The sequence below is a fragment of the Vibrio sp. 1402 genome (assembly GCF_033340275.1).
This window is the reverse complement of sequence record NZ_JAWOWE010000006.1, coordinates 313,427-363,702: the sequence shown is the minus strand read 5'-3', so window position 1 is coordinate 363,702 and position 50,276 is coordinate 313,427. Positions and strand designations below refer to the sequence as shown.

At 45.0% G+C, this 50,276-nt stretch carries 49 protein-coding genes (1 of these 49 cut by a window edge); 17 read left to right on the top strand and 32 right to left on the bottom strand.

Features of this window, described 5'->3' with window-relative positions:
- Positions 1-92 precede the first annotated feature (92 nt).
- Positions 93-938, bottom strand: coding sequence for a class II glutamine amidotransferase (locus R7044_RS14470; RefSeq protein WP_005385395.1), 846 nt, complete (start codon positions 936-938; stop codon positions 93-95).
- Between the two features lie 51 nt (positions 939-989).
- Positions 990-1,565 carry a D-sedoheptulose 7-phosphate isomerase gene (gene lpcA / locus R7044_RS14465; protein WP_033905501.1) on the bottom strand — a complete coding sequence of 192 codons (576 nt, stop codon included), beginning with the start codon at positions 1,563-1,565 and terminating at the stop codon, positions 990-992.
- 376 nt (positions 1,566-1,941) lie between these two features.
- On the opposite strand from lpcA, the gene fadE reads away from it, so the two are divergent.
- Both fadE and R7044_RS14455 read left to right on the top strand, forming a co-directional pair.
- Positions 1,942-4,386: an acyl-CoA dehydrogenase FadE gene (gene fadE, locus R7044_RS14460; RefSeq protein WP_005385392.1), complete on the top strand. Its 2,445-nt coding sequence runs from the start codon at positions 1,942-1,944 to the stop codon at positions 4,384-4,386.
- 202 nt (positions 4,387-4,588) lie between these two features.
- Positions 4,589-6,364, top strand: a complete 1,776-nt coding sequence (locus tag R7044_RS14455; protein WP_005380390.1) for a SulP family inorganic anion transporter — start codon at positions 4,589-4,591, stop codon at positions 6,362-6,364.
- 73 nt (positions 6,365-6,437) lie between these two features.
- Here R7044_RS14455 and R7044_RS14450 read toward each other — a convergent pair whose 3' ends face one another.
- The 5 genes from R7044_RS14450 to dnaQ form a co-directional block, all read right to left on the bottom strand.
- Positions 6,438-6,848 carry a GNAT family N-acetyltransferase gene (locus tag R7044_RS14450; protein WP_033905502.1) on the bottom strand — a complete coding sequence of 137 codons (411 nt, stop codon included), beginning with the start codon at positions 6,846-6,848 and terminating at the stop codon, positions 6,438-6,440.
- An 84-nt stretch (positions 6,849-6,932) separates the two neighbouring features.
- Positions 6,933-7,325 carry a DUF1353 domain-containing protein gene (locus R7044_RS14445; RefSeq protein ID WP_033905503.1) on the bottom strand — a complete coding sequence of 131 codons (393 nt, stop codon included), beginning with the start codon at positions 7,323-7,325 and terminating at the stop codon, positions 6,933-6,935.
- Positions 7,326-7,376: 51 nt separating this feature from the next.
- Positions 7,377-7,934, bottom strand: a complete 558-nt coding sequence (locus R7044_RS14440; protein ID WP_053304069.1) for a nucleotidyltransferase domain-containing protein — start codon at positions 7,932-7,934, stop codon at positions 7,377-7,379.
- 202 nt (positions 7,935-8,136) lie between these two features.
- Positions 8,137-9,387: a TIGR03503 family protein gene (locus R7044_RS14435; RefSeq protein ID WP_025768253.1), complete on the bottom strand. Its 1,251-nt coding sequence runs from the start codon at positions 9,385-9,387 to the stop codon at positions 8,137-8,139.
- A gap of 8 nt (positions 9,388-9,395) precedes the next feature.
- Positions 9,396-10,118, bottom strand: coding sequence for a DNA polymerase III subunit epsilon (gene dnaQ / locus R7044_RS14430; RefSeq protein WP_017636047.1), 723 nt, complete (start codon positions 10,116-10,118; stop codon positions 9,396-9,398).
- 59 nt (positions 10,119-10,177) lie between these two features.
- Between dnaQ and rnhA the strand changes: the two genes are divergently transcribed.
- Positions 10,178-10,642: a ribonuclease HI gene (rnhA, locus tag R7044_RS14425; protein WP_005380384.1), complete on the top strand. Its 465-nt coding sequence runs from the start codon at positions 10,178-10,180 to the stop codon at positions 10,640-10,642.
- Here rnhA and R7044_RS14420 read toward each other — a convergent pair.
- Complete coding sequence (locus R7044_RS14420; RefSeq protein WP_017636046.1) at positions 10,639-11,385, bottom strand: class I SAM-dependent methyltransferase; 747 nt, start codon at positions 11,383-11,385, stop codon at positions 10,639-10,641. The genes rnhA and R7044_RS14420 overlap by 4 nt on opposite strands.
- 37 nt (positions 11,386-11,422) lie before the next feature.
- On the opposite strand from R7044_RS14420, the gene gloB reads away from it, so the two are divergent.
- The 3 genes from gloB (at position 11,423) to R7044_RS14405 (ending at position 14,702) form a co-directional block, all read left to right on the top strand.
- The gene (gloB, locus tag R7044_RS14415) at positions 11,423-12,181 is read left to right on the top strand and encodes a hydroxyacylglutathione hydrolase (RefSeq protein WP_053304147.1); all 759 of its coding nucleotides are present in this window, start codon (positions 11,423-11,425) and stop codon (positions 12,179-12,181) included.
- Positions 12,182-12,435: 254 nt separating this feature from the next.
- Positions 12,436-14,019: a LysM peptidoglycan-binding domain-containing protein gene (locus R7044_RS14410; protein ID WP_005391819.1), complete on the top strand. Its 1,584-nt coding sequence runs from the start codon at positions 12,436-12,438 to the stop codon at positions 14,017-14,019.
- A complete protein-coding gene (locus tag R7044_RS14405) occupies positions 14,016-14,702 on the top strand; it encodes a YIP1 family protein (RefSeq protein WP_033905504.1) in 687 nt (228 codons plus the stop codon). Before R7044_RS14410 ends, R7044_RS14405 begins: the two co-directional genes overlap by 4 nt.
- A gap of 1 nt (position 14,703) precedes the next feature.
- Here R7044_RS14405 and R7044_RS14400 read toward each other — a convergent pair whose 3' ends face one another.
- From R7044_RS14400 to rpsB, 21 genes are all read right to left on the bottom strand, one after another.
- Positions 14,704-15,549, bottom strand: coding sequence for an endonuclease/exonuclease/phosphatase family protein (locus R7044_RS14400; protein ID WP_172563516.1), 846 nt, complete (start codon positions 15,547-15,549; stop codon positions 14,704-14,706).
- 140 nt (positions 15,550-15,689) lie between these two features.
- Positions 15,690-16,028, bottom strand: a complete 339-nt coding sequence (glnB, locus tag R7044_RS14395) for a nitrogen regulatory protein P-II (RefSeq protein ID WP_005380372.1) — start codon at positions 16,026-16,028, stop codon at positions 15,690-15,692.
- 186 nt (positions 16,029-16,214) lie between these two features.
- Positions 16,215-16,529, bottom strand: coding sequence for a c-type cytochrome (locus R7044_RS14390; protein WP_017636043.1), 315 nt, complete (start codon positions 16,527-16,529; stop codon positions 16,215-16,217).
- Positions 16,530-16,599: 70 nt separating this feature from the next.
- Complete coding sequence (gene tilS, locus R7044_RS14385) at positions 16,600-17,910, bottom strand: tRNA lysidine(34) synthetase TilS (protein WP_205390977.1); 1,311 nt, start codon at positions 17,908-17,910, stop codon at positions 16,600-16,602.
- Positions 17,911-18,016: 106 nt separating this feature from the next.
- Complete coding sequence (gene accA / locus R7044_RS14380) at positions 18,017-18,976, bottom strand: acetyl-CoA carboxylase carboxyl transferase subunit alpha (RefSeq protein WP_005380365.1); 960 nt, start codon at positions 18,974-18,976, stop codon at positions 18,017-18,019.
- A 46-nt stretch (positions 18,977-19,022) separates the two neighbouring features.
- Positions 19,023-22,502 (bottom strand): DNA polymerase III subunit alpha, encoded by a 3,480-nt coding sequence (gene dnaE / locus R7044_RS14375; RefSeq protein ID WP_205390978.1) that lies wholly within the window; start codon positions 22,500-22,502, stop codon positions 19,023-19,025.
- An 81-nt stretch (positions 22,503-22,583) separates the two neighbouring features.
- The gene (gene rnhB / locus R7044_RS14370; RefSeq protein WP_005380361.1) at positions 22,584-23,219 is read right to left on the bottom strand and encodes a ribonuclease HII; all 636 of its coding nucleotides are present in this window, start codon (positions 23,217-23,219) and stop codon (positions 22,584-22,586) included.
- 9 nt (positions 23,220-23,228) lie between these two features.
- Positions 23,229-24,368, bottom strand: a complete 1,140-nt coding sequence (gene lpxB / locus R7044_RS14365) for a lipid-A-disaccharide synthase (protein ID WP_017636041.1) — start codon at positions 24,366-24,368, stop codon at positions 23,229-23,231.
- Between the two features lie 119 nt (positions 24,369-24,487).
- Entirely contained in the window at positions 24,488-25,276 is a 789-nt protein-coding gene (gene lpxA / locus R7044_RS14360) for an acyl-ACP--UDP-N-acetylglucosamine O-acyltransferase (RefSeq protein WP_005380357.1), read from the bottom strand.
- Between the two features lies 1 nt (position 25,277).
- Entirely contained in the window at positions 25,278-25,730 is a 453-nt protein-coding gene (gene fabZ / locus R7044_RS14355; RefSeq protein ID WP_005380349.1) for a 3-hydroxyacyl-ACP dehydratase FabZ, read from the bottom strand.
- A 232-nt stretch (positions 25,731-25,962) separates the two neighbouring features.
- Complete coding sequence (gene lpxD, locus R7044_RS14350; RefSeq protein WP_042521415.1) at positions 25,963-26,994, bottom strand: UDP-3-O-(3-hydroxymyristoyl)glucosamine N-acyltransferase; 1,032 nt, start codon at positions 26,992-26,994, stop codon at positions 25,963-25,965.
- A 6-nt stretch (positions 26,995-27,000) separates the two neighbouring features.
- Positions 27,001-27,510, bottom strand: coding sequence for an OmpH family outer membrane protein (locus R7044_RS14345; protein WP_199266740.1), 510 nt, complete (start codon positions 27,508-27,510; stop codon positions 27,001-27,003).
- 13 nt (positions 27,511-27,523) lie between these two features.
- Positions 27,524-29,938 carry an outer membrane protein assembly factor BamA gene (gene bamA / locus R7044_RS14340; RefSeq protein ID WP_158174124.1) on the bottom strand — a complete coding sequence of 805 codons (2,415 nt, stop codon included), beginning with the start codon at positions 29,936-29,938 and terminating at the stop codon, positions 27,524-27,526.
- A 44-nt stretch (positions 29,939-29,982) separates the two neighbouring features.
- A complete protein-coding gene (gene rseP / locus R7044_RS14335; protein WP_064377176.1) occupies positions 29,983-31,341 on the bottom strand; it encodes a sigma E protease regulator RseP in 1,359 nt (452 codons plus the stop codon).
- Positions 31,341-32,546: a 1-deoxy-D-xylulose-5-phosphate reductoisomerase gene (ispC, locus tag R7044_RS14330; RefSeq protein WP_054574847.1), complete on the bottom strand. Its 1,206-nt coding sequence runs from the start codon at positions 32,544-32,546 to the stop codon at positions 31,341-31,343. The genes rseP and ispC overlap by 1 nt, the downstream gene beginning before the upstream one ends.
- 50 nt (positions 32,547-32,596) lie before the next feature.
- On the bottom strand, positions 32,597-33,439 hold the full coding sequence (locus R7044_RS14325; protein WP_005385351.1) for a phosphatidate cytidylyltransferase: 843 nt from the start codon (positions 33,437-33,439) through the stop codon (positions 32,597-32,599).
- 12 nt (positions 33,440-33,451) lie between these two features.
- Positions 33,452-34,207 (bottom strand): isoprenyl transferase, encoded by a 756-nt coding sequence (locus tag R7044_RS14320; RefSeq protein WP_064377181.1) that lies wholly within the window; start codon positions 34,205-34,207, stop codon positions 33,452-33,454.
- Positions 34,208-34,303: 96 nt separating this feature from the next.
- Positions 34,304-34,861: a ribosome recycling factor gene (gene frr / locus R7044_RS14315; RefSeq protein WP_005380330.1), complete on the bottom strand. Its 558-nt coding sequence runs from the start codon at positions 34,859-34,861 to the stop codon at positions 34,304-34,306.
- Positions 34,862-34,961: 100 nt separating this feature from the next.
- Positions 34,962-35,687: a UMP kinase gene (gene pyrH, locus R7044_RS14310; protein WP_005380329.1), complete on the bottom strand. Its 726-nt coding sequence runs from the start codon at positions 35,685-35,687 to the stop codon at positions 34,962-34,964.
- A 147-nt stretch (positions 35,688-35,834) separates the two neighbouring features.
- Entirely contained in the window at positions 35,835-36,680 is an 846-nt protein-coding gene (gene tsf, locus R7044_RS14305; protein ID WP_005380328.1) for a translation elongation factor Ts, read from the bottom strand.
- Between the two features lie 132 nt (positions 36,681-36,812).
- A complete protein-coding gene (gene rpsB, locus R7044_RS14300; protein WP_005380327.1) occupies positions 36,813-37,541 on the bottom strand; it encodes a 30S ribosomal protein S2 in 729 nt (242 codons plus the stop codon).
- A 384-nt stretch (positions 37,542-37,925) separates the two neighbouring features.
- Here rpsB and map point away from each other — a divergent pair, with 384 nt between their 5' ends.
- From map to R7044_RS14285, 3 genes are all read left to right on the top strand, one after another.
- Positions 37,926-38,804: a type I methionyl aminopeptidase gene (gene map, locus R7044_RS14295; protein ID WP_005380326.1), complete on the top strand. Its 879-nt coding sequence runs from the start codon at positions 37,926-37,928 to the stop codon at positions 38,802-38,804.
- Positions 38,805-38,912: 108 nt separating this feature from the next.
- Positions 38,913-41,537: a bifunctional uridylyltransferase/uridylyl-removing protein GlnD gene (glnD, locus tag R7044_RS14290; RefSeq protein ID WP_017636037.1), complete on the top strand. Its 2,625-nt coding sequence runs from the start codon at positions 38,913-38,915 to the stop codon at positions 41,535-41,537.
- A 142-nt stretch (positions 41,538-41,679) separates the two neighbouring features.
- Entirely contained in the window at positions 41,680-42,063 is a 384-nt protein-coding gene (locus R7044_RS14285) for a DUF3461 family protein (RefSeq protein WP_005380322.1), read from the top strand.
- 90 nt (positions 42,064-42,153) lie between these two features.
- Here R7044_RS14285 and truC read toward each other — a convergent pair whose 3' ends face one another.
- The gene (gene truC / locus R7044_RS14280) at positions 42,154-42,924 is read right to left on the bottom strand and encodes a tRNA pseudouridine(65) synthase TruC (RefSeq protein ID WP_176311133.1); all 771 of its coding nucleotides are present in this window, start codon (positions 42,922-42,924) and stop codon (positions 42,154-42,156) included.
- A gap of 4 nt (positions 42,925-42,928) precedes the next feature.
- Entirely contained in the window at positions 42,929-43,243 is a 315-nt protein-coding gene (locus R7044_RS14275; RefSeq protein WP_005385342.1) for a YqcC family protein, read from the bottom strand.
- A 76-nt stretch (positions 43,244-43,319) separates the two neighbouring features.
- On the opposite strand from R7044_RS14275, the gene R7044_RS14270 reads away from it, so the two are divergent.
- Positions 43,320-44,357 (top strand): DUF3549 family protein, encoded by a 1,038-nt coding sequence (locus R7044_RS14270; protein ID WP_225455638.1) that lies wholly within the window; start codon positions 43,320-43,322, stop codon positions 44,355-44,357.
- Between the two features lie 13 nt (positions 44,358-44,370).
- The gene (locus R7044_RS14265; RefSeq protein WP_225455637.1) at positions 44,371-44,670 is read left to right on the top strand and encodes a DUF3301 domain-containing protein; all 300 of its coding nucleotides are present in this window, start codon (positions 44,371-44,373) and stop codon (positions 44,668-44,670) included.
- Here R7044_RS14265 and R7044_RS14260 read toward each other — a convergent pair.
- Positions 44,630-45,115: a GNAT family N-acetyltransferase gene (locus R7044_RS14260; protein WP_225455640.1), complete on the bottom strand. Its 486-nt coding sequence runs from the start codon at positions 45,113-45,115 to the stop codon at positions 44,630-44,632. The two genes, R7044_RS14265 and R7044_RS14260, sit on opposite strands and share 41 nt — an antisense overlap.
- A 932-nt stretch (positions 45,116-46,047) precedes the next feature.
- Between R7044_RS14260 and R7044_RS14255 the strand changes: the two genes are divergently transcribed.
- The 6 genes from R7044_RS14255 to R7044_RS14230 all read left to right on the top strand — a co-directional run.
- On the top strand, positions 46,048-46,341 hold the full coding sequence (locus R7044_RS14255; protein ID WP_005391777.1) for a hypothetical protein: 294 nt from the start codon (positions 46,048-46,050) through the stop codon (positions 46,339-46,341).
- The gene (locus R7044_RS14250; protein ID WP_005380310.1) at positions 46,338-46,787 is read left to right on the top strand and encodes a YaiI/YqxD family protein; all 450 of its coding nucleotides are present in this window, start codon (positions 46,338-46,340) and stop codon (positions 46,785-46,787) included. The genes R7044_RS14255 and R7044_RS14250 overlap by 4 nt, the downstream gene beginning before the upstream one ends.
- Before the next feature lie 194 nt (positions 46,788-46,981).
- The gene (locus R7044_RS14245; RefSeq protein ID WP_017636033.1) at positions 46,982-47,971 is read left to right on the top strand and encodes a ketoacyl-ACP synthase III; all 990 of its coding nucleotides are present in this window, start codon (positions 46,982-46,984) and stop codon (positions 47,969-47,971) included.
- Positions 47,968-48,954 carry an NAD-dependent epimerase/dehydratase family protein gene (locus tag R7044_RS14240; RefSeq protein ID WP_017636032.1) on the top strand — a complete coding sequence of 329 codons (987 nt, stop codon included), beginning with the start codon at positions 47,968-47,970 and terminating at the stop codon, positions 48,952-48,954. Before R7044_RS14245 ends, R7044_RS14240 begins: the two co-directional genes overlap by 4 nt.
- Positions 48,923-49,786, top strand: a complete 864-nt coding sequence (locus R7044_RS14235; RefSeq protein ID WP_017820759.1) for an MBL fold metallo-hydrolase — start codon at positions 48,923-48,925, stop codon at positions 49,784-49,786. The genes R7044_RS14240 and R7044_RS14235 overlap by 32 nt, the downstream gene beginning before the upstream one ends.
- A protein-coding gene (locus tag R7044_RS14230) for a F390 synthetase-related protein (protein ID WP_225455636.1) crosses the window boundary here: on the top strand, positions 49,774-50,276 show its 5' end (the start). The gene runs 766 nt beyond the window's last position; 503 of the gene's 1,269 nt are visible here — the first part of the coding sequence; it begins with the start codon at positions 49,774-49,776; the stop codon falls past the right edge of the window. Before R7044_RS14235 ends, R7044_RS14230 begins: the two co-directional genes overlap by 13 nt.

Here is a 50,276-nt window from a genome sequence, read left to right as displayed (position 1 = left end):
TTAAAATACAAAACGCCCGATGAAGTACATCGAGCGTTTTAGTTAAAAAGTGTCAACCCATATCAGGACGGGTCATTCAGAGTAAGAGACCATCACTCTAACGGTTCGGTTGGCGCTTGATTGCCTGGCTTAGCCGCCGCAAACGGCACATTTACCAGTTCAGAGGCATTATTTTTGACTAGTTCACCTAGGTGAAACAAGCCGTATTCGCCAGGTTTCATACGCTGCCAAGCTTCGTTGCCCGTCAAAGGTTGAGTTGCGATCACAGAAACGATGTCGTGTGGCGTTGTTTCTTCTTGGAAGTTAATTTCCACATCTTCATCAAGCAACGCGGCTTTTCCAAACGGTGCGCGTCTTGTGATCCAATACAAATGATTGGTGCAATACGTCATTACATACTCACCATCACTCAGAAGCATGTTAAATACACCCTTCTCTTTTAGCTCATCACAACATTTAGCAACATATAAGAATACCGACTCCATATCCTTTGGTGGCTCAGGATATCGATCTTCCATTTGCTTCAACAACCAGCAAAATGCCAGTTCACTATCTGTCTCACCGACAGGTCGATGTCGACCTGTATGCAAGTCTTGGTAGCCAGAGAGCTGACCGTTATGCGCAAACGTCCAATACCTACCCCACAGCTCACGTGTAAAGGGATGAGTATTTTCTAAATTAACACCACCACGATTCGCCTGTCGGATATGACTAACGACCGCACGACTTTTGATGGGATAATTTTGTACCAACTCTGCTATTTTAGACTCACAACTTGGTTTGGGATCTTTGAAGGTTCGAAAGCCCTTCCCTTCGTAGAAGGTGATCCCCCATCCGTCACGGTGTGGGCCGGTTCGACCTCCACGCTGCATGAGCCCAGTAAAACTGAAACAAATATCCGTTGGAACATTAGCGCTCATACCGAGCAATTCACACATGGCTTAAAAAACTCCCTAACAACACAGCTCGAAACGGTGGCCGTAAAACGGTTATTCCATCTCTTTTTCAATCAACTGGATGATGATATGAATAATCTTAATATGAACTTCCTGAATGCGGTCTGCATAACCAAAGTGTGGCACGCGGATTTCAATATCTGCAAGGCCTGCCATTTTGCCGCCATCTTTGCCTGTTAGCGCAATCGTCTTCATGCCTTTAGCTTGCGCTGCCTCAATCGCTTTCAGGATGTTACCTGAGTTACCTGACGTCGACAGACCAAACAGTACGTCACCTTTTCGACCAACCGCTTCTACATAACGTGAAAACACGAAGTCATAACCAAAGTCATTACTCACACAAGAAAGGTGGCTTGGATCTGAAATAGCAATACCAGCATAGCCAGGACGATTTTCTCGGTAACGGCCTGTTAGCTCTTCGGCAAAGTGCATTGAATCACAGTGAGAACCACCGTTACCACATGACAATACTTTACCATCTTGCTTGAATGAGTCAGCAATCATTTTCGCCGCTGCTTCGATTTGCGCAATGTTATGGTCATCGCTTAAAAATTTGTTGAGCACTTCAGCAGCTTCGTTTAATTCACTTCTAATCAGATCATGGTACATAAGACGTTCTCTTTATTATTTCGGCTTCAGTCAGCTCTTGACTCACTGAGCAAATTGTTCTGATACCAATTTGGTATCGGACATTTCATAAACCTGAACTCGGGTTTGATTACTCTGAGTTTACCCACAAACGAGAATTAGTGTCGATAGTGAACCAACAGATTTAGATTAGTGATGGTAATAAACTTGTCAACTTGCTCATGAAACCATCACTCAAATCTCAACTTTAGAATTTTAACTCTACTTAGATCACTTTTTATCCAATCTTATGTTTTACATTTCCTTAATATTTTGATTACACTTAAACCAACTGGTTAGACCTCTTACCTAACATACAGACGTACAAAACTTATAAAGTCTGAAAAGGAAAATACATATGGACATCTTGCTCTCAATCATCACGATGGCGATCGTGCTAGGCATTACGCTCTACCACCGCATGTCTCTCGTGAAATCTATTAGCTTACTCACCGCAGCCATGCTGGCTCTTACAGTAGCTGGTACTGTCGGCGTTATTGGTTGGGCTATTTACGTTCTCGCCGCAGCTGTGCTCGCGGTTCCTGGCGTACGTCAGTCTTTAATTAGCCGCAAAGCGTTAGTGCTTTTCAAGAAAGTGCTGCCAGCTATGTCTCAAACCGAAAAAGAAGCGTTAGACGCAGGTACCGTCTGGTGGGAAGCCGAACTATTTAAAGGCAAACCAGAGTGGCAAAAGCTACACGCAATTCAAGCACCTAAGTTAAGTGCGGAAGAACAAGCCTTTTTAGACGGCCCTGTGAATGAAGTGTGCGCCATGGTGAGTGATTTCCAAGTGACCCATGAACTCGCGGACTTACCGCCAGAAGTTTGGCAATACCTGAAAGATCATAAGTTCTTCGCCATGATCATTAAGAAAAAGTACGGTGGTCTTGAGTTCTCAGCATACGCGCAATCACTAGTACTACAAAAACTAACGGGTGTTTCTGGCGTTCTATCGTCTACCGTTGGTGTTCCTAACTCTTTGGGCCCAGGTGAGCTACTGCAACACTACGGTACTGAAGATCAAAAAAATCATTACTTACCGCGTCTAGCTGAAGGTAAGGAAATCCCTTGTTTCGCCCTAACAAGTCCAGAAGCGGGTTCTGACGCTGGATCTATTCCAGATTACGGTGTGGTCTGTAAAGGCGAATGGGAAGGAAAAGAAGTACTGGGTATGCGCCTGACTTGGAACAAGCGCTACATCACCCTAGCGCCAGTCGCAACGGTACTAGGCTTAGCATTTAAACTTCGCGATCCTGAAGGTTTGCTAGGCGACAAAGAAGATCTTGGCATCACTTGTGCGCTTATCCCAACTGATGTCAAAGGTGTTGAGATTGGTAACCGACACTTCCCGCTCAATGTACCATTCCAAAATGGTCCAACGCGCGGTAAAGACATCTTTGTTCCTATCGATTTCATTATCGGTGGTGAAAAAATGGCGGGCCAAGGTTGGCGTATGCTGGTTGAGTGTCTGTCGGTTGGACGTGGTATCACGCTACCTTCAAATTCAACAGGTGGCATCAAAACTGCGGCAATGGCAACCGGTGCTTACTCACGTATTCGCCGTCAGTTCAAACAGCCGATCGGCCATATGGAAGGAGTTGAAGAACCATTAGCACGCTTGGGTGGTAATGCTTACGTGATGGATGCAGCAAGCAACTTAACCGTTGCGGGTATCGACTTAGGTGAAAAACCTTCAGTTATCTCAGCTATCGTGAAGTATCACTGTACGCACCGCGGCCAGCAAAGCATCATCGATGCAATGGACATCGTAGGCGGTAAAGGTATCTGTATGGGACCTTCTAACTTCCTAGCTCGTGGTTACCAAGGTGCGCCAATCGCAGTAACGGTTGAGGGTGCTAACATTCTAACACGCTCAATGATCATCTTTGGCCAAGGCGCAATCCGTTGCCATCCGTACGTTCTTGAAGAAATGAACGCGGCGTATTCTGAAGCAAGTAATGCTGTCGAGAAATTTGATAAAGCGCTTGCTGGTCACGTGAGCTTTACAATGAGTAACCTAGTGCGCAGTATCTGGTTTGGTTTGAGCGACGGTCTGGGCTCTTCATCGCCAACCAAAGATGCAACCAAGCGTTACTACCAACAATTGAACCGCTACAGTGCAAACCTTGCCTTACTATCGGATATCTCGATGGCAGTGCTAGGTGGCTCTTTGAAGCGTAAAGAGCGTCTATCAGCGCGTCTTGGTGACATTCTAAGCCAGCTATATTTGAGCTCTGCGACGTTGAAACGTTTTGAGCAAGATGGCCGCCCAGTCGAAGATTTACCATTAGTACACTGGGGTCTACAAGACAGTTTGAAACAAGCGGAAGTGGCGGTAGACGAATTCTTAGCAAACTTCCCGAACAAAGTGATTGGTCGTGCACTGCGCGTGTTAATCATGCCATTCGGTCGTGTACGCAAAGCGCCAAGCGATAAACTAGACAGTAAAGTGGCGCGCATTCTACAAACGCCAAGTGCAACGCGCTCACGCATTGGTCGCGGTCAATACCTTGAACCAACCGAGCACAACGCAGCAGGTAAGATTGAGCTTGCGCTGTCAGTCATTCTTCAAGCTGAACCTGTGTTTGACAAAGTATGTAAAGCGCAGGGTAAGCGTCGCCCATTCTTACGTTTGGATATGATTGCTCAGGAAGGGCTAGAGCAAGGCTTTATCACGCAAGAAGAAGCCGATCTACTCAGAGAAGCGGAACAGCATCGTCTAGATACAATCAACGTTGACGATTTTGAGCCGGAACTGCTTGCCGCAAAGCCGCTATACCCTCAGATGGATAGTGTCGCGTAACTCTAGAATCTGAGATCACAAACGGGAGTATCAGCTCCCGTTTTTTATTGCTTCCAGAATCGGATTCATAACACCTCACACTACAAAGCCCCCCTGCGCAATAAAATCCTCGCACTCCAATCTTTTCCCCGATTTCCAGTGATAACTAACTCACAGACGTTCCAACTAAGCGGTGTATACTTTAAGTAACTCACTCACATATATGGTAAATCCGTTGGCTAAAATATTACTCGCACAGTGGTTCCCAGGGCTTGTTCAGCTTAAGCATTATCAAAAAGAATGGTTTGTTAACGACTTTAGAGCCGCCTTTTCTGTTGTCGCGGTTGCACTGCCAGTTGCCATAGCTTACGCACAATTAACTGGTGTATCCGCAATTGTCGGTCTGTATTCGTGTGTACTGCCAATGTTGGTTTACGCCATGATGGGCACATCTCGACAACTCATTGTCGGACCCGATGCAGCAACCTGTGCAGTGATTGCTGCTGTTGTGACACCACTTGCCGCAGGTGACCCCACAAAACATTGGCAGTTGGTTATGACCATGACAGCGATGACGGGGATTTGGTGTGTACTGGCAAGTCGTTTCAAGCTAGGGGTATTTGCAGATTTCCTTTCTCGTCCGATTCTTTTGGGTCTACTCAACGGTGTTGCTCTCACAATTATCGTTGGTCAGTTTGCGAAAGTAGTCGGTTTGAAATACGAGCAACGTTATTTACTGGAACGTTTATGGGAAGCTCCACAACGATTAACCGATCTTCATTGGCCTACTGTAACTCTGAGTATCGTGACAGTTGTCGTTTATTTGCTCACCAAACGCTACCGACCAACTTGGCCTGCTGCCATGCTGGCGATCCTCGTAACTACTGCGTCAGTTTGGTTTTTCCATTTACAAGAGATGGGCGTATCGGTTGTCGGACTCACTCAAGGTGGCTTCCCTCAGTTTCAAACACCGGAATTTGAGCTAGGTGAAGTTCGTGAACTAGTAGTCCCGGCGCTCAACCTTGCGATTGTCAGTTTTGTTAGCATGATGCTCACCGCCCGCAGTTTCGCGGCTAAAAACGGTTATGATATTGATGCAAATAAAGAGTTTCAGGCGTTGGGTTTTGCCAACATTGCCTCAGCGTTTTCACAAGGTTTCGCGATAAGCGGCGCTGACTCACGCACAGCCGTTAATGATGCAAATGGTGGTAAATCTCAATTAGTTTCGATTGTCGCTGCAATCACCATTGCCATTATTGCGGTATTTATTTATGAGCCTTTACAGTTCATCCCTATCGCTTCACTTGGTGTTGTATTGATCATTGCGTCCCTATCGCTGCTCGATCTTAAAGCAATTTGGAAATTAAAATCTCGTGACAAAGATGCATTTTATCTGGCCATCATTACTTTTATTTCTGTGTTGATCGTGGGTGTAATACCGGGGATCACTTTGGCGGTATTGCTAGGGCTGTTTCAATTTTTACGTATTGTCATGCGGCCGAGTGATCAGCTACTTGGCTTGGATGAAAAAGGCACCATTCGGACCATCGACGACTCAGGAAAAGCTTCGCCTATTCCTGGAATGGTGATTTACCGCTTTAACTCACCGCTAACTTACTTCAATGCTCCTTACTTTAAACGTAGAGTGTTAGAGCAGGCAGAGCATCACAAAGACGCAAGTTGCGTTGTCATCGACGCCGTGTCGAGCTTTACTCACTTGGATCTTAGTGTGATGGCAACACTGGCAGATATTCACAATACTTTGAAAAAGAGAGGCGTACGCTTAATCCTCGCAGGAAGGAAACGACGTCTTCGTCAATGGTGTGAGCTTACTGGTATCAGCACCAGTGAAGGAGGCATCTTACTGCGAGCTGATATGTACCTTGCCATTAAACTTAGTGGCTGTTACATCAGTGCTGTGGGTGAGGGACAAATTCCTACTGTTCAAAAAGAGCCTGATTTAGAGCAGCCACCCAAACCAATTCCAGAAGTGGCTTAAATACAAATTTAATATAGAAAACAGGAAATTAAACTCCTGTTTTCTAGTGCTTATCTTCACAGCTGAATACGTGTTACGCCTTTGGCTTAAACTTTTTTGTCATCCCTTGGCTTTTAGGAGCCACCAGCCTATAACCAAGCTTTTCGTAAAAGACCGGTTCATCAGCAATCATAGAAACGTAAGAGCCTTCAAGTGCAACAGATGAAAGATAACCGTCGATGTATTCCATGACTTTTCTACCTAAACCGTTGCCTTGATAATCAGAATCAACGGCAACGTCGACAATTTCGAAGTTACACGCCCCGTCACCAACAACCCGACCCATTGCAATGAGCTTTCCTTCATCCCGAACAGATACGCCATATAACGAATTGGGTAGACCAATTTCAGCAGCTTTCAACGATTTGGGTGATAGCCCGGCTTTGACACGCATATCATAGTATTCTTTCGGGCTTGGCACATGCTCTTCATATCTTATTGTCATTATGTACTACTCCTTTGTATCACCTTGGAGCTTACATAACTAAACTGTATAAATAAACAGTTAAACGTTGGAAAGATGTTCCCATTAAGCACACAAAGTATCAGGTCTAGAAAAGAAGCCACCGACAACTCTGACGCCATAATAGATATAAGTTGCTCTGAAGCTAGACATTCCTTTTTCTAAACATGTTTCTCTCAACAACGTATCCGCATGCTTTCGAGCACTTTGTGGCAACACCTCTTCCCTCATGAGTTGGTAAAGAGCATCATGCACTAAAGAAGCTTTCATAATGTTTTTTGTGTCTAACGCTGGCCCACTCGCTCCATCCCATGCATAGCCCTTTTTAATCGTTAACACGCCTTGTTTGGACAAACTAAGAAAAGGGCTGTCATACGCGTTACTCACTGAAATTTGAGTCTCAATCTTTTCTTCAGAATGGAGAGTGTATTTATACTTCTGACGCTTTTTGTATTTCATAACCTAACCGCCTAGCTAACTTCAGTGGGAGGAACGGAGATGACTCTCAAATTAGAGTTTCTCAGAGAGTTTTTTCAAATAGGACTTAGCAAGCTCATGGTTATCTCTGCTCAACCACTTAATACAATCAAAGAGTTCCCAGATCAGGCCTTGATCACCACTGGTATAAACTGGGAAATCTTCATGCTTTGGCGCAGGTTCATCAGTAACCATGCCCCCAATCACATCAGCTTTATCAAATAAAGTCTTAAATGGCTTAGAAAGTTTGAAGGGCTCACAGAGATCTAAACAATGAATCTCTGCACTGGTTAGGTCATTAAAAATGTATTTTTTGAAACACGCATTTTCGTTGTGCTCTCCCTCAAGGCGATAAAAAATATCTTTATTAGCTTCAAACTGGGTAAAGCAAGGCTCTGAGGCTTTATGGAAGTTGTTTTGAGTAAATACAACAACATCAGCGTCCGAAATACGGTCACCTTGTCCTGATGACAAGGAGCCAAGCAATACCGCGGCAACAACGTCTTTTTCAGAACAAAAGGCATCATAAGCTGACTCAACCAAGGCCTTTTGTCGTGGTAAATGTTCTAGTCCTAACTCTCCAATTGTCATAACTCACTCCGTCGATACGCACTAAAATCAAGTCGAAACGTAAAGAGTATCATGCGAGCTTTATTATGATTAATCAACGTTAAATCATGGTGTTACTTTAAAATAAAATGATTAATGACCATGAGAAGCATCAAACTCTGTCTCAAACTTAAACTGAAAAAACGGAGCCGATTGGCTCCGTTTCTCGCTTTATGTGTTACTACTATTTCTTTGGTACTTCTAATTGCATCTCTGGCATGGCATCGCGCTTCGCTTTAATTTTGCGCCAGACTATCCATGCAATGATCACAATCAGCAGCATTATCAAATTACCCACCGCGATAATAATCATGCTGCGCTTACGCTCAGCCTCTCGCTCAGCGATAATTTGCTTTTCCATTTCAATACGGCGCTGTTCGGCTAATTCAGCTTCTTTTGCAATTCGAGCAGCTTCTAGATCAACTTCATCAACAACACTGAAGGTTTGCTCTGGGATAGGAAACACCAACGAGCGCTGAGTTGCAAAATCAGTGGCAAAGATCTCGCCGCGCCATGCGTACTTACCAAGCTCAGCATCGTTATTGAGGTTCAACGTAACTCTCATTCCATCTTTAGAGACCTGTCCTTGGCTGTAACTAATGAAACCATCGGGAGCGTCCTTTTTCACTGTGACTGCAATAGAGCCTGGTGCAATCATACCTTGCTCGCCACTCACCACTAATTGGTGTGGCTTATCGGGATTACGAGCCTGAATAAAAGTACGAGAGATTGGGTTCGGATAAACCAAGATGACTTGCTCTTGCGCTCGTAAGAATACGCCATTGCCAGACGTGATGCGCGCACGGTACTTACCAGGCTCAACGTCTATTGGGAGCTGAACCGTGAACACTCCATCCCCTGCTTTTTCATCCAAGCCTCGGCCGTCATCAGAAAACTCACCCACAACCATCGGCACTGGACGTGCTTCTTTGATCAGCTCATCTTCATTTTCGACAAACTTGGTAAATGTCACGCGCAGATTCACGCGATCAAGGAAGTCGCGCAGTACAAGAGGTTTGCCGTCGGAGGTCAGGCGAGCTGTAAACTTAAGCGCTTCCCCATTATATAATCGGTTTGGGAACAGATCCGTACTGAGCTTTAGGTGAGAAATTAAGCGGATGTTATTTTTAGGCGTAACTTTCCCCACAGCCTGCCATGGACCTGGCATAGGGTTATCAACGGAAATAATATCGAGTGAGGCTTCTTGATACCAACGTACATTGTCGTAAGAGCCCCAAGCATAGTATTTTTTACCGTCAGGACGGACTAAAACAACTGGCTGAGAACTTTGCTCACGATAAACCAAAAACGTGATCTGCTCGATGGTTGGATCAACTCGAAAGCGATTGTCTAACAAAGACATTGTAGATTCACTCGCAGCACTCGAGAGACTACTCCATATCGCTAAAAACGCGACCAACAAAGCCCTCAACATAGCTTCTCCTATTGATGCCAAATACAGTTGTTCACCAACTCTAATCTTTTTTGGTGAGCTTCTAGTTCATCGGCACTTGCGCGCAAAACCTTTAGCGCTTTTCTTCCTTCAATACGACGAATGGTTTCTACCCCACCCTCTTGTTTATTCGCGTTAAATTCTAGACTCGTTTGACCACCCGTCATAAAGAGGTAAACGTCGGCTAGAATCTCCGCATCGAGCAAAGCTCCGTGGAGTGTACGGTGCGAGTTATCAATACCGTAACGTTCACATAAGATATCAAGGTTGTTTCGCTTACCAGGGAAGATTTTCTTCGCCATAGCAAGAGTATCGGTCACCTTGCAGTAGTCGTCCGTTTTGCCGATGTTAGGATCGAGCATGCCAAACTCGTAATCCATAAAGCCGGTATCGAAGGGCGCGTTGTGGGCAACAAGTTCTGCGCCTTTAATAAACTCAAGAAACTCTTGGTGCACGCTCGCGTATTCCGGTTTATCAACCAAGAATTCATCCGTAATACCGTGAACTTCAACCGCTTCTGGTTGGATTTCACGATCGGGTTTTAAATAAACGTGGAAGTGACGACCAGTCAGCTTACGGTTGATGATCTCCACGGCACCGATTTCAATAATGCGGTGTCCCATGTAGTGAGGACCACCCTCGCGGTTCATACCTGTGGTTTCGGTATCGAGAACGACAATGCGGTTATATTCAGAATTGCTGCTGGTATTCATAAGGTTATGTATGTCAGACTATGCTTTATTAAATGTTTCGGCTAATAGTACCAAAAAATATGACCAAACACGTTGAGATTTTCACTGACGGTTCTTGTTTAGGTAACCCAGGACCAGGTGGTTACGGCATAGTATTGCGTTACAAAGACGTAGAAAAGACACTTTCCAAAGGCTATACGTTAACTACCAACAACCGCATGGAAATGTTGGCGGCTGTCGTCGCGCTACAGACGTTAAAACAACCTTGTAAAGTCACTTTAACGACTGACAGCCAATATGTGCGCCAAGGTATTACTCAGTGGATCCATAACTGGAAGAAGCGTGGTTGGAAAACAGCGGATAAAAAACCCGTGAAGAATGCCGATTTATGGCAAGCTCTAGACAAAGAAACCGCACGCCATCAAGTTGAATGGCATTGGGTAAAAGGCCACGCGGGCCATCGTGAGAACGAAATGTGTGATGAGCTAGCCCGGACTGCTGCAGAAAACCCAACTGAGGAAGATACAGGTTACCAACCCTCTTAGCGAGATTCTTTCCTCATAGTGTTACCCTCTCGATTCATCACCCCAAGTGGTGTGAGCTTTTTCTTCAAGCGCCAATGCGGTTTGATAGGCTTGAGAGGGTATGTCCGTTTCCGTGCGACTATGTAATACAAACTCCCAGCGGGTGATGCCCAATCACCAAGACTATTTTCCAACCATGTCCACATCGTACGGTAACGTTTCATCGGAAACAGCGCATAACGATCACAATGAATCACTTGATAATTAAGTAACCCTAACCAATCTTTGATGCGGTTCGACGTAAACATTCGTCCACTCCAAGGCAAATTATGTTTACGCCATGGAAGCAAACTCGCTAATCCAGTCAAGCTTAATGGGTTGAATCCAGTAATAATTACATAGCCATCATCCATCATCACTCTATCGACTTCACGCAACAAACGGTGTGGATCGCTTGCATAGTCGAGCTGATGAGCGAGTATCACAACATCAAAGCTTTTTTCCAAAAAGGGTAATTCGTAACCATCTGCAATCACATTATGCAACGGGTTCTGGATATCTACGTTGACTTGGTGTTGAATGTTACAATTACAGCTGGTTAGCTCACAGCTCAACCCGCCCAGTTTGAGCATATGGTAGCCGAAGAGTTTCGGGCACCATTCATCAAGTCGGGTCTGGATTGACTCAAGCACCCACGGACCGTTGTTCATTGCTGACCAAGTCGACGGGTGTGGTATAGTTTTGTTGCTGAGTGCTGGTTTCATTAACCACCTGACTAAAATGGGTGACGGAGAACGAATCGTGTTAGAGATCAAAAGCATACCCGCATTTAATGATAATTACATCTGGCTGATACAAAATAACGATAAGCGCTGCGCAGTCGTTGATCCGGGCGATGCGAAGCCAGTATTAGAATTTCTGCAGGCTAACGAATTAACTTTAGAAGCGATTTTAATTACGCACCACCACAACGATCACATTGGTGGCGTTCCAGACTTAGTGCGTGCCTTTCCCGAAGTCGCCGTTGTGGGCCCAAAATCAGAGCCAATTCCAACCCTAACAACACCAATGGAAGAAGGCGACAAACTGGAGTTGTTTGGTGAGATTTTCTTAGTACTTGGGTTACCAGGCCATACTTTGGGCCATATCGGTTACGTTGGAGACGGAAAACTGTTTTGCGGTGATGTGCTCTTTTCCGCTGGCTGTGGTCGTATTTTTGAAGGTACGCCTGAGCAAATGTTTGAATCACTGAGTAAACTAACGTCTCTACCAGAAGAAACTCAAGTCTTCTGCGCACATGAATACACGGCGAGTAACGTGGCGTTTGCTCTAGCGGTTGAACCTGACAATGAGCAACTTCGCCAATATCGCGACGATGTAAACCGACTGCGAGCACTCAACATTCCGACACTTCCAACAACAATACGCAAAGAAAAGTGGATTAATCCGTTCTTGCGAACCTCTAACCCTGACGTGGTTCAATCTGTTGCTAGTCGCATTAAAAATAGCGATCCATGCTCGGTTTTTACTGCTTTACGCGAGTGGAAGAACGAATTTTAACCATTTTCTGCTTGTAAGTTTGCAAGACCCCAGTATTATCAGGGGCTGATTTTTCGAGAAGCGCCACTGGCGCTTCTCTTACGTTTGGGGTTGATATAAATCTATTTGAATTTCTCCCCATTGCATAATTAGAAGCTCTTTGCCTCTATAAATTAGTTAGTGTTTAAAAGATGTCTATTATCTTGCGACTGCCACGCACATTACGTTGCGCGACAGGCAGGTGAAGATAAACAGGCCCTAAATAGGCTGAATCCATGCGTTTGAAGTATACTTGGGCGTTGGCGTTGTTATTATCTGGCTGTCAATTGACTCAGTCAGATTCAACGTCTTCTACACCAGAAACCAATAAATCTGAGCAGACTGCAAAGCAAAATGCAGTAAAAGCTCAACCGGGCAATAAATCGTCACTAGCAAAAAAATCCGCTAACGACGCGCCTAAAGTTCTCTCCCCCCAAGAACAAGAAGATGTGTGGCAACGTATCGCCATGCAGCTGGACATGGATATCCCAAACCACAAGAAAGTGGACTACTACCGTACGTGGTATTTAAAGCACCCAAATCACCTTTACACGGTATCTAAGCGTGCGACTCCTTTTCTATACATGATCACAAAACGTATCGAAGAGCGCGGACTCCCAATGGAGCTTGCATTACTTCCTGTAGTGGAAAGTTCATTCGATGCCTTTGCCTACTCACATGGTAGCGCGGCTGGGTTGTGGCAATTTGTCCCAGGCACCGGAAAAATGATGGGATTAGAGCAAAACTACTGGTATGACGGTCGCAGAGATGTGGCAGCAGCAACGGATGCAGCGCTGGACTACCTAGTACAACTAAACGAGCGTTTTGATGGTAACTGGGAACATGCAATCGCCGCTTATAACAGCGGTGGAGGCCGAGTTTCTAGCGCAATTCGTAAGAATAAAAAGCTCGGTAAACCTATCGATTTCTTCTCATTAGACTTACCAAAAGAGACCAGCAGTTACGTTCCTAAGCTATTGGCCTTGGCTGACGTTATCGCAAACCAAGACAAGTACGGACTTAATATTCCTGCAATTCCAAACAAGCCTGTTCTAACGCTTGTTGATCCAGAAGAGCAGTTAGATCTGGCTATTGCCGCAGATTATGCCGGCATTAGCGTAAAAGAGTTGCAGAGTTACAACCCAGCATACAACCAGTGGTCGACAGCGCCTGAGGGGCCGCACCAACTTTTGATTCCCGTAGAGAAAAAAGAGACTTTTCTCACCAAGGTGGAGAAAAATCGCGGTAAAGGGATGAAGGTCGCTCGCTACAAGGTGAAATCTGGCGACTCTTTAAGCGTGCTAGCTAATAAATACGGCACAACCACGAAAGTCATTCGACGTGCCAACGGCCTATCGAATAACAATATTCGTATTGGTCAATACCTGTTGATTCCGACATCAACAAAAGACGATGCAAAATACGCATTAACGGCACAAAACCGATTAAACAAGACTCAATCTCGTGCTCGTGGTCAACTCAAGCTCACCCATGTCGTTCAGTCTGGAGAAAGTTTGTGGTCAATCGCACGTAACAATAAAGTGTCGTATAAATCGTTAGCTAAATGGAATGGTATGAGCCCTAAAGATCCATTGCGTGTGGGTCAAAAGCTAGTGATATGGAAGGACTCAGACAAAGGTTCTGTGATCCGTACCGTTTTCTACAACGTTCGCTCTGGCGACACCATTAGCGGCATTGCAAGCAAGTTCAAAGTAAAAACAAACGACATCGTGAAATGGAACTCGCTACACAAGAAAAAATACTTACAACCAGGTCAAAAGCTTAAGTTGTACGTTGACGTAACGAAGGTAAGTGTATGAACCCATCAAGCAATCCACTTGTGATGCTGTTGGACATTTTTCGTTCTCCAACATCTTGTTTTCTCGCGCTTTATCAACGCGGTGGATGGGGATGGCAACCGTTCATCTTCCTGATGCTTAGTCCGTTTTTATTCTGGGGTGCTTACTTTTCGAATGTCGATTTCACGTGGCTCAGTGACCAACTTGCTGCGCAATTTCAGCAAATCGACCCGAAGCAGATTGAGCTATTAGAACCAAACACGCTAATGGCAAGCGCGATCATCAATGATGTATTCAACCGCTTTGCCACCTTAATATTGCTCGCGCTTTGGTTCTTTCTTGCAACAAAGGCAAGCAAACAACAATACGGTTACTGGAAATGGTTTGCCGCATCGTGTGCTATCTTATTCCCAGCAGTATTGGGCGATGTAGCAAGCTACGCGAGCTTGCTACTCAAGCATGGTCAGGTAATGACTTACGCTGCCGATTTAAATAGCCTCAATGGTCTATTAAAGCTGCCTCTTACTAACGAATGGTCTCATTTCGCTAGCTCGTTACCTTTGCTTCTGCCTTGGTACATTGTGCTCGGCTACGGCGTTGTACTGACGTGGACGGAGTTTGAACGTGGCCAAGCTTTGGTGATTGCAAGCCTGCCATGGGTATTCTTCTACGTTATTTGGGCACTTTATATTGTGGTAACCTAAGCTAGTCATTTAACGTAAATGACAATAACAATGGGTTATGATCGGAAGCGTCGCTCTGCGGCGCTTTTGCGTACTTAAGCGTCAGACCTCGGTAAAACACATGGTCCAGTGGTAACCCTGTTATAAATTGGACTCGATGATCCGGCAAGAACGTCACCTCTTGTAAGTCCGCAGCCTTTAAGGCCTGCCTCATCGCATTAACGCGAGATTCACTCCAGCTATTGAAGTCTCCAGCAAATAGAATTGGCCCCACATGATGCTTTAAAAGCATTTCAAGCGCCGTTAACTGAGATACATACTCTTTTGTACCCACGGTGAAGTTAATCGCATGTACATTCACCACTGCGAGTTTCTCGCCATTACTCAAGTGATACTGGCTATATAATGCAGACTTAGGTAAGCGAAGCCACGGCTCTTTAGAGGTGTAAGCGCAGGCTTTTTCTGGTTGCCCTTGAGCAATACTAATTACACCGGCACCGCTACCCAGCGCCTTAAAAGCACTCACTTGATTACTAACCCAGCGACCATCCACCAACCACTGTTTAAATGATGGTGTCATGCTGGCTTCTTGCAATAACAGTAACTGCTTATCAGCAGAAAACTCATCGAGTGCACGTTGCCAATTCGTTCGGTTCTGTTTGTAGATATTCCAGACAAGTACATTGATTTCACCGCCCTGATCCAAAGCTTTTGAGCCGCTAAATTCGATACACCTAATATCCTGCGTCAACTCTGAGCCTGTTTGAGTAATGATTTGCGGCTGATCTGGTACGGTGAAAATAACTTGGAAGCCGACCAATACCGCCATAATAAGAAAAGCTAACGCCAGAAAAAAACGCTTAAACATACGACAAACCTGAATGTAGGCACCCGAAATCTAGAACAACCAATCTCGGGTTAAATGATTTCACTAATAAGCAAACAACAAAAAAGGAGCCACTTGGCTCCCTTTTAGCATAATAAATACGAAACAAGTGACAAGAAACCTTAGATCGCGTCTTCGTCTTCTTCACCAGTACGAATACGAACCACACGCTCAATATCAGTGACGAATATTTTACCATCACCAATCTTACCAGTTTGCGCGGTTTCAATGATTGTCTCTACGCATTTATCAGCCACATCTTCCGTTACAACGATTTCGAGCTTCACTTTAGGTAGAAAGTCCACCATGTACTCTGCACCACGGTAAAGCTCGGTGTGACCTTTTTGGCGACCAAAGCCTTTCACTTCAGAGACGGTCATCCCTGTAATGCCAACTTCAGCTAGCGCTTCTCGAACATCATCCAGTTTAAATGGCTTGATAATCGCTTCAATTTTTTTCATGTTCATCCCTTAAGCTTCAATCGATTGCGCTTATTATCGTTTAGCGTTTCGCAACATTCAATGTTTGTCTCTGATCCACCAGCGAAAATCCAGGCTGAGCAAATTAACATAGCGAATATCGTGAGTTGATAAAACCCAATGAGGACTGCTCAATGCCCAATCGTCCAAGCTTTTTCAGACTCGCGTTTACTTCAAACTTGCGTAGTAAGCCGCTAGGTTAGCGATATCTTCATCAGACAACAATGAAGCTTGAGCTTGCATCACAGCAGCAAGCCCACCTGTTCGCTCTTTATTTTTATAAGCTTTAATTGAACTGATAATATATTGCTCATTTTGCCCTTTCAGATTTGGGTAACCCGGAATGACAGCAATACCATCAGCGCCATGACACGCCGCGCATACTCCCGACTTTGCTTGACCTGCTGCAGCATCTCCCGCAGCTAGAGCCTGCCCACTGAACATGGTTAACGCCACCATTGCACCCATGATTGTTTTCTTCATTGCTTCACCTAATCAATTATTATTTAAGGATTTTTATATTTTATAATCGACATTGTGGCATGAATTTTCATTACCTGCGCCAAATAAGTTCACAATCTTGACCATTAAACGCCTGATCAACGAACAGATCTGCCACAGCAACGACTCGGTCTTGGTACATTAAAATCGGAATTTGACGACGCAGCCAGCTTGGCACATTGTATTCTTGGAATAACTTCTTCAGTTTTCGACTGTGATTACGCGTGGTTGGATGCGCTGATAAGCCTTCCGGATTGAAGGTCACGCGAAGCAATTCTGGCTGACTCGGTAGCGCAATCGTTGCGTTACTAGAACTCGTCGTTAAGGTCAGCTCCCCGAGTCCCTCAGGCAGCGACAAAGTCGCATCAACTTGAATCGTACTTTGCCACTTAGTGACATCAGCCGTTTCCGTTACCCAATAGAGACGATTTCGAAAACGGCGCACTTCACCTTGTTTAAGTTGTAGTTTGGGGTTGGCATCTTGCTGAGCTAATGCGACTTCATTCCAGATAAGATTGAGTTGTACCTGAGTCGGCATACTAGTATTAAGCTTAGCCAGCCACATACGAATCAAGCGCGCACGCGCTAATCCACTGTGCTTAGCCAGTTCTTCAATACTCAAACTTAGATCCGTTTGTAAAGCGCGTTCAAACACCGCGCTCAATAGTTCATCCAATAGCGCTTCTTGTTGAGCACATAAACTTGCACTGCGCTGAACCGCTTGATGGATACTCGGCCAGCGACCAGACAATTCAGGAATAACACAATGACGAAGAAAGTTACGATCATAACGGGTATCTTGATTGCTTTCGTCTTCCACCCACTCCAAGCCTAATTTAGTAGCGGCTTCTTCGATGGTCTTCCGCTTGATAGTAAGCAATGGTCGAACTAGAGATCCGCAAGAAAACGGCATACTCTCCGCCATCGAAGATAACCCTTTTGGCCCGCTGCCTCGCTTAAGAGCAAGGAGAAAAGTCTCTAGTTGATCATCAGCATGTTGGCCGGTCAACAGTATATCGCCTTCTTGAACGTACTTAGTTAAGGCTTGATAGCGAGCTTCACGAGCAAGAAGTTCAATACTTTCACCATTGCTGATGTCTAAGCTCACTCGCTCAATCGAGCATGATATCCCCACTTGTTTTGCCCACAGTAGGCATTTATCAGCCCAATCATCGGCATTCGAGCTCAAACCATGGTGCACATATACGGCGTGGCACTCTATCGAATGCGCTTGTTGATAGCGACTGAGTAATTCGAGTAAAAGACGTGAATCCACTCCTCCGCTAAACGCCAAGACAACCTTAGTGCCTGATTGATAGTAGCGGCCGAGAACTTGAGCAAAATGCAGGTAAAGCGATTCCATAAGCGATCCGATAGGTACAAAAAAGGGCTGGACTCTCATCCAACCCTTTCTATTTTAACTGTTATCACTTGAGATATCAGCTAACGCTTAATAGCAATCACCGAAATTAACAGTAACCGTAGCTCATTAGGCGCTGGTAACGACGTTCACGTAGCGTCTCTTCATCCAATTGTTCTAGATCTTCTAGCTGACGAAGTAGTGTTGCTTTCATATTCGCTGCCATTTGAACATGATCGCGATGAGCGCCACCTAGTGGCTCTTCAATGATTTCGTCGATCAGTTCAAGCTCTTTAAGACGAGGAGCAGTTAGACCCATTGCCTCTGCCGCTTGTGGCGCTTTGTCTGAATCACGCCATAAGATTGAAGCACAACCCTCAGGAGAAATTACTGAGTACGTAGAGTACTGAAGCATGTTCACGTAGTCGCCTACACCGATTGCTAGAGCACCACCAGAACCGCCTTCACCAACAACGTTACAGATTACTGGCACTTTAAGACCAGACATCACTTTTAGGTTTTTCGCGATAGCTTCAGATTGACCACGCTCTTCTGCGCCCACACCTGGGTATGCACCAGCCGTGTCAATAAATGTGATGATCGGCATGTTGAAACGCTCTGCCATTTCCATCAAGCGTAGAGCCTTACGGTAGCCTTCTGGTTTCGGCATACCAAAGTTACGTTTCACCTTTTCTTTGGTCTCACGACCTTTTTGGTGACCAATGATCATCACAGGGCGGCCTTCAAGGCGAGCCATACCACCCACAATCGCTTTGTCGTCTGCAAACGCGCGGTCACCGGCTAATTCATCAAACTCCTCAAAAGCGTGTTGGATGTAATCCAGCGTGTAAGGACGTAGTGGGTGACGAGCCAGTTGAGCTGTTTCCCATGCACCTAGGTCACTGAAGGTTTTTTTCTTCAGCTCTAAGCTTTTCTTCTCAAGCTGTTCGATTTCTTTATCCAGGTCAATCGCAGAATCACCACCGTGACGAGAGACATCACGTAATGCTTCAATTTTCGCTTCTAGTTCTGCAATTGGCTTTTCAAATTCAAGAAAGTTTAGGCTCATCTATGAATCCTTGTTTACTCAGCGTCTAACATATTGCGCTGAATTTTTAGTTAAATTCGAGTTCTACCTGGCTTTTGCCAAGCAACTGTTTTAAATCGTCGAGTAATGTATCACTTGGCGTAACTCGCCACTCGGTGCCCAATGTTAACCGCGCTCTGGCGTCGGCACGCTGGTAGTATACATTGACGGGTACGGTTCCGGCTTTGTGCGGTTCTAAAATACGGCTGAACTGCTCAAAAAACTGATCGTTGATCTGATTTGCATCTATCGATACCGACAAACCACGAGCGTATTTCTCGCGCGCACTGCCGAGATCCATAACTTCACGCGCCGACATTTTAAGGCCACCGTTGAAGTCATCAAAGCTGACCTGTCCAGAAACGACCAAAATTCTGTCTTTTTCGAGAAGTTCAGCGTATCGATCCAGCGCATCTGAGAACAACATCACTTCCATGCGGCCACTTCGGTCATCCAGTGTCATAATACCAATTCGTGTACCACGCTTGGTCGTCATTACACGAGCGGCAATAACCAGGCCGGCTACCGTGACAGATTGATCGCGGCGAGTGGGCGTTGCGTCTTTTAGTCGACAACTGGTGTATTTGTTTAGTTCCTTTACGTAGGCGTTAATTGGGTGCCCTGTCAAATATAGACCTAGGGTATCACGCTCGCCCTCTAACCACACTTTTTCTGGCCAAGGCGGAACCTGCGTATACTTATGCTCTACTTCTTCAGGTGCATCCGTTAGCACACCAAACATATCCGTTTGACCAAACGCCTCAGCTTGGTGATGTTGACTTGCTGCTTTTACCGCATCATTGAGTGACGCCATCATCGCCGCGCGGTGTGGGCCTAGTCGATCCAACGCGCCCGCGTAAATCAGCTTCTCTATCACTCGTTTATTGACACGTTTTAGATCAACTCGAGCACAGAAATCAAATAGGTCTTTAAAGTGACCACCTTTATTTCTCGCCTCAAGAATCGCATCGATAGGGCCCTCACCAACCCCTTTTATCGCACCAATACCGTAAACAATTGCGCCATTTTCATCAACATTAAAGCGATATAGGCCAGAGTTGATGTCTGGTGGCAGCACGGTAAGCTTCATACGGAAACACTCATCGACCAAGCCAACGACTTTTTCCGTGTTATCCATATCGGCTGTCATTACCGCAGCCATAAATTCGGCAGGATAATGTGTTTTCAGCCAAAGAGTTTGATAAGAAACCAATGCATAAGCAGCAGAGTGCGATTTGTTAAAACCATAACCGGCGAACTTCTCTACCAAGTCGAAGATTTTCATCGCCAACTCGCCATCGATACCGTTCTTTATCGCACCTTCTTCAAAGATAGCACGTTGTTTTGCCATCTCTTCTGGCTTTTTCTTACCCATTGCACGACGAAGCATGTCCGCACCACCTAGCGTATAACCCGCTAAGATCTGCGCAATCTGCATTACCTGCTCTTGGTACAGGATGATGCCGTAGGTTGGATCAAGCGTCTCTTTTAGCGACTCGTGTTGCCACTTTTCATCTGGATAAGAGATCGCTTCTCGACCATGTTTACGGTCGATAAAGTTATCTACCATGCCCGATTGCAAAGGACCCGGACGGAAGAGTGCTACCAATGCGATAATGTCTTCGAAACAGTCTGGCTGAAGTCGTTTGATCAGCTCTTTCATGCCTCGAGATTCAAGCTGGAATACTGCTGTCGTTTCAGAGTTTTGCAACAAACGGAAAGAGGCAGGGTCTTCTAACGGTATGGATTCAATTTGAACCGGTTCTTTCCCTTCTCGCTCTAGGCGTGGGTTAATCAGCCCTAACGCCCAGTCAATAATGGTTAAGGTACGTAAACCTAAGAAGTCAAACTTAACTAGGCCAGCGGTCTCAACATCGTTTTTATCAAATTGAGTAACCGGAAAGTGACCTTCAGCGTCTGCATAAATTGGCGCAAAATCGGTAATTGTTGTAGGTGAAATTACAACACCACCAGCGTGTTTACCGGCGTTTCGCGTACAGCCTTCCAAAATATGACACATGTCGATGAGTTCTTTAACTTCCTCATCGGCCTCATACAATTCAGGTAGTGCAGGTTCAGCTTTAAACGCTTTATCTAGCGTCATACCTGGATCGGGCGGGATCAGCTTTGAAATACGATCAACAAAACCAAATGGGTGGCCCAATACGCGGCCAACGTCACGGATTACCGCTTTTGCCGCCATGGTACCAAACGTGATGATCTGAGACACCGCGTCACGACCGTACATTTCCGCAACGTGGTCAATAACCTGGTCACGTTTATCCATACAGAAATCGACGTCGAAATCGGGCATCGAAACACGTTCTGGGTTCAAGAAACGTTCGAACAGCAAGTCGTATTCTAGTGGATCCAGATCGGTGATTTTTAGTGCGTAAGCCACCAAAGAACCAGCACCGGAACCACGTCCAGGACCGACAGGAATTCCATTATCTTTTGACCACTGGATGAACTCCATTACGATCAAGAAGTAACCAGGAAATCCCATTTGGTTGATAACATCTAGCTCTATCTGAAGACGTTCATCATATTCAGGGCGGCGACGTTTTCTCTCTTCCTCATCTGGAAATAGGAACTCTAAACGCTCTTCCAACCCCTCTCGGGATTTCATGACTAGGAACTCAGTTTCTTTCATCCCTTCGGTTGGGAAAGCTGGTAGGAAGTACTCACCTAAGCGCACAGTCACGTTACAACGCTTCGCTATCTCGACACTGTTTTCTAACGCTTCAGGAATATCAGCAAACAGCTCACACATTTCTTCTTCTGTACGAAGATATTGCTGCGGACTGTAGTTTTTTGGCCTACGCGGATCTTCTAATGTGTAACCATCGTGAATCGCTACGCGTATATCATGAGCATCAAATAGGTCTGGACTCAGGAATACAACTTCATTGGTCGCCACTACTGGCAAGTCTTGCTGCTCTGCCAATTCAACCGCAAAGTGAAGATAAGTTTCTTCATCTGGACGACCGGTACGAAGTAGCTCAAGATAAAAGCGATCTGGAAAATGCTGTTTATAAAAATCAACACACCCCTGCACTATTTGACGGTTGCCTTTCAAAAGGCCGCGACCAATTTCCCCGCTTTTACCGCCGGATAATACAATCAAGCCTTCAGACATTTCAGCCAACCAGGCTTTATCAATCACAGGGTGGTGTTGAACATGTCCACGTAAGTACGCTTTTGATATCAATAACGTCAGGTTCTTATAACCCACATTATCCGCCGCAAGCAAAGTCACTTGAGTCAGCTCTTCACCAAACTCGTCCGACTGCATTTTAAAGTCAGCACCGATGATCGGTTTAACACCACTGCCATGCGCCGTACCGTAAAACTTCACCAAACCACATAGGTTGGTAAAGTCGGTCAACGCCATTGCGGGCATACCGAGCTCAGCAACTTTCTTTACGATTGGCGGAACTTTGTTGAGGCCATCCACCATCGAGAAGTCACTATGAACACGCAGGTGGATGAATTTGGGATCTGACATTAACAGGTACCGTGTAACTCTATTTTGTTGGGGATTCTAACCTAAAGAGGTTGGGTTTATAACAACAATTAGATCGTTTGATTATTCTATGCCTAACGCTTTTTTTACTGGCTTGAAACTCTTGCGGTGTTCACTGATCACTCCGTGTTGCTCAATCGCTTCAAAGTGCGCTTTAGTTGGGTAACCTTTGTGCTTCGCGAAGCCAAATTGTGGATGAAGTTTATCCAACTCTTCCATCTCTTGGTCACGCACGACTTTGGCAATAATTGAAGCCGCACTGATTTCGGCAACACGTAGATCGCCTTTTACTACAGCTTGAGCATCCATTGGCAGCTCCGGACAACGGTTACCATCAATCAACACCAAATCAGGTTGAACCTGTAACCCCGCCACTGCACGCTGCATCGCAACCATAGTCGCCTGTAAAATATTCAGTTGATCAATTTCTTCAGGAGAACAACGCCCGACCGCCCACGCCAATGCTTTTTCTTTGATTTCAGGAAGCAACGCCATGCGTTTCTTTTCGGTCAATTTTTTCGAATCGTTCAACCCTTCGATAGGATTGTTAGGATCAAGGATAACCGCAGCGGTGACGACGTCTCCCACCAAAGGGCCACGTCCGACCTCGTCGACTCCGGCCACAAGCTGGTAACCTTGCGGATATTCAAACGGAGGGAGTTCAACTTTGGTTTTGGTCGCTTTTGGTTTAACAGCCATGATAAATCTCTATTTTTCAATCAGTTTTAGAACCGCGTTTGCGGCTTGTTGATCCGCATCTTTACGGATCCAATGATGCATTTCCGTAAACTTATCTAACATCGGTTTATTGTCGCTTTCCAATAAGCGAGAAACCTCAGTAAACAAATTGTCTGGTGTGCACTCATCTTGTAGATATTCTTTGACGAGCTCATCATCCGCCAAGATATTCGGCAATGAAACATACTTCGTTTTCAATAGACGTTTAGCTAAGAAAGCAGTAAATGCATTCACACGATAACCCACCACCATTGGACGCTTGAGAAGCATACACTCCAACGCTACGGTACCGGAGGCCAACATCACAGCATCGGATGCGGTGATGACGTTGCGTGCGGTATCATCAACTAACTTGAAGTCCAACTCTGGCGCTAGCTCTTTCCATGCTTGTTCAAACTGCTCACGGCGTTTTTGATTAACAAGCGCGACAACAAACCCCAGTTCTGGAAATTTTTTATGGAGTAACTTGCAGGTTTCAATAAATGGCTCTGAGAGCATTTTTAACTCGCTACCACGACTGCCTGGCAGGACAGCAAGCCACTTTTTATCTTGTTCTAAACCAAGCAACTCACGTGCAGGCGCTTGTTCTGATTCTAGTGGGATGGCATCAGCCAAGGTATGACCAATGAACTCGCAAGGTACATTAAATTTGTCGTAGAACGCTTTCTCAAACGGAAGAAATGCTAGCACCAAGTTCGTTGCCGCTTCTATTTTAAAGATGCGCTTCTGACGCCAAGCCCAAACAGACGGACTCACGTAATGAACGGTTTTAATGCCCGCTTGCTTGAGGTCAAGCTCCAGGCGTAAGTTGAAGTCAGGAGCATCGATCCCGATGAAAACATCAGGCGGATTCTGAGTAAAATACTGAACGAGCTCAGCTTTCACTTTAAGAAGTCTCGGTAAGCGGCCTAAAACCTCGACTAATCCCATCACCGCAAGCTCTTCCATATCAAACAGAGACTCGCAACCTTGGGCTATCATTTTCGGACCACCAATGCCTACGAACTCTGCGTCTGGATATTGTTGCTTTACTGCTTTGATAAAGCCTTCACCTAGCGTATCGCCAGACAATTCTCCGGCAATGATGCCAATACGTAATGGTCTTTCCATATCTACTTCGCTATTTTTCCTGTGCGCTATGGATAACGGTTTGCCTTATCCATAAAACACAAAAAGATCGTAACCTCAAATTCGGTCACGATCTTTTTATTTATTGGTTCATTCGCCAATTAACGAATAATGCCACGTTCCGTCGTTTCCAGAATATCTGAGAAACGCTTCACAGCCGGCCACTCTTGAGCCATTTCAGCTAGAATAGGCTTCACTTCTTCTAGCGTCTTACCTGAACGGTAGATTTCTTTATACGCTTTTTGTAGCGCACGAATCTCTGGTTTCTCAAAGCCATTACGCTTCAAGCCAACAAGGTTCAAGCCGAATGGAGTAGCGTGGTTACCTTGCGCGAGTACATAAGCTGGGACATCTTGCACCACAGCTGAACAGCCGCCAATGTATGCGTAAGCGCCCACTGTACAAAACGGATGAATCGCAGACAGTGCCATCACACCGGCATAGTCATCAACAGTAACGTGACCACCAAGAATCGAGTTATTACCGATATGAGTGTGGTTACCAATAACAACATCATGCGCAACGTGTGCATTCACACACAATAAGTTGTCATCACCAATGATCGTGGTTGCTTTGTCTTGCACTGTGCCGCGGTGAACTTGGACCGCTTCACGAATGACGTTACGGTCACCGATAACCACAGTTGTGTCTTCACCACCGTATTTTTTGTCTTGGTTTTCTTCACCAATGACAGCATGTGGGAAAATACGGTTATCTTTGCCAATAGTTGTGTGACCTTTGATCACAACGTGAGACATCACTTCTGTGCCTTCACCAATTTCAACCGTAGAGGTGATGTACGTAAAAGGACCTACTGTTACGTTAGCACCAATTTTGGCGCCCTCTTCTACCACCGCTGCCGGGTGGATTTTAGCGGTTTCATGAATCATATTAAAACTCTCGACGAGCACACTTCAGTTCTGCAGAACATACCACTTCACCGTCAACTTTTGCTACACCGCTAAATGCAGCAATGCCGCGACGTTCTTTCAGAAATTCTACCTCAATAACCAATTGGTCGCCCGGAACCACTGGTTTACGGAATTTCGCGCCGTCTACGCTTGCAAAGTAGTACAGTTCATTTTCTGTTGGTGCACCAAATGATTTAAATGCAAGTAAGCCTGTTGCCTGAGCCATTGCTTCTAAAATCAAAACACCTGGGAATACTGGTAGTTGAGGAAAGTGACCTGTGAACTGAGGTTCGTTAACCGACACGTTTTTAATCGCGTGAAGGTACTTCTCTTCTTGGAAGTCTATCACTCGGTCGATCAATAAGAATGGGTAGCGATGAGGTAGTAGCTCTTGAATTTCAGAGATGTTCATCGTTTTCTTTTCAGTAGTCAAAGTCGTCTTCCTATATCAATTTTTTGCCGCCAAGATGGCAAACGTGGCAACAGGTCGTAAAGCCGAATCGCTTTGCAATATACTAGCAAAATACGCACCATCTTGGAGTTAAATCTACTTAGAGCGCGTCATTATAGAAGAAAAAGACCCGCATTTCGCGAGTCTTCTTACAGAATATGGAACTAGAGCTTGTTAGCCTTCGTGTTAAATACAGAGCGAAAGATAACTTGTTCTAAATTTCTTCTTTCTGTTCCAGCTGTTTTTCAACCGCTTTTAGGCGCTTATTCATCTCATCAATACGGTGAACTCGAGTCGCGGTCTTACGCCACTCTCTGTTCGTTTGTAGTGGGATACCTGATGAGTAAAGGCCTTTTTCTTCGATACTGCGCATTACCATGCCCATACCTGTAATAGCCACACCATCTGCGATAGTGATATGGCCATTCAGAACAGACGCGCCGCCAATCTGGCAGTACTTACCAATTTTTGTACTGCCCGCGACAATAGTACCACCAGGCATCACGGTACCATATCCGATCTGCACGTTGTGCGCGATTTGAAGTTGGTTATCCAGAATGACATTGTCTTCAATGATAGTATCTTCGAGTGCACCGCGGTCAATCGTAGTACAAGCACCAATCTCAACGCGGTTACCGATACGCACTGAACCAAGCTGAGGAATTTTGATCCACTCGCCTTTGTCATTCGCATAACCGAAGCCATCAGAGCCAATGACGGTACCCGATTGAACGAGACAGTCATCACCCAATGACACTTCATGATAGATAGTGACATTAGCCCAAAGCTTGGTGTTATTCCCTAGCTTGGCGTTCTTACCGATAAAACAACCAGCTCCAACGCTTACGTTATCGCCGAGTTCTACGCCCGTTTCAATCACAGCGTTAGCACCGATTGTAACGTTCTCACCCATCTTAACGTCAGCGGCAATCACAGCACTTGGTGCAATATCGTTTGCCGGCTTTGGTGTGGTATCCATCGCTTGAACCACACGAGCAAATGCGACATAAGGGTCTGAAACCACTAACGCATTTCCAACGCATTGATCTTTATGCTCAGCCTTTACCATAACAACGGTAGCTTGGCACTCAGAAAGGTGTTTTGCGTATTTTGGGTTAGACAAGAAGGTTACATCACCTTCTTGTGCTTTATCCATTGGGGCAACACGGCTTACAACGAGAGACTCGTCACCAAACAGTTCACCCCCGGTAATTGTCGCCAATTCGGCTAATGTTAATGTCTTCATAACTTCTTATTTTAGAGCTTTAATTACGTCTTCAGAGATATTGTATTCTGGCTTGCCGTACTGCAAAGCAGAGATATCAATCACAAGATCGTAACCATTTTTGTCTGCGACTTTCTTAACTGCATCTTGAATCGTTTTGAAAAGCTTCGCTTTTTCTTCAGCTTCACGACGCGCACTTGCTTTTTCAAGTGCTTGTGCTTTCACTTTGTACTCGCTGTCTAGCTTCGCGATATCGATACGTAGCTTTTCAACGTCGTCTTGACCCAAAAGCTCGCCGTCACGTTGTAGCTTCTCAATCTTTGTTTTAGCTTGTGCTTGGATTGACTTCAGTTCATCAGCTTTGCTTTTGAAGTCTTTCTGCATTTTTTGTAGTACAACTTCACGTTGAGGAAGAGCTTGGAAAACTTGAGCTGTATTTACATAAGCAATTTTTTGTGCAGCTTCTGCCGCATTTGCAAACATTGAAGAGCTCAGTACAAGAAGGCCAATCCCAGCCGCTTTGATCATTTTATTCAAAATATTTTCCTCTTTAGAAAGTTCTACCGATAGTGAATGTGAAGAACTCTTCATCATCGCCATCAAATTTCTTAATTGGTTTCGCTAGTGAGAATACTAGTGGCCCCATTGGAGACATCCACTGCAACGCCGCACCGTAAGAAGAGCGGTAGTTGGTTGGATCTGAGTAATCGTAGTAGTAACGGTCACCATATTCCGCACCTGAATCGCGGTAGTCAAACTCCGTATCCCAAACACTTGCCATATCAAAGAAGATACTGGTACGAATTTGGTTTTGTACTTCTTCTGATGCAAATGGTGTTGGGACAATCAACTCAACACTTGCTAGCGCTACGGCGTTACCACCAACAGAGTCATCTGTTGCTGTATCTGCGCCATTGTTTGAACCAGATGTATCACGGTAAACCGCTTTAGGACCAACAGAGTTTGAGCCAAAGCCACGAAGCGATGTAAAGCCACCTGCGTAGTAGTTTTCGTAGAATGGGAACAAGTTATCGTTGCCATCCGTTTGACCGTAACCATTACCGTAACCTAAGCGGCCACGGAACAAGAGGGTAAACTCGTGCTTTTTAGTCAATGGCACATACTGACGAACATCGTACTGCATTTTGAAGTATTGAACGTCAGAGCCAGGTACGGTCATTTTATAGAATGCACGCTGATGGTTACCTGCCGTAGGGAAGTAGCCACGGTTTAAGTTATTACGTGTCCAAGAGATATTGAAGTCGAAGTCGTTTGTGTTCAACGCTCCACTAGAATCAATGTTGTCTGCTTGTGCTCGTAAGAACTGCTCTACCTGTAAGTAAGGCGATAAGTTACCGATCTTGTTGTGCGTATAACCGACACCGAATTCAAAACGGTTCAACTCATCGAATGGGAAACCCCACGTTAAGCTCGCGCCATAGCTTTCGTTGGTATAGTCAACGATATTGGCTTCTTTCGCTTCAAATTCGTTATAGAAAACCTTACCACCTAAGCTTACACCGTCTAAGTTCCAGTACGGATCACGGTAATCTAGACTGATGTTTTTCTGGTAGTCATTCATCATCGCGTTGATACCAACACGGTTACCACTACCAATGAAGTTATCTTGTTGCAGGCCAACCTGGAAGCTCACACCCGATTCTGTGCCGTAGCCAACACCGAAGTTAACGCTACCAGAGTTCGCTTCTTTGACAGAGTAAACTAGGTCAACTTGATCATCACTACCAGGAACTCGAACCGTCTGTACTTCAACATTTTCAAAGTAGCCCAAACGATTTAGACGAGTTTTACCCGTTTCAATCGATTTCGAGTTCAACCAACTGCCTTCCATCTGACGCATTTCACGACGAAGGACTTCATCTTTGGTTGAGTTATTACCCGTGAAGCGAATGTCACGAACATAAATTCGGTTACCCGGTTCTACGTTAACGACCAAAGAAACTTCTTGATTCTCGTCGTCAAACTCTGGAATGGTATTCACTTGAGGATAAGCATAACCGGACTCACCAAGCACACGCTTAATCCCTTCTTCCATTGAAGTAACCAACGAGCCGTTGTATGTCTCATTGTCTTCAAATGGCACAAGTCTTTCGAACGTCGCTTCCTCGCCAATCAAATCACCACGGAACTTCACGTTCTTAACGGTGTAAACCTCGCCCTCTTCTAGACCAAGAGTAATGTATACCCCTTTCTTGTCAGGAGAGATTGCAACTTGTGTCGAATCAACGTTAAATTTTAAGTAACCACGATCTAGGTAGAATGATTTGAGTGCTTCAATATCACCTGCAAGAACTTGCTTTTGATACTTTTCATCAGAAAGGAAATTCCACCACGGCACATCAACATTTAAGTTAAAGCGCGAAAGCAGCTCTTCATCACTGAACACTTCATTACCGATAAAGTTGATTTGCTGAATTTTTGCCGACACACCTTCAGTAAAGACAAACTTAAGATCAGAACGATTACGTGGTAGTGGAGTAACCACCGCTTTTACTGTTGCGTTGTATTTACCTACGCTGTAGTAAAAGTCTTCTAAGCCTTTTTCAATGTTGCTTAGCGTGGTGCGGTCAAGCGCTTCACCTTCACGAACGCCAGACGCGTTCAGGTTTTCTTGTAGCTGCTCGTCCTTGATTGCTTTGTTACCTGAAAAAGAGATGCTTGCAATGGTAGGACGTTCTTTGACTTGAACCATCAGAACACCACCGTCACGCAACACTTTCACATCTTCAAAGTTACCAGATGCATACAGGGCGCGGATAATTTCTGCAACATCGCCTTGGCCAATGGTATCACCGACACGTACAGGCATTTTCAACAATGCAGCACCCAGTGCTACACGCTGCAATCCATCGATTTCAATATCTTGAACTACGAAGTTCTCTGCTCCATTTGCAGATACACTGGTCGCCAGTAAACTTGCAAATAGAATTCGCTTAATCGCCATACTTGTTCTAATTATTCCTTGCTACTGCTTTTGTCTCTGAACTATCACAGACGAGTAAAATCATTAAATAGCGCTAACGCCATGAGCGAGAAGATAATCGCACCACCAATTCTAAAGCCCATTTCCTGCACTTTCTCAGGAACAGGACGTCGAATGACTGCTTCAATTGCAAAAAACAACAAATGACCGCCATCCAACATTGGTAAAGGAACGAGGTTAATAATACCTAGGTTAACACTAATTAGAGCGAGAAAACCTAAAAAGTAGACCAAACCATAATCTGCTGTCGCGCCTGCGCCTTTGGCTATTGATATTGGTCCACTCAGATTATTCAGACCAACGTCTCCAACAATCAGCTTCTTAAGCATGCTGATTGTCAAACCAATGACTTGGCCAGTTTTGTCTACTGCTTTACCTATTGACTCGAATACACCAAACTGAAGATCGAAGCGATAACTTTCTGGCCATTCTGCGACTTTAGGTGCAATACCTGCAAAACCAACGACTTCTTTGTTAGCTAGCTCACGGCTACCGGGCGTCAGCGTCAATGTTTGCTCATAACCCTGACGTAACACCGTCAATTCAAGCGGTGTATCAGGATTAGAACGAACCGCTTCAACCACTTGCTTCCATTCGGTTACGCGTTGTTGACCAATTGCGACAACCTCATCACCTGGAAGCACACCGGCTTTTTCCGCCGCTCCACCTTGCGAGACCTGCTCGATAACTCGATACACCTCCGGTGTATACGGAGCAAAACCTAACGACTGCATCGCTGACTGAGTTTCTGGGTCGAACTTCCACTCACGTAAATCGAGCGTTTTCGTTACTTCTGAACCAACTTCATTCGCTGACGTTAGTGTTACCGTCATCAAATCATCGCCAATATGAGAAATCAATCCCATATTTACTGATTCCCAATCCGGAGTTTTGATACCAGATATCGATTTAAGTTCCATTCCAGATTCAATTCCAGCTTCCGCAACAATCGAATTGGGCGTAACTTCACCAATTACAGGCTTAACAGCCGGGATACCAATTAGAAATACCAGCCAATAGGCAAAAATTGCGAAAAGAAAATTAAAGATGGGGCCAGCCGCAACAATAGAGGTTCGCTTCCATAACGGCTTCTTATCAAACGCTAGGTGCTTCTCATGTTCCGGCACCTCATCGACACGGCTATCAACCATTTTCACATAGCCGCCGAGAGGGATCATTGAGATGCTGAACTCCGTTCCGTCTTTGCCTACTTTACTCCAAATAGACTTGCCGAAACCGATTGAAAACTTTTCAACTTTAACGCCGCAACGGCGAGCAACCCAAAAATGCCCAAATTCGTGCACGGCAACAAGAATGCCCAGTGCGACGATAAAAGAAATGAGATTCCACAATATACCAGTCATCAGCTACGCTCGCGTATGGTTTCTAGGGCAATAGTTCGTGCCATTCTATCTAGCTCGAGCAAGCTTTCCAAGCTATTCGCATTCTCAGCTTTGCAGCTTGCGTTGATTTTATTCAACACAGACTCATTGATGCGAGCAATATCGGTAAAACCTAGTCTGTTATTTAAAAATGCATCAACAGCGACTTCATTAGCTGCGTTCAATGCTGTTGTTGCGTGTTGACCTTCATAACAGGCATCAATTGCGAGTTTTAAACACGGGTAACGAGCAAAATCAGGCTGCAAAAACGTCAGCTCACCAACTTTCGTGAAGTCTAGCGGCTTAACCCCAGCTTCCACTCTTGACGGGTATGACATGGTGAGCGCAATTGGCGTCGCCATATCCGCTTCTCCCATTTGTGCCAAGACCGAACCATCACGATACTGAACCATAGAATGAATTACCGATTGAGGATGAATAACCACCTTCAGTTGTTCGCGAGCAGCATTAAATAGCCACTTAGCTTCGATATACTCAAGGCCTTTGTTCATCATCGTGGCAGAATCAACAGAAATTTTTGGCCCCATCGACCAGTTTGGATGAGCAATCGCCTGCGCGGGTGTCACCTGCTCCAGTTCTGCGATGTCAGTGTAACGGAAAGGACCACCAGATCCAGTCAACAAAATATGAGAAATGCCATGTTCTTGTAAATTGCAACGACCTAGATTGGTTTGTACTTGCTGTGGTAAACATTGGAAAATGGCGTTGTGTTCACTGTCGACGGGAAGTAGCTCTGCGCCAAATTCTTCTACAGCATCAATAAATAGCTGGCCTGACATTACAAGTGCTTCTTTATTTGCCAACAAGACTCGCTTACCTGCTTTCACGGCAGCCATAGTAGGCAATAAGCCGGCTGCTCCTACAATAGCAGCCATTACACTGTCGACCTCGTCCAGCGAAGCAATATGGCATAGCGCATCAACACCACCTAGCACTTCGGTACTTGGTGAAACCGAGTGTAGCTCAGCTTGAAGTTGAGATGCCGCAGCTTTATCTGCCATGACCGCATACTTAGGTTGCCACTGACGACATAGACCGATCATCTTTTCAACGTTAGTGCTTGCCGCTAAGGCAACGACAGAAAACAGATCTGGGTTTTGTTCGACCACTTTAAGCGTGCTTGCACCAATTGATCCAGTAGCACCAAGAATCGTTAACTTTTGCATGTTGTAAGACCGTTAGAAAGCTCAGGAGCGACGACGCCGCTCCTGATAAATTAGAATACGTAGTAAAGAAGAGCAAAAACTGGGAATGCTGCGGTTAGGCTGTCGATACGATCTAGCACACCACCGTGCCCTGGGATAATGTTACTGCTGTCTTTAATGCCTGAGACACGTTTGAACATACTTTCAACCAGATCACCAAGCACTGAAATAACGACAGTCACTAGCGTAATCAGCACCATATGGACAGGGCTAGTGAACTGGATGTCGAACCAATCAGCAAATGCCCACGCTACGATTAATGCCGTGATAATGCCACCAATTAGCCCTTCAATAGTTTTATTGGGGCTTACATGAGGAGCCATCTTACGTTTGCCTAAGCTTTTGCCTGCAAAGTAGGCGCCGCTATCTGCAGCCCATACCAAGAAACAAACGTACAACACAAGCTTTGCGCCGTGGTATGGATCTACAGTGATGTCATACGCTCTGAGAATAATCACACTCCAAAGGAATGGGATTAATGTCAGAAAACCAAATACATGACGTAAAACAAAATTACTTTGCCAAGATTTCGTCGTTTTGGGGTAAGTAATCGCCATTAAGCTAGCAATAATCCACCAAACAAAACCAATACCCAAGACGACATAATGAGGTGTCGTTAAGTGATTGAGACTATATGCATCAGGCGAGATGTATAGAAAACTAAGTCCGGTAATAATGATTGCCGGCACAAGGGCAGCAATGCGAGAGTTGCTTCCTGTAAACTGAGTCCACTCCCAAAAACCTAATAGCGTTATTGCAGTTAAAGCGGCAATAAAGCCCATTAGCGGTAATTTAAAAATGCCTAAAATAACCAGGGGAGCTAAAATTAGTGCTGTTATTATTCTCTGTTTCAAACTAACTAGTCCTTATTGAGCTGCCATCAATGCCTTTATTTGTTCACCTGTACAGCCAAAACGACGTTCTCGGTTGATAAACCAAGTCACAGCTTCTACCAAACTGTCTTCATCGAATTCTGGCCAGTACTCTGGTGTAAAGTACATTTCTGCATAAGCCATTTGCCACAACATAAAGTTGCTGATGCGGCACTCTCCACTGGTGCGAATTAAAAGATCCACTTCCGGTAGGTCTGCCATGGTCAAATGCTCACTGATTAGCTGCTCATTGATATCCTCTACACGAATTTCACCGTTACGTGCTTTTAGCGCTAACGTTTTAGCAGCTTCTGTGATGTCCCATTTACCGCCATAGTTGGCTGCAATGTTGATCACCATACCCGTGTTATCTGCCGTTAGGTTTTCTGCTTCTACAATTTTCTTTTGTAGACGCTCACTAAATCGACTGGTATCACCGATCACGCGCAACCGTAAGTTATTTTTGTGTAGTTTTTTTACTTCACTAGACAGGACCGTGATAAACAGTTCCATCAAAAGACCCACTTCTTCCTCCGGACGACGCCAGTTTTCACTACTAAAAGCAAACAGCGTCATGGCTCTAATGCCTAGTTTTGAAGCAGCAGCCACGGTCTTACGAACGGCACTAACGCCTTTTTTATGACCAAATACGCGAGGTTTTCCTTTGGACTTAGCCCAACGGCCATTACCGTCCATAATGATGGCAATATGCTTAGGAAGGGAATCAGAGAAGGCTTGAGAATTTTGCATAGGGAGTTAATTGAGTTCCATCAGTTGGATAGACTAACATAAAAAAACGCTGAGCTGTGAGCACAGCGTTTTCCAACAGTGATGTGTGTGGGAGTATTAAACTTCCATCAACTCTTTTTCTTTTGCAGCAAGAACTTCATCGATCTTCTTAACTGCAACGTCAGTTAGCTTTTGAATTTCGTCTTGTGCTTTACGGTCTTCATCTTCAGAGATTTCTTTATCTTTTAGAAGCGCTTTAAGATCGTTGTTTGCGTCACGACGGATGTTACGAACAGCAACACGACCACCCTCAGCTTCACCACGGACGATCTTAACTAGGTCTTTACGACGTTCTTCCGTTAGCGGTGGAAGTGGAACGCGGATGATAGTGCCAGCTGACATAGGGTTTAGACCAAGGTCAGACGTCATGATCGCTTTTTCTACTTTCGGCGTCAGCTCTTTATCAAAAACCGTGATTGCAAGTGTACGTGCATCTTCAGCAATAACGTTTGCTACTTGGTTTAGAGGTGTTGCTGCACCGTAGTATTCTACAGAAATACCAGATAGTAGGCTTGGGTGTGCACGACCTGTACGAATTTTAGAAAGGTTGTTCTTAAGCGCTTCAACGCTTTTATCCATGCGCTCTTGCGCGTCTTTTTTGATTTCGTTAATCACAGTTTCACCTTAAAAATGTCATCTTTCCTGAAGAAAGCCTAAAACGGTTGAGCAAAGCAAGCACCACCCTAACGCTTTGGAGTGGCACCTTAAGCCAAGCTTATTCGTTGATGAGCGTACCTTCTGCTTCGCCCATTACCACGCGACGTAGTGCGCCTGGCTTGTTCATATTAAATACGCGGATTGGCATTTTGTGGTCACGAGCTAGCGTAAACGCCGCCAAGTCCATAACTTTCAGCTCTTTATCCAGAACTTCTGCATAAGATAGCTTATCATACAGCTCTGCGTCTGGGTTTGCTACAGGGTCAGCAGTAAATACACCATCAACTTTCGTCGCTTTTAGTACGACATCCGCTTCAATTTCGATACCACGTAAACAAGCAGCAGAATCCGTTGTAAAGAACGGGTTACCAGTACCAGCAGAGAAGATGACAACTCGGCCTTGGCGAAGCTCACGGATCGCATCAGCCCAATTATAGTCGTCACATACGCCTTTTAGAGGGATTGCAGACATAACGCGCGCATTTACGTATGCACGGTGAAGAGCATCACGCATCGCTAGGCCATTCATTACTGTAGCAAGCATACCCATGTGGTCACCAACTACGCGGTTCATACCAGCTTCAGCTAGGCCTGCACCACGGAACAAGTTACCGCCACCGATAACTACACCAACCTGAACACCCAGTTCAACCAGTTCTTTAACTTCTTGTGCCATACGATCAAGGACCGCAGGATCAATACCAAAACCGTCTTCACCTTGAAGAGCTTCACCACTCAGTTTTAATAGAATACGTTGATACGCTGGTTTAGGGTTCGTAGTCATGGAGTTTACCTTCCAAAGAGAGTTGTTGATTAACAGTCATGAATAGACACAACTTCAGTTATGGCTATTCATCACGGCTAATCGTTCACTGCTCATAAAAAGACCGCAGCCTTGGCTACGGTCTAATCTTTATACAGTCTCTAAGGATTAACCTTTTTGAGCTGCTGCAACTTCTTCAGCGAAGCTCATTTCTTCTTTCTTCTCGATACCTTCACCTACTTCTAGGCGAACGAACGTAGAAACTGAAGCGCCTTTTTCTTTCAGCATTTCGCCTACAGTTTTCTTAGGCTCCATGATGAAAGCTTGACCTGTTAGAGAGATCTCGCCAGTGAATTTCTTCATGCGGCCAACAACCATCTTCTCAGCGATTTCAGCAGGCTTGCCTTCGTTCATTGCGATTTCAACTTGAACCGCTTTCTCTTTTTCTACTACGTCAGCTGGTACGTCTTCTGGGTTAACGAACTCTGGCTTAGAAGCAGCAACGTGCATTGCAACGTGCTTAAGAGTTTCTGCGTCGCCTTCACCAGCAACAACAACACCGATTTTCTCACCGTGACGGTAAGAAGCGATTGCAGTGCCTTGAACGTATTCTACGCGACGGATAGTGATGTTTTCACCGATTTTAGCTACTAGAGCTACACGTGCGTCTTCGAATTGTGCTTGTAGTTCTTCAACAGAAGCTTTTGAAGCTAGAGCTGCAGCTGCAACTTCTTCTGCGAATGCAGTGAAGTTACCGTCTTTAGCAACGAAGTCAGTTTGGCAGTTAACTTCAAGAAGAACAGCAACGCCGTTTTCTTCTTTGATGATGATTGCGCCTTCAGCTGCAACGTTACCAGCTTTCTTAGCTGCTTTCGCTGCGCCAGATTTACGCATGTTTTCAATTGCTAGTTCGATGTCAGCGTTTGCTTCTACAAGCGCTTTCTTACATTCCATCATGCCAGCGCCAGTACGCTCGCGAAGTTCTTTAACTAGAGCAGCAGTTACAGTTGCCATTCTGTCTTCCTCGTTTGATTCGAAATAAGGTAAAAAACAGGGGCCTAACATTGTCGGCCCCCATTGCTAACTATAACTTAGTTTATGCTACACAAAGGTTTCACATAGACCAAGTGTGACACAGAGCCGCTATTATTCAGCTTCTACGAAACCGTCTTTTTCAGCAACTGCAGCTACGTCTTTGTTACGACCTTCAGATACTGCTGAAGCAGCAGCGTTCAGGTATAGCTGTACAGCGCGGATCGCGTCGTCGTTACCTGGGATTACGTAGTCAACGCCGTCTGGGTTAGAGTTAGTATCTACCACAGCGTATACTGGAATGCCTAGGTTGTTAGCTTCTTTAATTGCAATGTGTTCGTGATCAGCGTCGATTACGAATAGAGCGTCTGGTAGGCCGCCCATGTCTTTGATACCACCAAGAGATTTCTCTAGCTTCTCCATTTCGCGAGTACGCATTAGAGCTTCTTTCTTAGTTAGTTTGTCAAAAGTACCGTCTTGAGATTGAGTCTCTAGTTCTTTTAGACGCTTGATAGACTGACGAACTGTTTTGTAGTTTGTAAGCATACCGCCTAACCAGCGGTTGTTTACGTAAAACTGGTTGCTTGCGATTGCAGCTTCTTTAACAGCTTCAGATGCAGCGCGCTTAGTACCTACGAATAGAACCTTACCTTTCTTCTCGCCAACTTTAGCTAGTTCAGCTAGAGCGTCGTTGAACATTGGTACAGTTTTTTCTAGGTTGATGATATGAACTTTGTTACGAGCGCCAAAGATGAATGGCTTCATTTTTGGGTTCCAGTAACGAGTCTGGTGACCGAAGTGAACACCAGCTTTTAGCATATCGCGCATTGATACAGTTGCCATTTTAAAATCCTCTATGGGGTTAGGCCTCCACATTCCCCATAACTCCGACCAAGCTTCTGCTCAGCACCCCGGAATATGTGACGGAATGTGTGTGATTTAAAGATAAAAGGTTATTCGGATGAAGCTTGCTTCGCCGCTTAACTTTGCTAAACGAAGAGAACAGTCCTCTATTCCGGCGCGCTTTATACCATATTTTAGCTCACTGTGGCTAGTAAAAATTATTTCTTCACCGAGCCACTTTCTCCTATTTATAAGCAAAACTTTAAACATATGATCGAATTAAGAATGATGCATATTCCTATCTAACTTGGGTTAACGCCCCGATGTCTGATAGAATGCGGCCATTCGCACGTTTACGTGCTTAGGAATAAGTAGAGAAAGCCAATGTCAATCAAGATTAAAACTGCTGAAGAAATAGAACGCATGCGCATTGCGGGCAAGCTAGCCGCAGAGATTCTAGAAATGATCGAACCACACATCAAAGTTGGTGTGACGACAGAAGAGTTAAACAAAATCTGTCATGAGTACGCTCTAGAAAAAGGCGCATACTCTGCTCCGCTTGATTACCATGGTTTCCCTAAGTCGATCTGTACTTCAATCAACCATATCGTATGCCACGGTATTCCAGCGGAAAAAGACGAAATCGGTAGCAACGGCCAAATGAAGCCGGCGGTACTAAAAGATGGTGACATCTTAAACGTTGATATTACCGTAATCGTTCCAAATGATGAGAATGCCGATCTGAGCGTGCGTCCTCAGGGTTACCATGGTGACACTTCTAAGATGTTCCTAGTCGGTGATGTTTCGCCTGCAAACAAACGTCTGTGCATGGTAGCTCAAGAAGCACTGTACGTTGGTATGCGTACCGTTAAGCCAGGTTCAACAGTTGGCGACATCGGTACAGCTATCGAGAAGTACATCAAAGAGAACAACAAGAACAATCCTCGTAACAAGTTTTCTATTGTGAAAGACTTCTGTGGTCACGGTATCGGCGATGAGTTCCATGAAGAACCACAAGTGGTTCATTACAAGAACAAAGACCGCCGCGTATTAAAAGAAGGCATGTGCTTTACTATTGAGCCGATGATTAACGCAGGTAAATTTGGTTGCTCTGTTGATGCACAAGATGACTGGACTGTTTACACGGGCGACGGCAAGAACTCTGCGCAATGGGAACATACCATTGTAGTAACAAAAGAAGGTTGTGAAGTACTGACGCTTCGTAGCGACGATACGATTCCTCGCCTAATGAAAAACGCGTAAAGCTGACAACCACTCGTTGTTTACTATATCCCTGCTTCGGCGGGGATATTTTTTATCTGCCGCAAATTTGTTAGATTGTTATTAGATTAGCTTGCACGGATGGCAAATATGACACTTCAGTCCCCTCTTACCTTTTCCGATGAACAAATCAATATCGGTGAACTCAAACAAGAATTAGAGAAGTTTAGCTCTAATCAAAACCAAGAGTTTCTCAATCATCATCCGGTAACAAGCTTGGTTTTAGCCAGAGCTGAATATATGGATCTGCTTCTCAATCGTTTGTGGCAACATTTTGGTTTCAAGGATATTTACAACATTTCCCTAGTTGCCGTTGGTGGCTACGGACGAGGCGAGCTGCATCCGCTCTCCGATATCGATATTTTGATTCTGTCGAACAATAAACTGCCAACCGCGTTAGAAGCAAAAATCAGCGAATTCATTACGCTGTTGTGGGATTTAAAACTCGAGGTCGGACACGCTGTTCGCACCGTTACTGAATGTGCTGAAATTGGTAAAGCCGATCTAACGGTCGCGACAAACCTGCAAGAAGCGCGACTGCTGTGTGGAAGCGAGGACACCTTTCAGGCACTGAAGAAAGTCGTGTTATCAGACTCCTTCTGGCCAAGTGAGACGTTTTACCGCGCTAAAATTCAAGAGCAGCGCGAACGCCATGCACGTTACCACGACACGACCTACAACTTAGAACCGGACATTAAATCAACCCCTGGCGGGCTGCGCGATATTCATACATTAAGCTGGGTCGCTCGACGTCACTTTGGTGCTACTTCATTGTTGGAAATGAGCCGATACGGATTTTTAACTGACGCAGAATACCGAGAATTGGTTGAATGTCAGGACTTCCTTTGGCGAGTACGTTTCGCTCTGCACATGGAGCTTCGCCGCTATGACAACCGCTTGACCTTTGCTCATCAAGCACAAGTTGCGGAAAATTTAGGCTACGTCGGAGAAGGCAACCGAGGCGTAGAAATGATGATGAAAGAGTTCTACCGCACGCTTCGTCGTGTGGCAGAGCTCAATAAAATGCTACTCAAACTCTTTGACCAAGCGATCATTAATGGTGGGGCGACAGAAAGTGCCGAGATTCTCGATACGGACTTTCAACGTCGCGGTTCTTTAATTGAAGCGCGGAAACCCGCATTGTTCCAAGCTCGCCCAGAAACTATTCTGGATATGTTCTTACATATTGCTAACGACTCAACTATTGAAGGGGTGAGCCCACCAACGCTGCGTCAACTGCGCACCGCTCGGCGTCGGCTCAACAAGTTTTTGCACACCATTCCTGCTGCGCGTGAAAAGTTCATGGCGTTATGTCGTCACCCTAATGCTCTTCACAAAGCATTCAGCCTCATGCACCGATTAGGGGTTATGGCGGCCTATTTACCGCAATGGAGTCAGATTGTTGGTCAAATGCAGTTTGACTTATTCCATGCCTACACCGTTGATGAACACAGTATTCGCTTACTTAAACACATCAACACTTTTAGTGACCCAGAAAATCATGCGAAGCACCCTATTTGCTGTGACGTCTACCCTCGGATGCAAAAGAAAGAGCTGCTGATTATTGCCGCTATTTTCCACGATATCGGGAAAGGTCGTGGCGGCGATCACTCGATTATCGGTGAAGGAGAAGCGTACGACTTCTGCATTGAGCATGGTTTATCGAAGCCCGAAGCGAAACTTGTCGCTTGGTTGGTAAGACATCATCTATTAATGTCTGTCACCGCACAGCGCCGAGATATTTATGATCCTGATGTCATTACCGAGTTTGCCAAAAAAGTCAGAGACGAAGAATCTCTCGATTATCTTGTATGCCTGACAGTTGCAGATATTTGTGCAACCAACCCAGAACTTTGGAATGCTTGGAAACGAACTTTACTTGCGGAGCTGTATTACTCCACACAACGTGCTTTACGTAGAGGCCTAGAGAACCCTGTCGATGTGCGTGAGCGAATTCGCCACAATCAACAAATGGCCTCCGCAATGCTGCGCAAAGAGGGGTTTGCCGCGCGCGAAATTGAAGTATTGTGGCAACGCTTCAAAGCTGACTACTTCCTTCGTCATACCCATACGCAAATCGCGTGGCACTGCGAACACTTACTTCGCATGGAAGATCCGACTAAGCCTTTGGTGTTGATCAGTAAAAAAGCCACTCGTGGCGGCACTGAGGTGTTTGTATATACGAAAGACCAGCCTGCTTTATTTGCGACAGTCGTGGCGGAGTTAGATAGGCGTAATTTTAATGTACACGACGCGCAAATCATGACCAGCAAAGATGGGCACGTGATTGATACCTTTATGGTACTCGATCAACATGGCGAAGCGATCGATGAGTCTCGTCACGCCGCGGTGATTAAACACCTCACTCATGTACTGGAGGCAGGCCGACCAACCAAGATTAAAACGCGCCGTACTCCGAACAAACTTCAGCACTTTAACGTGAAAACCAAAGTCGACTTCTTACCAACCAAAGGTAAAAAACACACTTTAATGGAGTTTGTCGCGCTAGACACACCAGGGCTGTTGGCCAAAGTAGGCCGTACGTTTGCTGATTTAAATATCAACCTTCATGGTGCAAAAATCACCACCATTGGTGAGCGAGCAGAAGACTTGTTTATTTTAACCAGTGATGCAGGGGGAAGATTAAGTGAAGAACAACAGGATGAGCTAAGAGAGAGATTGATCGAAAAGTTATCTGATGAGGTCGCAGCTTAGATCAAACCTGCCAATCTTTTCGGTTCAGGGCGAGAGCGATCTTGCCCACAAGTTAAGCATTTTGGCTAAATATCAGCTATCTAGCTCATACATAGGCTGCTACAGTTATATCAATATCAATTCGATGTAATAGAGGTAGCCTATGTATCCCCACCTCACTGGTTTGGGTATTCACGACCCTAAGCAGATTGAACGTTATTCCCTACGCCAAGAAGCACACAAAGACGTACTCAAGATCTATTTCCACAAGCAAAAAGGCGAACTGTTCGCTAAAAGCGTTAAATTCAAATACCCGCGCCAAATCAAAAATGTTCTTGTGGACAGTGGCAGTCACAAATATAAAGAAGTAACGGAAATCAACCGTAACCTCACATTAGTCATTGATGAACTGAATAAAATCACTAAGCCAACGAAACAACCTGAGGTTGATGTAAAAGAGAAAATTCTTTCAGACCTTCGTCATTTAGAAAAAGTCGTTTCGAGCAAGATCGCAGAGATCGAAGCGGATCTTGAAAAACTAAAGTAAAACGTTAAGTCTTAAATATTAAAAAGGGTTAGCATTGATGCTAACCCTTTTTATTTGTACTCAATCATTATCTAGATCTAACTGCGCCGATTATCGGTTAATCATCGATTCATCCCACTCAAATCGAGTAAACAATTGCTGCCAAGTTTCATCAAGATTGGCCGTCATAACAATCTCTTGATCGGTAAATGGATGGATGAACCGTAACTCTGAAGCATGCAGTAGCAAACGATGAGAATCAAACTCTGTGCGATACAGCTTGTTGTGCTTTCCATCCCCGTGCGTTGTATCACCCACGATCGGATGGCGTAGATGTGCCATATGACGACGAAGTTGGTGCTTACGCCCCGTTTTAGGTTTCATCTCAACTAAGCAATAACGCGTTGTAGGAAATATACCCGTCGAATAGGGAACTTCCACTTTAGCCAACGGCTTATATTCCGTCACCGCTTCTTGCGCTTCTTTTTCTTGTGAAGCGAACTTATCAGCAATCTTGTCCAACTCGACTTTGAGCGCGTAATCCAAGACGCCCTCTTCCTCAATCCAACCGCGTACTATTGCGTGGTATGTCTTTTCCATTTTATGTTCAGCAAACATCGGCATGACTTGTGATGCGACTTCACTCGACAACGCAAACACAAGCACACCAGATGTTGGACGATCCAGACGATGCAATGGGAACACATGCTGACCAATTTGGTCGCGCAAAGTTTGCATGACAAATTGAGTTTCGTGTTTATCTAACCAACTGCGATGCACTAACATGCCGGCAGGCTTGTTGACCGCTACAAAATATTCATCCTGATAAACGATCTCCAGCTCAACTGGTTCTGAAGATCGCGCTATTTCTTGTTCTAGCATTCGTTTACTTACACAGTTCGTCAATGGTTCGGATTGTAACAAGCAGCTCGGCGAACTGCGGTTCCTGCTTCCACGCTTCTGAAAAATAGGGCTCGAGAGAAAACCCTCTTGGCAGTGGTTGATTGTTTTCCACTAGTGCGTGCATTCTGGCTATAAAAATCCACTGCAACCACTCATGAGGATGCAACGTATCAATCGCAAATGGCTCCGCACTTTGTAAGGCTTGCTCTGAAGGCATAGTATATTGCCATAAGTTATGCTCTCTAAGCTGCGCTTCAAGTTGGTGAAGTAAGTCGACCAATTGAGTATTTGTTACCATTAATTCTATCTCGAACCTTGAATTAGCCGAGAATGATACCATTTCTTGTGAAAAGAACGTTAGGACGTCGTATTTAATGGAAAACATTCAAACCCTCACTCAACTGTTGAACAACAGCCGCTGTGATTATCAAATCTTCGATCTTGGTCGTCGTATCAAAACCATCGCTAAGAAAGAGTTTGCCGATGTAGAAAAAGGTCAAGCACCGTACCCATTCCCAATGCAGCGTAAAGCACACCTTGCCATCGCTTATTGGAATGAACAAAAGCAACCTTGGATTTGGTTTCTAAAGTTTGAATTGGACGAGCGCGGTTTGTTAAAGCAAGCGGATATCGGCAATTTCATTAAATACGTCGTGGAGGCTATGGGAACACGCCTCAATGATGATATCACTGAAGAGCAACAACAAAAGCTGTCTAACAACCCATACACTTTCAAACCTTCCGAAGATAAAATGGCCGTGTTTCATAGCCAGGTCCGCGCAAACCTCAATCTTCCTACCAGCCAATATTACGAGCACACTCAGCATTACTTTTCAGGTGGTTTAGGCTGGGATAATTGGCAAACCGTAGGTCTGCAAGGGATCACCGACATGGCCGCTCGTTTGGACAAAGAGCAAAACGGGGTAATGATACGCAAAGCGTTGAACCACCTACCAAATGAGCCACTTTATGCCCTATTAGGTGCGCTTGAGCATGTAGAGCTTCAAGAGCGTTTAGCAGAACGTATCGCGGAAAAGGCACAGCAAGAAATCGCAAGTAGCGAACCTGATCTCTTCCTACTTTCAGCACTTATCCGAGCCCTTGCTGGTGCGCCAACAGAAGTCGCCTCTCCAGTATTAGATGCGATATTGCATAGCCCTCGTTTAAGCCATCAGGAGGTATTGATTGGTGTGGCGGGTCGCGCTTGGCACTTACTCGCCAATGAAAAGGTAGCAGAACAGTTTTTGCTGCGTTTAGCTCAAACCGGTAATCAAGCCCTATTTAATCAGTTATTTGCCGATTTAGTGATGCTGCCAGAGTTAAGAATGGTGTTATTGCCTTTGCTGCATTCAAACCCATCAGAGGAACTAGCAAATGCGCTAGTAAGCTTACAACAAGCAACAAAAAGCTAAGAAAGGTTCAGGAATGATTGGTGATCTTTTAGCAACTTTAGGGCTCTGCTTTTTCTGTTACCTGTTTTGGCAACAGCGTCGCCAAGCCGAACTCGCAAAAGCGGCCATCACGCGTAAATGTGAGCAATTGGATCTCCAATTAATCAGCATCGCCTTTGGTGCCCATAAACTAAAAACGCCAGACGGAGTCTGGCGTTGGCATACGGTGTATCAATTTGAGTTTTCATCTCTTGGTGACGATTGCTACCAAGGAGAGTTAACCATGGTCGGTTTCAGGCCGCAGAACTTTCACCTACCACCGCATCGCTTGTAAATTCCATTTCAAAGCAAGGACCATATACATCCTTACTTTCTTTTGTTTTAACAAATCCCAGCTTTTTCAGTACCGCCATAGAAGCTTGATGATTGCTATTCACGTTAGCTTTCACCTTATTCAAGCCCAACTCCCGGTACGCTTTGGGGAAAAATGCTTTTAGTGCTTCCGTTGCTAACCCTTTACCCCAATATGATTTATCAAAAATAAACCCTAATTCAGGTTCGGAATCGAGATTAGCAATGAACACGTGCCCCATATAGTCACGACTGGTGCTCTCTAGCACTGCCATACTATAAATGTTCTCATCATCCAGTATTTTCTCAAACATCTGTTTGGCAGACGCAACTGTATACGGACCATTCAATTCAGCACGGTTTTTCGCACAGCAATTCAGCATGACGAATTCTAGTTGCAACGACTCATTGTAGGGTAGAAGAAGCATTCTTCTGGTTACTATGGCCACATCTGTTCCTTGATTACAACAAACTTAATCTATCCGCAGATCACAAACTCGATGAGCTGAACATGCTCAATGATTGCGGGCATAACACCTTGTAGAGAAGCCGAAAGTTAAACCAACTGGTTGGAAAGGATATTGATCTGAGTTGTTTTTTATTAAGTGTTATTAGGAATTTATATATTTTGTGATATTGATATCCCCAAGTAACATCGAGATGCTTAATTCAATGAGAACACTGGATATCGTTTTTATATAAGAAAGACCCCGACACATAAGTATCGGGGTCATGGTCTTACTCGCAGCAGTCCGGCTACTAAAAGTGCTCCATGCATCATCCATAATAGTGGCTGATTCCGTCAGCTTATTCCTTACGTCGCCGTCCTAGCGGTGTCCTTATCATCCTGACTGCTAACATTCCTCGTTAGCACACGTCACTTGTTCCTTGAGCGGTGTCCCTTGCATCTTCCTGATGCTGTCCATAACCTCAATCCTAGAGGGGTCCATTGTCTATCCTTAGTCATCAACATCCTATTGATGATCGTATCCTTACAATGTCCTACGCTCCATGCTTGATTAATCATCCTGACCAACCAAATCGTCTTCCTGACGATAACCAAATCCTTGGTGCTTTCCTGTTCCATGTCTGCTTCCTGCTGACAACTCTCAATTTACGCCTTTTCCAAAAATAGACAATCTATCCAAGATAAATATTTGGCTCTCACATTGGTTAACAAGTTGTTAAATCATTATTTATCAGAAACTTAAGCTCTTCAGCTTCTCTTTTTCCGCTTACGAAATCGTTTTCTCTCACAACCTATGTAAGAGATCTCTCACACTACACTCTCCAAAATGCCATTCGCCAAATCAGCGCACTCAACGTATGATGATAGATATATCGTTGTTAAGGATTAAAAATGTTAACTCAAGACGTTACTAAAGAATTAGAAGCGGCAATGGAACAGTTGCAACAACAAGGAAAAGAGCCAACCGTAGCGTTAGTGAAAGCACGATTGAAAACGCCAGTTCCAATGCCAGCGTTAATCACCGCAATAAAAAGTTGGAAGAGTGCTCAACGCGTACCCAAGGTTGAAATCGCAGCACAGCACCACACCGATAATGATCGTCTTGAAGCCCTAGAACGCACCGTAAAAATGCTAGCCATTCGTATTGAAGAGTTAGAAGCGAAACTCAGTGAGAAATCATCATGAAGTTATGGGTAGATGCAGACGCGTGTCCGAAAGTTATTCGCGAAACCATTGTGCGTGCCGCCGAACGTACGGGGATTGAATGTACGTTTGTCGCTAACCACGTTGTCCCTGTGCCGAAAAGAGACAACATCCACTCGCTGCAAGTCCCTGCGGGATTTGACATCGCAGACAACGAAATCGTCAAGCGTGTAGAAGCCAACGATTTGGTGATCACGTCAGATATTCCGCTTGCAGATGAGGTTATCTCTAAAGGCGCTCAAGCCCTCAGTTCTCGTGGCGAGCTCTATACAAAAGACACCATCAAAGCTCGCCTAAATATCCGCGACTTTATGGAAACCATGCGTTCAAGCGGAATTCAGACAGGTGGGCCCGCCGCGCTTTCTCAAACCGATCGACGCGAATTTGCAAACCATTTGGATCGTATTTTGGCGAAATTTAAGAAGTAACCCTCACTCTATTCATATTGAGCCAGCAAATCAAAGCCTGGCTCATTCCTGAAAATTCATTCTCAGCATTGCACCCAAAGCGTGCTCTTACTCCCATTTGTTTTGTTCTGTTTATTTTTCATCTCGCTCGCCATAGCTTCAATATGCAACGTGGTTTATTTTGAACGACGTTTTTAATAAGTGTATAGAGAATAATGGGCTTTAACATCGTTTCCAGTGGAAGCTACCTGCCAACGAATCAATGGTCTGATCGAGAGATGGATCGCTTCCTAAAATTAGCGCCAGGGACCTGCCGAAATAAATTCGACGTTGAATATCGTCATGTAGCCAATACAAAAGAGACCGCTATTTACATGGCAATGCAGGCAATAGAGCAGTGTTTAGGAAACACACATACCTTAAGCTCCGTTGATCTTCTTATCTACGCTAGCGGCACACACCACCAGTCTCTACCCTACGACGCCTCAGCGGTTCTCGCCGCGTTAGACGCTCCAACATGGCTAGAAAGCTTTGATTTGAACAGCACCTGTTTATCCTTTCTCTCTGCGCTTGATCTTGCTCAGAGTCTATTCTTAGCAAAACGGTACCGTCGGATTCTTATTGTCACCAGCGAACTCGCCACTGGCATCACACTGAATCGAAATTTTACGCTCAAACCAGAAGTTGCAACCTTATTCGCGGACGGTGCCGCCGCATTTTTGCTCGAAGAACACGACGATGATGGATTGCTCACCAGTCACTTTGAAACGCATCATACCGGGTATTCATTTTGTCAAATTAAGGGCGGAGGTAGTCATATCAATCCGCATACCTCCGAGCATCAAGCCTATTTAAAAAGTTGCCAGTTTGAGATGGAGGGCAAAGCACTCTTTAAACATGTGCGTAAAGCCTTACCAGCGTTTCTAAAAAAAGGGTTTGACGCCTCTCCGGTAACACTCGGCGATATTGATTATTTTCTTCCTCATCAAGCCAGCGCGCATGGATTAAAAAAACTGCCTTCACTCACCGGGCTACCAACAGAGAAAACCGTTAATCACTTTTCGACTTTGGGAAACCAAGTCGCCGCCTCACTCCCAATTAACTTACACTGGCTGCGTAATCAGCCAGAAACCGCAGGAAAACATGTGTTATTAGCTGGCACCGCCGCAGGGTTGTCGCTAGGGATGGGAGTGCTAAAACTATGAAGATATTGGTCACTGGTGGCAGCGGGATGTTGGGTAGCGCAATTCTGAGAATGTTTCACCAGCAGCATGAACTGCATTTTATAGCACGAAATACAGTCATCGCTAAACAACTCGCCGAGCAATTCGATGTTATCCCACATATAGTCGATTTAAGAGACCACTCAGCAGTTCATGCGGTATGCCAAGGTATGGATGCAATCATCCATTGTGCCGCTCTCTCAAGCCCATGGGGAAAGTGGCAGGCGTTTTATCAAGCCAATGTAGATGCCACCAAAAACCTCGTCAATGCGGCTAATACCTATCAAATCTCGCGTTTTATCCATATTTCCTCCACCAGCGTCTACTTTGACCATCAAGACCGTTGGAATATTCGAGAAACCGACGCCATAGCTTCATACTGGTGTAATGATTACGCACACACAAAATACCTATCGGAAATTGAAGCCGTAAAAGGCCAAAGCAAAGCGATCATTTTAAGACCGCGTGGCATTTTTGGACCCAATGATCGCGCGATTATCCCAAGAGTGCTTAAGGCGATAAAAAACAACACTCTGCTTCTGCCATCGGGTAGAAATCCTGTGGTTGATCTGACTTATGTCGATAACGTTGCCCATGCAGCGATGCTCGCTTGCACTCAGGCAGACCGACTTCAGCATGGTGATGTGTTCAACATTTCCAACAACGAACCAATGCCAATTGAGACTGTTCTGCAAGCTTTATGTGAGGGGTTAAACCTAAAAGTAACGTTACAATCATTACCATATGGCGTTGTATCACCATTATTAAAGCTCAGTGAGCAAATACGAAGGCACTTACCACATCAGCCAGAACCAAGGCTCACCTCATACAGCGCAGGATTGTTTAACTATCATCAAACTCTGGATATCAGCAAGGCGAAACAAACACTGAATTACCAACCGCTTTTTTCAATTCAAGAAGGAATACAGCAGTATGCAAACTGGTCTAAAAATAAAAATCTTTGAGGCTGGACACTGCGTACACCCAGGCTTTGTTGTCAAACCAGGTTCTGGTATCAAGCCTAGAGCATTTCCGGCAGCCGTTGCGTTAATTCAGCACCCAACACAAGGCAACATCCTGTTTGACACGGGATATCACGAGCATTTTTTTAGCGCGACTCGCCCCTTCCCTGAACGTTTTTATGCTTGGACAACACCTTGTCGCTATAAAAAAGAACACGGAATTGTTGCGCAGTTAGCAAAAGAAAGTCTCAAACCTCATGATATTGAACACTTAGTACTTTCCCACTTCCATGCTGATCACATTGCTGCCGTGTCTGAGTTTTCCCACTCTCAATTGCATTGCCAACAAAAAGGGGTGGATGCAATTACTAAAAGTGGTCGAATTGGAGGCGTAAGAAAAGGATACCTAAAAGCTCTACTTCCTCCACAACTTGAATCTAACTTATTCATTCATAGTGACTTTTCTGTATCAATCAGCCAAATTCTTCCTCAGTGCCAAGGTGTTAATTTGCTCTGTAAAGACATGTTCGACGATGGATTTATTTATATGGTTAGCTTGCCAGGCCATGCAGCTGGCCAAGTGGGCTTGCTGGTTAAAAGAGACCAAGGTTGGCTGTTCTTACTCGCCGATGCATGCTGGTTAATCGAGAGCTTGAGTGAAAATATCGATCAACATTGGCTGGCGAACATGCTTTGCGATGATACAAAAGCCTATAAAAACACCCTCTCCGAGTTGAGAAGTTGCTACCAACAAACCCACCACTTTGTTCGCTTCGTGCCTTCACATTGTCAGGAAACTATCCAGCAGCTAATCAAAGAAGGATGGATGAAGTGAGAACGCTTATCTCAGAATTCTGGCGAACCCGCTACCGCCCCTTCGGCTCAAGGGAACAAGTCGAAACATGGCAGCAACAACACTTAACGCAACACTTGGATTGGGTATGCCGCCATTCACCGTATTACCGCTCACTTCAAGGTGCACCACTCAGTGATTTCCCTATCATGAATAAGCAAACCATGATGGAGAACCTTTCAGAGTTGAATACGAAGGGCTTAGATGCTGAACAGTTAATGCAGCAGGCACTCAAAGCAGAGCAGTCACGCAACTTTGCCGCTTCGAAAGTTGGCGATGTTACGGTTGGGCTTTCTTCGGGCACATCAGGCATGCGCGGGCTGTTTCTTGCTGACAAGCAGGAAACACAACTGTGGGCCGGCAATATATTGGCTCGCCTTTTGCCCAACCTATGGCAAAAGCACCGAATTGCACTAGCCTTGCGGGCCAACAGCCCACTGTATAAATCCGTCGCGAAAGGGCCTGTTACATT

Excerpts from the sequence above, each read along its gene's own strand:
- R7044_RS14455 (WP_005380390.1), top strand. The coding sequence starts at position 4,589 with ATGGTAAATCCGTTGGCTAAAATATTACTCGCACAGTGGTTCCCAGGG.
- R7044_RS14440 (WP_053304069.1), bottom strand. The coding sequence starts at position 7,934 with ATGACAATTGGAGAGTTAGGACTAGAACATTTACCACGACAAAAGGCC.
- glnD (WP_017636037.1), top strand. The coding sequence starts at position 38,913 with ATGACACTTCAGTCCCCTCTTACCTTTTCCGATGAACAAATCAATATC.
- R7044_RS14255 (WP_005391777.1), top strand. The coding sequence starts at position 46,048 with ATGTTAACTCAAGACGTTACTAAAGAATTAGAAGCGGCAATGGAACAG.
- lpcA (WP_033905501.1), bottom strand. The coding sequence starts at position 1,565 with ATGTACCATGATCTGATTAGAAGTGAATTAAACGAAGCTGCTGAAGTG.
- R7044_RS14405 (WP_033905504.1), top strand. The coding sequence starts at position 14,016 with ATGAACCCATCAAGCAATCCACTTGTGATGCTGTTGGACATTTTTCGT.
- glnB (WP_005380372.1), bottom strand. The coding sequence starts at position 16,028 with ATGAAAAAAATTGAAGCGATTATCAAGCCATTTAAACTGGATGATGTT.
- lpxD (WP_042521415.1), bottom strand. The coding sequence starts at position 26,994 with ATGAAGACATTAACATTAGCCGAATTGGCGACAATTACCGGGGGTGAA.
- R7044_RS14235 (WP_017820759.1), top strand. The coding sequence starts at position 48,923 with ATGCAAACTGGTCTAAAAATAAAAATCTTTGAGGCTGGACACTGCGTA.
- R7044_RS14260 (WP_225455640.1), bottom strand. The coding sequence starts at position 45,115 with ATGCTTCTTCTACCCTACAATGAGTCGTTGCAACTAGAATTCGTCATG.
- tsf (WP_005380328.1), bottom strand. The coding sequence starts at position 36,680 with ATGGCAACTGTAACTGCTGCTCTAGTTAAAGAACTTCGCGAGCGTACT.
- fadE (WP_005385392.1), top strand. The coding sequence starts at position 1,942 with ATGGACATCTTGCTCTCAATCATCACGATGGCGATCGTGCTAGGCATT.
- map (WP_005380326.1), top strand. The coding sequence starts at position 37,926 with ATGTCAATCAAGATTAAAACTGCTGAAGAAATAGAACGCATGCGCATT.
- R7044_RS14445 (WP_033905503.1), bottom strand. The coding sequence starts at position 7,325 with ATGAAATACAAAAAGCGTCAGAAGTATAAATACACTCTCCATTCTGAA.
- R7044_RS14320 (WP_064377181.1), bottom strand. The coding sequence starts at position 34,207 with ATGCAAAATTCTCAAGCCTTCTCTGATTCCCTTCCTAAGCATATTGCC.
- lpxA (WP_005380357.1), bottom strand. The coding sequence starts at position 25,276 with ATGATTCATGAAACCGCTAAAATCCACCCGGCAGCGGTGGTAGAAGAG.
- R7044_RS14270 (WP_225455638.1), top strand. The coding sequence starts at position 43,320 with ATGGAAAACATTCAAACCCTCACTCAACTGTTGAACAACAGCCGCTGT.
- R7044_RS14410 (WP_005391819.1), top strand. The coding sequence starts at position 12,436 with ATGCGTTTGAAGTATACTTGGGCGTTGGCGTTGTTATTATCTGGCTGT.
- R7044_RS14245 (WP_017636033.1), top strand. The coding sequence starts at position 46,982 with ATGGGCTTTAACATCGTTTCCAGTGGAAGCTACCTGCCAACGAATCAA.
- R7044_RS14240 (WP_017636032.1), top strand. The coding sequence starts at position 47,968 with ATGAAGATATTGGTCACTGGTGGCAGCGGGATGTTGGGTAGCGCAATT.
- R7044_RS14250 (WP_005380310.1), top strand. The coding sequence starts at position 46,338 with ATGAAGTTATGGGTAGATGCAGACGCGTGTCCGAAAGTTATTCGCGAA.
- pyrH (WP_005380329.1), bottom strand. The coding sequence starts at position 35,687 with ATGACTACGAACCCTAAACCAGCGTATCAACGTATTCTATTAAAACTG.
- R7044_RS14390 (WP_017636043.1), bottom strand. The coding sequence starts at position 16,529 with ATGAAGAAAACAATCATGGGTGCAATGGTGGCGTTAACCATGTTCAGT.
- bamA (WP_158174124.1), bottom strand. The coding sequence starts at position 29,938 with ATGGCGATTAAGCGAATTCTATTTGCAAGTTTACTGGCGACCAGTGTA.
- R7044_RS14420 (WP_017636046.1), bottom strand. The coding sequence starts at position 11,385 with ATGAAACCAGCACTCAGCAACAAAACTATACCACACCCGTCGACTTGG.
- ispC (WP_054574847.1), bottom strand. The coding sequence starts at position 32,546 with ATGCAAAAGTTAACGATTCTTGGTGCTACTGGATCAATTGGTGCAAGC.
- tilS (WP_205390977.1), bottom strand. The coding sequence starts at position 17,910 with ATGGAATCGCTTTACCTGCATTTTGCTCAAGTTCTCGGCCGCTACTAT.
- dnaQ (WP_017636047.1), bottom strand. The coding sequence starts at position 10,118 with ATGAATACCAGCAGCAATTCTGAATATAACCGCATTGTCGTTCTCGAT.
- R7044_RS14275 (WP_005385342.1), bottom strand. The coding sequence starts at position 43,243 with ATGGTAACAAATACTCAATTGGTCGACTTACTTCACCAACTTGAAGCG.
- rpsB (WP_005380327.1), bottom strand. The coding sequence starts at position 37,541 with ATGGCAACTGTATCAATGCGCGATATGCTAAAAGCTGGTGTTCACTTC.
- rnhB (WP_005380361.1), bottom strand. The coding sequence starts at position 23,219 with ATGGCTGTTAAACCAAAAGCGACCAAAACCAAAGTTGAACTCCCTCCG.
- truC (WP_176311133.1), bottom strand. The coding sequence starts at position 42,924 with ATGCTAGAACAAGAAATAGCGCGATCTTCAGAACCAGTTGAGCTGGAG.
- R7044_RS14285 (WP_005380322.1), top strand. The coding sequence starts at position 41,680 with ATGTATCCCCACCTCACTGGTTTGGGTATTCACGACCCTAAGCAGATT.
- R7044_RS14435 (WP_025768253.1), bottom strand. The coding sequence starts at position 9,387 with ATGTTGAGGGCTTTGTTGGTCGCGTTTTTAGCGATATGGAGTAGTCTC.
- R7044_RS14450 (WP_033905502.1), bottom strand. The coding sequence starts at position 6,848 with ATGACAATAAGATATGAAGAGCATGTGCCAAGCCCGAAAGAATACTAT.
- R7044_RS14400 (WP_172563516.1), bottom strand. The coding sequence starts at position 15,549 with ATGTTTAAGCGTTTTTTTCTGGCGTTAGCTTTTCTTATTATGGCGGTA.
- lpxB (WP_017636041.1), bottom strand. The coding sequence starts at position 24,368 with ATGGAAAGACCATTACGTATTGGCATCATTGCCGGAGAATTGTCTGGC.
- R7044_RS14470 (WP_005385395.1), bottom strand. The coding sequence starts at position 938 with ATGTGTGAATTGCTCGGTATGAGCGCTAATGTTCCAACGGATATTTGT.
- dnaE (WP_205390978.1), bottom strand. The coding sequence starts at position 22,502 with ATGTCAGATCCCAAATTCATCCACCTGCGTGTTCATAGTGACTTCTCG.
- rseP (WP_064377176.1), bottom strand. The coding sequence starts at position 31,341 with ATGACTGGTATATTGTGGAATCTCATTTCTTTTATCGTCGCACTGGGC.
- rnhA (WP_005380384.1), top strand. The coding sequence starts at position 10,178 with ATGACCAAACACGTTGAGATTTTCACTGACGGTTCTTGTTTAGGTAAC.
- R7044_RS14265 (WP_225455637.1), top strand. The coding sequence starts at position 44,371 with ATGATTGGTGATCTTTTAGCAACTTTAGGGCTCTGCTTTTTCTGTTAC.
- accA (WP_005380365.1), bottom strand. The coding sequence starts at position 18,976 with ATGAGCCTAAACTTTCTTGAATTTGAAAAGCCAATTGCAGAACTAGAA.